The organism is Kitasatospora sp. NPDC001175 (assembly GCF_053598215.1).
This window is the reverse complement of sequence record NZ_JBSFJU010000013.1, coordinates 124,337-173,337: the sequence shown is the minus strand read 5'-3', so window position 1 is coordinate 173,337 and position 49,001 is coordinate 124,337. Positions and strand designations below refer to the sequence as shown.

At 70.8% G+C, this 49,001-nt stretch carries 50 protein-coding genes (1 of these 50 cut by a window edge); 34 read left to right on the top strand and 16 right to left on the bottom strand.

Annotated elements, in window-relative coordinates; genetic code table 11:
- Positions 1-230: 230 nt before the first annotated feature.
- The 8 genes from mshD (at position 231) to pstB (ending at position 10,302) form a co-directional block, all read left to right on the top strand.
- Positions 231-1,232, top strand: a complete 1,002-nt coding sequence (mshD, locus tag ACWDAK_RS13085) for a mycothiol synthase (protein WP_425557671.1) — start codon at positions 231-233, stop codon at positions 1,230-1,232.
- Between the two features lie 224 nt (positions 1,233-1,456).
- Entirely contained in the window at positions 1,457-4,105 is a 2,649-nt protein-coding gene (locus tag ACWDAK_RS13080; protein ID WP_425557672.1) for an RNA degradosome polyphosphate kinase, read from the top strand.
- Positions 4,106-4,304: 199 nt separating this feature from the next.
- Positions 4,305-5,420, top strand: a complete 1,116-nt coding sequence (locus tag ACWDAK_RS13075) for a CHAD domain-containing protein (protein WP_344637729.1) — start codon at positions 4,305-4,307, stop codon at positions 5,418-5,420.
- A gap of 54 nt (positions 5,421-5,474) precedes the next feature.
- Positions 5,475-5,939 (top strand): NUDIX hydrolase, encoded by a 465-nt coding sequence (locus tag ACWDAK_RS13070; protein ID WP_425557682.1) that lies wholly within the window; start codon positions 5,475-5,477, stop codon positions 5,937-5,939.
- Between the two features lie 226 nt (positions 5,940-6,165).
- Positions 6,166-7,302 (top strand): phosphate ABC transporter substrate-binding protein PstS, encoded by a 1,137-nt coding sequence (gene pstS, locus ACWDAK_RS13065; protein WP_344637731.1) that lies wholly within the window; start codon positions 6,166-6,168, stop codon positions 7,300-7,302.
- 140 nt (positions 7,303-7,442) lie between these two features.
- Positions 7,443-8,417 (top strand): phosphate ABC transporter permease subunit PstC, encoded by a 975-nt coding sequence (pstC, locus tag ACWDAK_RS13060; RefSeq protein ID WP_344637732.1) that lies wholly within the window; start codon positions 7,443-7,445, stop codon positions 8,415-8,417.
- Positions 8,414-9,487, top strand: a complete 1,074-nt coding sequence (pstA, locus tag ACWDAK_RS13055) for a phosphate ABC transporter permease PstA (RefSeq protein ID WP_344637733.1) — start codon at positions 8,414-8,416, stop codon at positions 9,485-9,487. Before pstC ends, pstA begins: the two co-directional genes overlap by 4 nt.
- A gap of 38 nt (positions 9,488-9,525) precedes the next feature.
- Complete coding sequence (pstB, locus tag ACWDAK_RS13050; protein ID WP_344637734.1) at positions 9,526-10,302, top strand: phosphate ABC transporter ATP-binding protein PstB; 777 nt, start codon at positions 9,526-9,528, stop codon at positions 10,300-10,302.
- Positions 10,303-10,434: 132 nt separating this feature from the next.
- Here the strand turns inward: pstB and ACWDAK_RS13045 are convergent, their stop codons facing one another.
- Positions 10,435-11,430: an inorganic phosphate transporter gene (locus ACWDAK_RS13045; protein WP_344637735.1), complete on the bottom strand. Its 996-nt coding sequence runs from the start codon at positions 11,428-11,430 to the stop codon at positions 10,435-10,437.
- Between the two features lie 5 nt (positions 11,431-11,435).
- Entirely contained in the window at positions 11,436-12,056 is a 621-nt protein-coding gene (locus ACWDAK_RS13040) for a DUF47 domain-containing protein (RefSeq protein WP_344637736.1), read from the bottom strand.
- 295 nt (positions 12,057-12,351) lie between these two features.
- On the opposite strand from ACWDAK_RS13040, the gene ACWDAK_RS13035 reads away from it, so the two are divergent.
- Positions 12,352-12,666, top strand: a complete 315-nt coding sequence (locus ACWDAK_RS13035) for a metal-sensitive transcriptional regulator (RefSeq protein WP_427393274.1) — start codon at positions 12,352-12,354, stop codon at positions 12,664-12,666.
- Here the strand turns inward: ACWDAK_RS13035 and ACWDAK_RS13030 are convergent.
- Positions 12,652-12,882 carry a hypothetical protein gene (locus ACWDAK_RS13030; protein ID WP_344637738.1) on the bottom strand — a complete coding sequence of 77 codons (231 nt, stop codon included), beginning with the start codon at positions 12,880-12,882 and terminating at the stop codon, positions 12,652-12,654. The genes ACWDAK_RS13035 and ACWDAK_RS13030 overlap by 15 nt on opposite strands.
- 138 nt (positions 12,883-13,020) lie before the next feature.
- A complete protein-coding gene (locus ACWDAK_RS13025; RefSeq protein ID WP_344637739.1) occupies positions 13,021-13,884 on the bottom strand; it encodes a hypothetical protein in 864 nt (287 codons plus the stop codon).
- Between the two features lie 157 nt (positions 13,885-14,041).
- On the opposite strand from ACWDAK_RS13025, the gene ACWDAK_RS13020 reads away from it, so the two are divergent.
- Positions 14,042-14,245, top strand: a complete 204-nt coding sequence (locus ACWDAK_RS13020) for a hypothetical protein (RefSeq protein WP_344637740.1) — start codon at positions 14,042-14,044, stop codon at positions 14,243-14,245.
- Between the two features lie 94 nt (positions 14,246-14,339).
- Here ACWDAK_RS13020 and ACWDAK_RS13015 read toward each other — a convergent pair whose 3' ends face one another.
- Together ACWDAK_RS13015 and ACWDAK_RS13010 are read right to left on the bottom strand one after the other, a co-directional pair.
- Positions 14,340-15,092: a phosphatase PAP2 family protein gene (locus ACWDAK_RS13015; RefSeq protein WP_344637741.1), complete on the bottom strand. Its 753-nt coding sequence runs from the start codon at positions 15,090-15,092 to the stop codon at positions 14,340-14,342.
- Between the two features lie 151 nt (positions 15,093-15,243).
- Complete coding sequence (locus ACWDAK_RS13010; protein ID WP_344637742.1) at positions 15,244-16,350, bottom strand: C40 family peptidase; 1,107 nt, start codon at positions 16,348-16,350, stop codon at positions 15,244-15,246.
- A 248-nt stretch (positions 16,351-16,598) separates the two neighbouring features.
- Between ACWDAK_RS13010 and ACWDAK_RS13005 the strand changes: the two genes are divergently transcribed.
- From ACWDAK_RS13005 to ACWDAK_RS12980, 6 genes are all read left to right on the top strand, one after another.
- Positions 16,599-16,952: a hypothetical protein gene (locus ACWDAK_RS13005; RefSeq protein ID WP_344637743.1), complete on the top strand. Its 354-nt coding sequence runs from the start codon at positions 16,599-16,601 to the stop codon at positions 16,950-16,952.
- A 134-nt stretch (positions 16,953-17,086) separates the two neighbouring features.
- Complete coding sequence (locus ACWDAK_RS13000) at positions 17,087-17,896, top strand: hypothetical protein (RefSeq protein ID WP_427393275.1); 810 nt, start codon at positions 17,087-17,089, stop codon at positions 17,894-17,896.
- Positions 17,886-19,154 carry a hypothetical protein gene (locus tag ACWDAK_RS12995; protein WP_427393276.1) on the top strand — a complete coding sequence of 423 codons (1,269 nt, stop codon included), beginning with the start codon at positions 17,886-17,888 and terminating at the stop codon, positions 19,152-19,154. Before ACWDAK_RS13000 ends, ACWDAK_RS12995 begins: the two co-directional genes overlap by 11 nt.
- A 61-nt stretch (positions 19,155-19,215) precedes the next feature.
- Positions 19,216-20,790, top strand: coding sequence for an SCO6880 family protein (locus tag ACWDAK_RS12990; protein WP_427393277.1), 1,575 nt, complete (start codon positions 19,216-19,218; stop codon positions 20,788-20,790).
- A 21-nt stretch (positions 20,791-20,811) separates the two neighbouring features.
- Complete coding sequence (locus tag ACWDAK_RS12985) at positions 20,812-22,161, top strand: ATP-binding protein (RefSeq protein WP_344637747.1); 1,350 nt, start codon at positions 20,812-20,814, stop codon at positions 22,159-22,161.
- 148 nt (positions 22,162-22,309) lie between these two features.
- A complete protein-coding gene (locus ACWDAK_RS12980) occupies positions 22,310-24,064 on the top strand; it encodes a bifunctional metallophosphatase/5'-nucleotidase (RefSeq protein WP_427393317.1) in 1,755 nt (584 codons plus the stop codon).
- Between the two features lie 78 nt (positions 24,065-24,142).
- On the opposite strand, the gene ACWDAK_RS12975 is transcribed toward ACWDAK_RS12980, so the two are convergent.
- The 5 genes from ACWDAK_RS12975 to ACWDAK_RS12955 form a co-directional block, all read right to left on the bottom strand.
- Entirely contained in the window at positions 24,143-25,630 is a 1,488-nt protein-coding gene (locus tag ACWDAK_RS12975) for a HAMP domain-containing sensor histidine kinase (RefSeq protein ID WP_427393278.1), read from the bottom strand.
- Complete coding sequence (locus ACWDAK_RS12970) at positions 25,627-26,400, bottom strand: response regulator transcription factor (protein WP_344637750.1); 774 nt, start codon at positions 26,398-26,400, stop codon at positions 25,627-25,629. Before ACWDAK_RS12970 ends, ACWDAK_RS12975 begins: the two co-directional genes overlap by 4 nt.
- A 92-nt stretch (positions 26,401-26,492) precedes the next feature.
- A complete protein-coding gene (locus tag ACWDAK_RS12965; protein ID WP_427393279.1) occupies positions 26,493-27,569 on the bottom strand; it encodes a S1C family serine protease in 1,077 nt (358 codons plus the stop codon).
- 117 nt (positions 27,570-27,686) lie between these two features.
- A complete protein-coding gene (locus tag ACWDAK_RS12960) occupies positions 27,687-28,730 on the bottom strand; it encodes a LacI family DNA-binding transcriptional regulator (protein ID WP_344637752.1) in 1,044 nt (347 codons plus the stop codon).
- A gap of 135 nt (positions 28,731-28,865) precedes the next feature.
- On the bottom strand, positions 28,866-29,600 hold the full coding sequence (locus tag ACWDAK_RS12955) for a response regulator transcription factor (protein ID WP_344637753.1): 735 nt from the start codon (positions 29,598-29,600) through the stop codon (positions 28,866-28,868).
- A gap of 775 nt (positions 29,601-30,375) precedes the next feature.
- On the opposite strand from ACWDAK_RS12955, the gene ACWDAK_RS12950 reads away from it, so the two are divergent.
- From ACWDAK_RS12950 to ACWDAK_RS12925, 6 genes are all read left to right on the top strand, one after another.
- Positions 30,376-30,621: a MoaD/ThiS family protein gene (locus ACWDAK_RS12950; RefSeq protein ID WP_344637873.1), complete on the top strand. Its 246-nt coding sequence runs from the start codon at positions 30,376-30,378 to the stop codon at positions 30,619-30,621.
- 145 nt (positions 30,622-30,766) lie between these two features.
- Complete coding sequence (locus tag ACWDAK_RS12945; RefSeq protein WP_427393280.1) at positions 30,767-31,438, top strand: LmeA family phospholipid-binding protein; 672 nt, start codon at positions 30,767-30,769, stop codon at positions 31,436-31,438.
- A gap of 254 nt (positions 31,439-31,692) precedes the next feature.
- Positions 31,693-31,773 (top strand): Ms5788A family Cys-rich leader peptide, encoded by an 81-nt coding sequence (locus tag ACWDAK_RS12940; protein ID WP_370118893.1) that lies wholly within the window; start codon positions 31,693-31,695, stop codon positions 31,771-31,773.
- A 214-nt stretch (positions 31,774-31,987) separates the two neighbouring features.
- Entirely contained in the window at positions 31,988-32,821 is an 834-nt protein-coding gene (locus ACWDAK_RS12935; RefSeq protein ID WP_344637755.1) for a sulfurtransferase, read from the top strand.
- Between the two features lie 38 nt (positions 32,822-32,859).
- A complete protein-coding gene (locus ACWDAK_RS12930; protein WP_427393281.1) occupies positions 32,860-33,150 on the top strand; it encodes a DUF1416 domain-containing protein in 291 nt (96 codons plus the stop codon).
- A gap of 68 nt (positions 33,151-33,218) precedes the next feature.
- Entirely contained in the window at positions 33,219-33,491 is a 273-nt protein-coding gene (locus ACWDAK_RS12925; protein WP_344637757.1) for a DUF3099 domain-containing protein, read from the top strand.
- A gap of 8 nt (positions 33,492-33,499) precedes the next feature.
- Here the strand turns inward: ACWDAK_RS12925 and ACWDAK_RS12920 are convergent, their stop codons facing one another.
- A complete protein-coding gene (locus ACWDAK_RS12920; RefSeq protein ID WP_344637758.1) occupies positions 33,500-33,862 on the bottom strand; it encodes a DsrE family protein in 363 nt (120 codons plus the stop codon).
- A gap of 273 nt (positions 33,863-34,135) precedes the next feature.
- On the opposite strand from ACWDAK_RS12920, the gene ACWDAK_RS12915 reads away from it, so the two are divergent.
- The 3 genes from ACWDAK_RS12915 (at position 34,136) to ygfZ (ending at position 36,284) form a co-directional block, all read left to right on the top strand.
- Positions 34,136-34,720 carry an FABP family protein gene (locus tag ACWDAK_RS12915; protein WP_344637759.1) on the top strand — a complete coding sequence of 195 codons (585 nt, stop codon included), beginning with the start codon at positions 34,136-34,138 and terminating at the stop codon, positions 34,718-34,720.
- Between the two features lie 108 nt (positions 34,721-34,828).
- Positions 34,829-35,278 (top strand): Fur family transcriptional regulator, encoded by a 450-nt coding sequence (locus ACWDAK_RS12910; RefSeq protein WP_427393282.1) that lies wholly within the window; start codon positions 34,829-34,831, stop codon positions 35,276-35,278.
- A 10-nt stretch (positions 35,279-35,288) separates the two neighbouring features.
- Positions 35,289-36,284, top strand: a complete 996-nt coding sequence (gene ygfZ / locus ACWDAK_RS12905; protein ID WP_427393283.1) for a CAF17-like 4Fe-4S cluster assembly/insertion protein YgfZ — start codon at positions 35,289-35,291, stop codon at positions 36,282-36,284.
- Positions 36,285-36,294: 10 nt separating this feature from the next.
- On the opposite strand, the gene dtd is transcribed toward ygfZ, so the two are convergent.
- Positions 36,295-36,735 carry a D-aminoacyl-tRNA deacylase gene (dtd, locus tag ACWDAK_RS12900; RefSeq protein ID WP_344637762.1) on the bottom strand — a complete coding sequence of 147 codons (441 nt, stop codon included), beginning with the start codon at positions 36,733-36,735 and terminating at the stop codon, positions 36,295-36,297.
- 399 nt (positions 36,736-37,134) lie between these two features.
- Between dtd and ACWDAK_RS12895 the strand changes: the two genes are divergently transcribed.
- The 3 genes from ACWDAK_RS12895 (at position 37,135) to ACWDAK_RS12885 (ending at position 39,144) form a co-directional block, all read left to right on the top strand.
- Positions 37,135-37,794 (top strand): RsiG family protein, encoded by a 660-nt coding sequence (locus ACWDAK_RS12895; RefSeq protein WP_344637763.1) that lies wholly within the window; start codon positions 37,135-37,137, stop codon positions 37,792-37,794.
- Positions 37,795-37,862: 68 nt separating this feature from the next.
- Entirely contained in the window at positions 37,863-38,819 is a 957-nt protein-coding gene (locus ACWDAK_RS12890) for an asparaginase (RefSeq protein WP_427393284.1), read from the top strand.
- A gap of 109 nt (positions 38,820-38,928) precedes the next feature.
- Positions 38,929-39,144 carry a dodecin gene (locus tag ACWDAK_RS12885; protein ID WP_344637765.1) on the top strand — a complete coding sequence of 72 codons (216 nt, stop codon included), beginning with the start codon at positions 38,929-38,931 and terminating at the stop codon, positions 39,142-39,144.
- A 71-nt stretch (positions 39,145-39,215) separates the two neighbouring features.
- On the opposite strand, the gene ACWDAK_RS12880 is transcribed toward ACWDAK_RS12885, so the two are convergent.
- Complete coding sequence (locus ACWDAK_RS12880) at positions 39,216-39,887, bottom strand: biliverdin-producing heme oxygenase (RefSeq protein WP_344637766.1); 672 nt, start codon at positions 39,885-39,887, stop codon at positions 39,216-39,218.
- A 271-nt stretch (positions 39,888-40,158) separates the two neighbouring features.
- On the bottom strand, positions 40,159-40,650 hold the full coding sequence (locus tag ACWDAK_RS12875) for an inorganic diphosphatase (protein ID WP_344637767.1): 492 nt from the start codon (positions 40,648-40,650) through the stop codon (positions 40,159-40,161).
- A 136-nt stretch (positions 40,651-40,786) separates the two neighbouring features.
- Between ACWDAK_RS12875 and dacB the strand changes: the two genes are divergently transcribed.
- The 6 genes from dacB (at position 40,787) to folE (ending at position 48,730) form a co-directional block, all read left to right on the top strand.
- Positions 40,787-42,166 (top strand): D-alanyl-D-alanine carboxypeptidase/D-alanyl-D-alanine endopeptidase, encoded by a 1,380-nt coding sequence (dacB, locus tag ACWDAK_RS12870; RefSeq protein WP_427393285.1) that lies wholly within the window; start codon positions 40,787-40,789, stop codon positions 42,164-42,166.
- Positions 42,167-42,388: 222 nt separating this feature from the next.
- Positions 42,389-43,585, top strand: a complete 1,197-nt coding sequence (locus tag ACWDAK_RS12865; protein ID WP_344637769.1) for a zinc-dependent metalloprotease — start codon at positions 42,389-42,391, stop codon at positions 43,583-43,585.
- A gap of 374 nt (positions 43,586-43,959) precedes the next feature.
- A complete protein-coding gene (gene tilS, locus ACWDAK_RS12860; RefSeq protein ID WP_344637770.1) occupies positions 43,960-45,105 on the top strand; it encodes a tRNA lysidine(34) synthetase TilS in 1,146 nt (381 codons plus the stop codon).
- Positions 45,106-45,165: 60 nt separating this feature from the next.
- Positions 45,166-45,720 carry a hypoxanthine phosphoribosyltransferase gene (gene hpt / locus ACWDAK_RS12855; protein WP_045306241.1) on the top strand — a complete coding sequence of 185 codons (555 nt, stop codon included), beginning with the start codon at positions 45,166-45,168 and terminating at the stop codon, positions 45,718-45,720.
- 242 nt (positions 45,721-45,962) lie between these two features.
- Positions 45,963-48,020 (top strand): ATP-dependent zinc metalloprotease FtsH, encoded by a 2,058-nt coding sequence (ftsH, locus tag ACWDAK_RS12850; protein WP_344637771.1) that lies wholly within the window; start codon positions 45,963-45,965, stop codon positions 48,018-48,020.
- 104 nt (positions 48,021-48,124) lie between these two features.
- Positions 48,125-48,730 carry a GTP cyclohydrolase I FolE gene (gene folE, locus ACWDAK_RS12845; protein WP_344637772.1) on the top strand — a complete coding sequence of 202 codons (606 nt, stop codon included), beginning with the start codon at positions 48,125-48,127 and terminating at the stop codon, positions 48,728-48,730.
- 56 nt (positions 48,731-48,786) lie between these two features.
- Here folE and ACWDAK_RS12840 read toward each other — a convergent pair whose 3' ends face one another.
- Positions 48,787-49,001, bottom strand: the end of a protein-coding gene (locus ACWDAK_RS12840) for a ferritin-like domain-containing protein (protein WP_344637773.1). 553 nt of this gene lie beyond the right edge of the window; the window shows 215 of its 768 coding nt (coding positions 554-768); its start codon lies beyond the right edge, outside the window; its stop codon occupies positions 48,787-48,789.

Here is a 49,001-nt window from a genome sequence, read left to right as displayed (position 1 = left end):
GGGAGAGTAGGACGCCGCCGAACAATTTTTAGTGAAAGCCCCTCCCGGGGATACCGGGAGGGGCTTTCCGCATTTCCGGGCATTCCCGAATCCTGTAATCCGGAGACAGGCCCCGTCCGGCCCCTGGCATTGCGAACCCGGTCGGAGCTCCCTGCGGCGCAGCTGACAGAGCCGTGGCTGACTGCGGGAAAGCCCTACAAGCCACGGCTGACGCGACGTAGGGTCGGTTCATGAGTTCTTCCGCCACTCCCAGCTCCGAGTCGTCGCGCCGTACCCACTCCCGGACGCTGCCGAGCGCAGTCAGCAACGTCGTCGCTGCCCCGCTGCTCTCGGCGGCGGAGGCCCGGGCGGCTGCCGACGTGATTGCCGCGGCCGCGGTCGCGGACGGGCGCCAGGCGGTGTCCGAGCAGGGCAGGCTCCGGCTCAAGGCGACCGAGGCCCGCCCAGGTGTGGTGCACCTGATCCAGTGGACCGGCGAGCAGGCCGACGGCGACAAGGCGGCCGGCTACGCGCAGCTGGAGATGCCGAGCGGCGGCAAGGCCGGAACTGCCGAGCTGACCGTGGCACCCGGCTCCCGTGGGGAGGGCCTTGGCCGACACCTGGTGGACGCGGTCCTGGTCGAGGCAGTGGCCGCGGCCCCCGAGGCGTCGGTGGAGTTCTGGGCCCACGGCGGTCACCCGGCGGCCCGCCACCTCGCCGCCGGCCACGGCGCCGAGCTGGTGCGTGAGCTGCGACAGATGCGCCGCACCGCGGCCGTGCCGGAAGCCGTGCAGCTGCCCGACGGGGTCGAGGTACGTGCGTTCCGCCCCGGTCAGGACGACGCGGCCTGGCTGCGGCTGAACGCACTGGCGTTCGCGCACCACCCGGAGCAGGGCTCCTGGACCGAGCAGGACCTGGCCGACCGGCTGGCCGAGCCGTGGTTCGACCCGAGCGGGTTCTTCCTGGCCTTCCGTGGTGAGCGGCTGGTCGGGTTCCACTGGACGAAGGTGCATCCGGAAGGGCTCGGCGAGGTGTACGTGGTCGGGGTCGACCCGACGGAGCAGGGCAACGGCTTGGGCCGGGCGCTGACGGCGATCGGGCTTCGGCACCTCGCGGAGGACCGCGGGCAGCGGACCGTGATGCTTTATGTGGATGCTGACAACTCGGCCGCCGTCCGGGTATATGAACGGTTGGGGTTCACCATCCACGAGGTGGACCTGATGTACCGCGTCCAGGCCCGCCGGGATTCGTGACCGGCCGGCCCCGGAGCCGTGACCTAGTCCGGAGCCGGGGCCGAGCCCGTGATCGAGTCCGGGCGGGGTTCCTGGGACCGACAGCGCCATGAGGGACACCCGGGGTTTCCCGGGTGGACCTTCGGCATGTCGGTGCAGCCGCACCACGGGGGTGACTGCGTCAGCTTTCCTCCCGGCCATGCGGTGTTTACCGTGGATTAAATTGCCGCCGCGAAGATCACAGGATGACGTCCGTAGTGCCTCGTCCCTGCGCGGCCGGCCAGCATCCGTGGGTCGACCGCCTTCCGGTCGCACCCAGCGGAAGGGAGCTGGGGCCGGAGGGCGGAAACGGCGCTCACGTGACGACGGGCTCCGGCCGTCCGAGCGCCGGGCACTGCCCGGACACCGTCCTGCTGGAGGAGCTGGAACCCATGAGCGTCCCCCGCCCCGCATCTGCCGCACCGTCCGCCTCCTCGCCCACGGGCTCCGCAGCCGCGTCGGCAACCGGTACCTCGGCAACGGCCGCCGCGCCGGCGACCAAGGCCAGAGCAGCCGCCAAGCGCTCGAACGCGCCCGCGTCCGCGTCCGCCAAGAGCGCCCCCACGACCGCTCCGACGGGCAAGCAGACGGGCAAGCAGACGGGTCAGGCGGGTCAGGCCGACCCCGTCACCCAGGCGACCGCGCCGGCCCAGGCCAACCCACTGACCGGCACCGGTGCCGGCACCGACGCCGCCATCCCGGTCCCGGGCGTCTCCTCGGTGCTCGGCCTGGCGTTGGAGGACCACGACGAGTACACCTCCGCCGCCACCCCGGAGCTCGAGGAGCTCCCGCAGGGGCGGTTCCTGGACCGGGAACGCAGCTGGCTGGCGTTCAACGAGCGGGTGCTCGAGCTGGCCGAGGACCCGCGGATACCACTGCTGGAGCGAGCCAAGTTCTTGGCCATCTTCGCCAGCAACCTGGACGAGTTCTTCATGGTCCGGGTGGCCGGCCTCAAGCGCAGGATCGCCACCGGGGTGGCGCAGCGCTCGGCCTCCGGTCTCCAGCCGCGCGAGGTGCTGGACCAGATCTGGACCAGGTCGCGTGAGCTGATGGCCCGCCACGCCGCGGCCTTCCAGCAGGAGGTGCTGGCGGACCTGGCGGTCGAGGGCATCGAGCTGGTCCGGTGGTCGGAGCTGACCGACAAGGAGCAGGCCCGGCTGCACACGCTGTTCCGGCAGAAGATCTTCCCGGTGCTGACGCCCCTCGCGGTGGACCCGGCGCACCCGTTCCCGTACATATCGGGCCTGAGCCTCAACCTGGCCGTGGTGGTCCGCAACCCGGTGTCGGGGCACAAGCACTTCGCCCGGGTGAAGGTGCCGCAGTCGCTCTCCCGCTTCCTGGAGGCGTCGCCGCAGCGGTACGTCCCGCTGGAGGACGTGATGGGGGCGCACCTGGAGGAGCTGTTCCCGGGGATGGAGGTGCTGGCGCACCACGCCTTCCGGGTCACTCGCAATGAGGACCTGGAGGTGGAGGAGGACGACACCGAGAACATCCTCAAGGCGCTGGAGAAGGAGCTGATGCGGCGGCGGTTCGGTCCACCGGTGCGCCTGGAGGTCGAGGAGTCGATCGACCCGTACATCCTGGACCTGCTGGTCCGCGAGCTGAACATCACCGAGGCGGAGGTCTTCCCGCTGCCCGGGCCGCTGGATCTGACGGGTCTGTTCGGGATCGCGGAGCTGGACCGTCCGGAGCTCAAGTACCCGAAGTTCGTGGCGGGCACGGCGCGCGGGCTGACCGATGTGGAGTCGGCCTCGCAGCCGGACATCTTCGCGGCGATGCGTGAGCGCGACGTGCTGCTGCACCACCCGTACGACAGTTTCTCGACCTCGGTACAGGCGTTCCTGGAGCAGGCGGCGGCCGACCCGGACGTGCTGGCGATCAAGCAGACGCTGTACCGGACCTCCGGTGACTCGCCGATCGTGGACGCGCTGATCGACGCGGCGGAGGCGGGCAAGCAGGTACTGGTGCTGGTCGAGATCAAGGCGAGGTTCGACGAGCAGGCGAACATCAAGTGGGCCCGGAAGCTGGAGGAGGCCGGCTGCCACGTGGTGTACGGCCTGATCGGGCTGAAGACGCACTGCAAGCTGTCGCTGGTGGTCCGCCAGGAGGGCGACGTCCTGCGCCGCTACTCGCACGTCGGGACCGGCAACTACCACCCGAAGACCGCCCGGCTGTACGAGGACCTGGGGCTGCTGACCGCGGATCCGCAGGTCGGCGCGGACCTCTCGGACCTGTTCAACCGGCTCTCGGGCTACTCGCGGCGGGAGTCGTACCGGCGGCTGCTGACCGCGCCGCGCGGGCTGCGGGACGGACTGCTGGCCCGGATCCACGCGGAGATCGCGCACCACCGGGCCGGGCGGCCCGCCTACGTGAAGATCAAGGTCAACTCGATCGTGGACGAGGCCGTGATCGACGCGCTCTACCGGGCCTCCCAGGCGGGGGTACCGGTGGACGTGTGGGTGCGCGGGATCTGCGCCATCCGGCCGGGCGTGGCCGGGATGAGCGAGAACATCCGGGTGCGCAGCATCCTGGGACGCTTCCTGGAGCACTCGCGGATCTTCGTCTTCGGCAACGGCGGCGAGCCCGAGGTGTGGATCGGCAGTGCGGACATGCTGCACCGCAATCTGGACCGGCGGATCGAGACGCTGCTCCGGGTGACCGATCCGGCGCACCGGGTGGAGCTGTCCGGGCTGCTCGACCTGGGAATGGCGGACGAGACCGCGTCCTGGCACCTCGGCCCGGACGGGGCCTGGACCAGGCACTCCCAGGACGGCGACGGGCAGCCGCTGCGGCACGTCCAGGACCTCCTGGTCGATTCGCGTCAGCGCCGCCGGACGTCCCGGGCGGCCCGCTGACCGGATCACCCACCCATCACCCCAGCTCCATCTGACCGCACCACCTACCAGCTCAGCACCTACCAGCTCAGCACGCGTCGCCGGTCGGCACCGCAGCCGGCCAGCGGCATTCGGCAGGCGGCCGTGGCAGCGACCAGCGTCCACAGCAGTCGGCCACCAGCCCTGGGGAACGGCCCCCGGGGGGACGGGGAACCCAGCCATGACCGATGTGCCGATGACGGCCCGGACCGGGCCGAAGGCCGCGATCGCCTCCACCGGGGAGATCATCTCCGGCTATCTCACCGCCCAGGCGGGCGCGTTCTTGCGCGCGCTGCCGCAGGCGGTGGGCGAGGCCGGTTCGAGACCGGGGGCGCTCCCGGCGGGCGGGGCGAGTGCGGCCGCGGCGGCGGGCACCGCGGAGTTGCTCCGGGCGGTGCGGCGGATCGGCGGTGCGCTGCACACCTTCGCGGCGGTCTTCGACCGTGAGTGGGCGGAGGAGAGCAGGTCCGAACTGCGCTGGCTGCTCAACCTGTTGGCGCAGGAGCCGGCCCTGTTGCGGCGGTCGGCCCGGTTGCTGGCGGCGCTCGACTCGCTCAGCGAGACCGATCCGCAGGGGCCCGGCATGCTCGCGGGCCACACGGGTGCGCCCAAGGCGCGAGCGCTGCTGGAGCGCCAGCTCACCCTGGCCAGGACCAGGGCCCACTCCACGGTGCTGCAGGAGCTGCGGTCGGCCCGGCTGCACGCGCTGGCCGACCGGATGACCCTGCTGGCCAGCGACGTCCCGCTGCAGGGCGGTGTGTCGGGCCAGCCGGGTGGGGCGCTGCCGGCGTTGGCGGCGGAGGCATTCGGCGCGCTGGCGGCGGAGGTGCAGCGGCTGCCGCTGAGCCGGGCGGCGACCCCGTACGGCGGGGAGGGCCTGCACCGGCTGGGCACGGTCCCGGCGTCGAGGGAGCTGGAGCCGTCCCGGGCCCGGGACGGCGAGGTGGACGCGGACTCCGCGGTGGCGGCGGACGACGCGCCGTGGCACCGGGTGCGGATCCTGGTCAAGCGGGCCAGGTACGCGCTGGAGGTCTGCGGCGCCCCGGATCCGGAGCTCGACCTGCTGGACCGTACGCTGCACCGCCACCAGGAGGCGGCGGACGCGGCGGTCACCGTGGCCACGGCAGCGCGGACGCCGCGGATCACCCCGGCGACGGCCTACGTCCTCGGTGTGGTGCATGCTGATCAGCGACTGGAGGTGGAGGCGGCCAGGTACGCCTTCGGCCACCAGTGGCCGAAACTCTCCCTTGGTCTTCCGGAGACCCAGGGGGTACCTCCAGCACCACGGATGGGATGAATGGGCAACCGCCTGAGCGCACGGCGCGGCGTCGGAGCAGGCCTCGGCCAGGAGATGCGCCGGCGGTCCGGTTACGGGCCGACGATCCTGGCGGCGGGTGCGGTGCTCTGGGTGCCCGGGCCGGAGAAGAAGAACGGGAAGGGGCGGAAGAAGCCCAGGATCGCACTGATCCACCGGCCGAAGTACGGGGACTGGAGCCTGCCGAAGGGGAAGCTGGACCCGGGGGAGGGCTGGCGCGAGGCCGCGCTGCGTGAGGTCTGGGAGGAGACCGGTCTGAGCTGCGTGCTGGGGGAGGAGCTGCCGGCGCAGCACTACCTGGCGCAGGGCCGGCCGAAGGAGGTCCGGTACTGGGCGGCGGTGCCGACCGGCGGCCGGTTCGTGCCGAACCGGGAAGTGGACCGGATGGAGTGGCTGCCGCCGCGGAAGGCGCGTGAGCGGCTGACCCACGAGCGTGACCGGCAACTGGTGGATGCGCTGCTGGCGCTGCTGGCCGACCGGTGGCGTGTTCCGTCCGAGTGATCTCGCTGCGTTCTGCCCGTGACGCAACCGTTACTACTGGACGCTGTTTCCTGCCATCCGTTCGAGGTTCACTCTCCGTTCATTTGTGACCGCCTGACGTGTCACCTGCCCGGCCTAGCTTCAGGGTTACCGGAGGGCCGAACGGGCCCCGGACCTCAGCAAAACCCGTGCGTGCGAGCGATGCTCAGTCTGACTGCGCGGGTAGTGCCACAGAAAGGGACACCCTGTGAAGCTCCAGCGGAACGCCCGCACCAAGGCCCTCGCGATCGGTGCCATGGCGCTCGTTGGGTCGCTGTCGCTCTCGGCTTGCGGCTCTGACGACAACACCCCCAGCTCCTCGGCCTCGGGTGGCAGCGCCAGCGGTGCCCCGGCCGCGCAGATCGCCTGTGCCGGAAAGGGCCAGCTGCTCGCGGCGGGCTCGACCGCGCAGAGCAACGCGATCGACATCTGGAAGAACGCGTACGGCTCCGCCTGCTCGGGCACCACGATCACCTACGGTGGCGGCGGCTCCGGTGCCGGTGTCCAGCAGTTCAACCAGGGCAAGGTCACCTTCGCGGGCTCCGACTCGGCCCTGAAGCCCGCCGAGGTGGACGCCTCCAAGGCCATCTGCAAGACCGGCCAGGGCATCGACCTTCCGATGGTCGGCGGTCTGATCTCGATCGTCTACAACGTGGACGGCGTGGACAACCTGGTCCTGGACGGCCCGACCCTCGCGAAGATCTTCGACTCGCAGATCACCAAGTGGAACGACCCGGCCATCGCCAAGCTGAACCCGGGTGTCACCCTGCCGGACGCCGACATCCAGGCCTTCCACCGCTCGGATGACTCCGGCACCACCGACAACCTGACCAAGTACCTGTCGAAGGCCGGTGGCGGCGCCTGGAGCTACCCGTCGGGCAAGACCTGGGCGGGCAAGGGCGGCCAGTCGGCCAACGGCAGCGCCGGTCTCGCCGCGCAGGTCAAGCAGGTCAAGAACTCGATCAGCTACGTCGAGCTGTCCTACGCCCAGACCAACAGCCTGAAGAGCGCCTCGATCGCCACCGGCGCCTCCAAGCCGGTCGCCGCGACCGCCGAGAACGCCGCCAACACCTTCGCCAAGGCGCAGATCGCCGGCACCGGCAGCGACCTGGCGCTGACCCTCGACTACGCGACCAAGGACGAGGGCTCCTACCCGCTGGTCCTGGTCACCTACGAGATCGTCTGCGACAAGGGCAACAAGGCCGACACCCTGGACGCCCTGAAGTCCTTCCTGACCTACACCATCAGCGACAACGGCCAGCAGGCCATAGGCGCCAAGGGCTACGTCCCGCTGCCGAAGGAGCTGGCCTCCAAGGTGCAGGCCGTCATTCCGACCCTCGCCTGATCCATCCGCACCACCGGCCGGGCAGCCCTCGAAAGGGGGGCAGGGCTGCCCGGCCGACCTCACGACCACATAGTCCGGGGCACCGCCGCCATGGTGCCGCCCTCCTGCGGGGCAGCGCCGCCAGACCGGAGTAGACGATCATGACTTCATCCCCCCCTGCCGCCTCTGAGGGCAGGGACCGTCGGCCACGACGCGACAGCCGTGTCGGCGACAGCATCTTCTTCAACATCTCCCGGGGTTCGGGCATCCTGCTGCTGGTCATCATGGCCGCCATCGCAGGCTTCCTGGCCTACCGTTCGGGCCTGGCCCTCTCCAAGGACGAGGGCAACTTCCTCACCACCTTCGAGTGGAACCCGGACGGCCCCAAGCCGGTCTTCGGCATCGCCGTACTGGCCTTCGGCACCATCGTCAGCGCGCTGATCGCGATGCTGATCGCGGTGCCGGTCGCGATCGGTGTCGCGCTCTTCATCTCGCACTACGCGCCGCGGAAGATCGCCCAGCCGTTCGCCTACCTGGTGGACCTGCTGGCCGCCGTCCCCAGCATCGTCTACGGCCTGTGGGGCGCGCTCTTCCTGGTGCCGCACATCAACGGCCTGACCGCCTGGATGGACCAGTACCTCGGCTGGACGTACGTCTTCAGCCAGACCCAGCACGGTGTGACCCCGCGCAACCTGTTCACCGTCGGCATCCTGCTGGCGATCATGATCCTGCCGATCATCACCGCGGTGACCCGCGAGGTCTTCCGCCAGGTCCCGCGGATGCACGAGGAGGCGGCGCTCGCCCTCGGCGCGACCCGCTGGGAGATGATCCGGACCGCGGTGCTGCCCTTCGGCCGCCCCGGCATCATCTCCGCCTCGATGCTGGGCCTGGGCCGCGCGCTCGGTGAGACCATCGCGGTCGCCACCGTGCTCTCCGCCAGCAACGTCCTGTCACTGCACGTCCTGGACCCGGGCGGCGGCACCTTCGCCCAGAACATCGCCCTGAAGTTCGGCGAGGCCCTGCCCTTCGGCCGGGACGCGCTGATGGCCTCCGGCCTGGTCCTGTTCGTGATCACCCTCCTGGTGAACGGCGCCGCCCGCCTGATCATCGCGCGCCGCAAGGAGTACAGCGCATGAGCACCGTGACGACTACTGCCGCCGCCGAGCCGCTGCTGCGCCGCGGCCTGACCTCCGCGCGGCTGCCCAAGTGGGCCCCGCCCGCCACGGCGGTCCTCTCGGTCGCCCTCGGCTGCGGGATCGGCGCCGGGGCCGGGCTGAAGAGCCACCTGCAGTGGGGGCTGATCTCCGCCACGCTGTTCCTGGTCATCAGCTACGGCCTCGCGGCCAAGGTCGAAGGCCGACGCCAGGCCAAGGACCGCCTCGCCACCTCGGTGATCTGGGTCGCCTTCGTGCTGGCCGTCGTTCCGCTCGCCTCCCTGACGATCTACACGATCCAGCAGGGCGCCGGCGTGGTGAACGGCAACTTCCTCAGCCACTCCATGAAGAACGTCATCTCCGCGGGCCCCGGCGGTGGTATCTACCACGCGCTGATCGGCACCCTGGAGCAGGTCGGCCTGGCCACCGCGATCGCCGCCCCGATCGGCCTGCTGACCGCCGTCTACCTGGTCGAGTACGGCAGGGGCCGGCTGGCCAAGGTGGTCACCTTCTTCGTCGACGTGATGACGGGTGTCCCGTCCATCGTCGCCGGCCTGTTCATCCTCTCGCTCTGGAACATCGTCCTCGGCTTCGCCTACTCCGGCTTCTCCGGCAGCCTCGCGCTGTCGATCCTGATGATGCCGGTGGTGGTCCGCTCCACCGAGGAGATGCTCAAGCTCGTCCCGAACGAGCTGCGCGAGGCCTCGTACGCCCTGGGCGTGCCGAAGTGGAAGACCATCCTGCGGATCGTCATCCCGACCGCGATCGGCGGCATCACCACCGGTGTGATGCTGGCGGTGGCCCGAATCACGGGTGAGACCGCGCCGGTGATGATGCTGGTGTTCGGTGCCGACTTCATCAACAACGACCCGTTCAACGGCCCGCAGCAGTCCCTGCCGCTCTACATCTGGCAGCAGTACGCCTTGGTCAACAACGACTTCGGTTACGCCCGTGCCTGGGGTGCCGCCCTGGTGCTGATCGCCTTCGTGATGGGGCTCAACCTCATCGCCCGGGGCATCGCCCGCTGGCGGTCGCCCAAGGCCGGCCACTGACACCGACTGACGTACGAGACGAGAGAAGAAGAAAGATCATGGCCAAGCGCATCGACGTCAGTGGACTGTCCGCGTACTACGGCGACACCCGGGCCATCGAGGACATCTCGATGACCATCGAGCCCCGCTCGGTGACGGCCTTCATCGGCCCCTCCGGCTGCGGCAAGTCGACCTTCCTGCGCACCCTCAACCGGATGCACGAGGTGATCCCCGGCGCCCGGGTCGAGGGCAAGGTGATGCTGGACGACGAGAACCTGTACGGCTCAGGCGTCGACCCGGTCGCCGTCCGCCGTGCGGTCGGCATGGTGTTCCAGCGGCCGAACCCCTTCCCGACCATGTCGATCTACGACAACGTGGTCGCCGGGCTGAAGCTCGCCGGGGTCAAGAAGAAGTCCGTCCTGGACGGCGTCGTCGAGAAGTCGCTCAAGGGCGCCAACCTGTGGAACGAGGTCAAGGACCGGCTGCACAAGCCCGGTGCCGGCCTCTCCGGCGGTCAGCAGCAGCGCCTGTGCATCGCCCGCGCCATCGCGGTCGAGCCGCAGGTACTGCTGATGGACGAGCCCTGCTCGGCGCTCGACCCGATCTCCACCCTCGCCATCGAGGACCTGATCGGCGAGCTGAAGTCGCAGTTCACCATCGTGATCGTCACCCACAACATGCAGCAGGCGGCCCGCGTCTCGGACCGCACCGCCTTCTTCAACCTGGCCGGCGTCGGCCAGCCCGGCAAGCTCATCGAGCTGGACGACACCAACCGGATCTTCTCCAACCCGTCGGTGCAGGCGACCGAGGACTACATCTCCGGTCGCTTCGGCTGATCCGGCCGATCCGCAGACTGCTCTGCGGCGCTGCATGGCGGTGCCGCCGCGGAGCATGATGAAGGGCCCGCCCCCGAGATGTGGGGGCGGGCCCTGCCATGTCCGGCCGGTGTCGGGTCACACCGTGTCCGGTTACAGGAACAACACGCGGACCAGCTCGTACATCAGCGCGGCGACCAGGCCGGCCGCGGGCATGGTGATGAACCAGCCGAGCACGATGTTCTTGGCCACGCCCCAGCGCACCGCGCGGATCCGCTTGGTGGCGCCCGCGCCCATGATCGCGGCGGTGATCACGTGCGTGGTGGAGATCGGCGCCTTGAAGACGAACGACGTGATGTACATGACCGCCGAGGAGGTGGCCTCGGCGGCGAAGCCCTGCGGCGGGTCCAGCTCGATGATCTTGCGGCCGAGGGTCCGCATGATCCGCCAGCCACCCGCGTAGGTGCCCAGCGAGAGCATGGTGGCGCAGGAGATCTTCACCCAGATCGGGATGTCGCCGCCGTGCTGGTGACCCGAGATGGTGAGCGCCATCACCACGATGCCCATGGTCTTCTGGGCGTCCTGCAGACCGTGGGCCAGGGCCATGGCGGCGGCCGAGGCGGTCTGCGCGACCCGGAAGTTGCGCTTGGCGCGGTGCGGGTTGGCCCGCCTGAAGATCCACAGGATCGCGAGCATCACCAGGAAGCCGCCGATCAGGCCGACGATCGGCGAGACCACCATCGGGACGATGATCTTGTCGATCACGCCGGACCAGATCACCTCGGTCCCGCCGGCCAGCGCGGCGCCGACCAGGCCGCCGAAGAGCGCGTGCGAGGACGAGGACGGCAGGCCGAAGTACCAGGTGACCAGGTTCCAGGCGATCGCGCCGACCAGGCCGGCGAACAGGATGCCCATGCCCTGGCTGCCGGCCGGGGTCTCGATGATCCCGCTGGAGACGGTGTGTGCGACGCCGCTGCCCAGGAAGGCGCCGGCCAGGTTCATCACGGCGGCCATCGCCAGCGCCGCCCGGGGGGTGAGCGCCCGGGTGGACACCGAGGTGGCGATGGCGTTCGCGGAGTCGTGGAAGCCGTTGGTGTACGTGAAGAAGAACGCCACGCCGATGACGGCGATGAGTGCTGCCATGTCCACGCCGGTCAGGACTCCTTGACCGCGATGGTCTCCACGGTGTTGGCCACGTGCTCGAACGCGTCGGCGGCCTCCTCGAGGACATCCACGATCTGCTTCAGCTTGAGCACCTCGATGGCCTCGTACTGACCGCTGAACAGGTGGGCGAGCAGCTTGCGGTGGATCTGGTCCGCCTGGTTCTCCAGCCGGTTGACCTCGATCCAGTACTCGGTCAGGTTCTCCATGCTGCGCAGGTTCGGCATCGCCTCCGCGGTCAGCTCGGCTGCCCGGGCCAGCACCTCGATCTGCTGCTCGATGCCCTTCGGCAGGGTCTGGATGTCATAGAGGACGACCAGGTCGACCGCCTCCTCCATGAAGTCCATGATGTCGTCCAGCGAGGAGGCCAGGGAGTAGATGTCCTCGCGGTCGAAGGGCGTGATGAAGGAGGAGTTCAGCTGGTGGAACACCGCATGGGTGGTGTCGTCGCCGGCGTGCTCGGCGGCGCGCATGCGCTCGACGATCTCCGCGCGGGCCGACACGTCTGAACCCAGCAGTTCCAGCAGGAGCTTCGATCCGACGACCAGGTTCTCCGCGGCTGCGGCGAACATGTCGTAGAAGCTCGTCTCCTTCGGGGTCAGGCTAAAACGCACGGAAATCTCCGATGTGCGGGGTAGGGACTGAACGATGCTAGGCGCAAGCCGTCACAACTGTGCAAACGGGGTGACGACACGCGAATCGGAACTTCCGCTTCCGTAGGGCATCAAGACGGGCGGGCAGGTCTGCACAGCGCCGTGCAGAGGTGAGCCCCCAGTCTGACGGAAGAGCGGCCGGATTGCTCCCGCCGGACAGCCTGGGACCGTGACCGATCGCACGTGATCGGGAACACATTCAAGGGGTGGGCTGTTCGACATTGGTGGGTCACGAAGACACCTAAGGCGGGCCGGGATGACCACGACCACCAACACCGAGGCGCACGGGCCGCACGGCTACAGCTCGCGGAAGTCCGATCATCTGAAGCGGCTGCGCCGGATCGAGGGCCAGGTGCGGGGGCTGCAGCGGATGGTCGACGAGGACACCTACTGCATCGACATCCTGACCCAGGTCTCGGCCAGTACCAAGGCACTGCAGTCCTTCGCACTCGCGCTGCTGGAGGAGCACCTGCGGCACTGCGTCGCCGCCGCAGCCGAGCACGGCGGCGCGGAGCTGGACGCCAAGGTGGCGGAGGCCGGCGCCGCGATCTCCCGACTACTGCGTTCCTGACTCCCCCGGGGCGGGATCTGAGCCTGAGTCGGGCCGGTGTGCCGCGTCATCGGCTCCGGAGATGTCGCAGTTCAGCAGGACCTGGTCGATGTGCTCGGGGGCCAGCCGCTCCTCGGGGCTGGCGGTAGCGGCGATCATCAGTTCACCGGCCAGCTCGATCTCGTCCAGTGCGGTCTGGTCGTGGCCTCCCTTGCGGCCTTCCGAGGACGCCCCCATGCGCACCACCCCTCCGACCGTACGGCAGGAGGCCGGTAGCCTCCGACACCAGCGTAGGGAGGAAGCGGGCCATCCCCCATGGCACGGACGGGCCATCTCTGCCGCCGCAGGAACTATTTCGGGCACGGCCACGGGCCGCTAGCTGGGTGAGGCGGAGGGCTTCATCGAGACGATGTCGGCGGCTCCGGGCTCACTCACGTCCACCGTGGCACCGAAGTCGGAGAGCGAGACCGTGGAGACCACCTTCACCTGGTCCTTCGCCTCCTTGGAACCGGCCACCCCGGCGAACGAGAAGGTCTCGACCACCTTGTGCAGCCGCCCCTGCGCGTCCAGCCAGGCCTCGTAGGGGACTTCCTTCACCGTGAAGGTCTGCGCACCCATCCGCAGCCCGTCACCGCCCCGGCCGCCGGTGGCGGCGGCCGCCTTGGCCAGGTCGAGGGTGCCCTTGTAGTGCTTGAGCACGACGCCGCCGACGGTCTCGGCGCCGGCCAGCTCGGCCTTCTGCGCGCCGCGCAGCGCCCCCGCGGCGCTGGCGGGGTCGGTGGCCCCGCTGCTGACCAGGTTCCCGTCCGCGAGTTGACGGACGTCCAGCTTCACCCACTTGCCCTCGGGGATCTTGGCGCCGCTGTTCTGCAGGTAGACGGTGCCGGGCAGTACCACCTCGACGATCTTGCCGGTGGTGGCGGCGCCCGGCGGAACGTCGATCTCCAGCTTGCCGATCCGGTTCTGGTAGTCGTAGCCGCCGCTGCCGTTGAAGACGACCTTCTTGTCGGGAGACGCGGTGACCAGCTCGGTGACGGCCTTGGCCGAGCCCGTCCGCCCGGTGATGTCGGCGGCGCTGCGCACGGCGGTGAGCGGATCGGCGGAGAGCTGGTCGGCCGAGCTCTCCGCGGCACGGCTGCCGCTGCCGCAGGCGGTGAGGGCGAGGGCGAGCAGGGCCGTCACGGCGCCGGTGCGGGCGGGGCCAGCGATGCGTCGGTGGCTTCCGGTCAGCGTGTTCACTCTTGAGACAACCCCCTCGGGCCCTCGGCCCGGCAAACCGCCTACCCGGGTGGGCAGAACTCTTCACGGTGCAACGAGTGGCTGGATCCGGGGTTACGCGGGGAAGGGCGCGCGGAGTCCGTCGCGCGCCGGGGGTGGCGCGGGTTACGGTGACCAGGTGTCCAGTGAGCTACCGGTTCGTCCCGGCACAGCCCCTTCATCCCTCGCCGCGGATCCGGTCGCCCCGCACCGGGTGACGCTCGACGAACGCGGCTCCTTCTGCTTCGCCGCCTGCAGTTGCGGCTGGTTCGCCCCGGGTCGCCGCTCCCGCGACCGCGCCCGCCGTGACATCGACGAGCACCTGCTGGCCGAAGCGGAATAGGCCCGGGGCGCGCGAGCAGCGGGAGCTTTCGAAGGCACGCGCGAAGGCCTCTCAGTGCGCGTGGCCGCCTCCAGCGCCGCCCGTCAGGGCCGGTTCACGCGGCGAGGTCGGAGTCGCGGCCCTGGTCCTCGGAGCGGGAGCCCCGGCCGCGCCCGCGGCGGCGGCCCTCCGAGCCCCGGCGCCGCCCGCTGCCGCCGCCCTGCCCGCGCCCGGTGGCCCGGTCGCCGCCCTGCCGGGCCGTCAGCAGTGGCGCGATCGCGGTCCGGCTCAACGAGTGGCAGAGCGGGACGAGCACGGCCATGGCGATCGGAGCCAGCAGCAGCACCACCGCGGTGGCCAGCGCGAAGCCGCCGATCACATCGGTCGGATAGTGCACACCCATGAACATCCGGCAGAAGCCTTGGAGCAGTGCGAGACTGCCTGCGATCATCCCGAGTCGCTTGTTGACCAGGAACAGCGCGACGGCGACACCCATCGACATCGCGGAGTGGTCGCTGACGAAGGAGAGGGTGCCAGCCTTGCCCTGCACCAGGACGTCCAGGTCGGGGTGGTCGACGAAGGGCCGTGGCCGGTTTACGATCGCCGAGATCGGGATGTTGGCCACCTCGGTGATGGCCACCGAGAGCGGCACCCAGATCATCCCGGCGATGGCCACCGGTGCGTCCGGGCGGCGGCGGGCCTGCAGCCAGCCGGTCGCGCACAACGCGGCGAGCCCGATCAGGATGCCGTACTCGCCGATCCAGGAGACCAGGCTGTCGAGCCACACCGGCGACGCCTTGGCCAGGCCGTTGATCGCACGCAGCAGACTGAGATCAGGGCCGGTCGTGTCGGCCAGCAGCGCTGACACGCCGCACCTCCCTGGTCGGTGGTTCCGTTCTGATCAAACGTGATCGACGGGCAAAACGTCACTCGTGTGGCCCAGGGTTCCACGGAAACCTGCTGTTATGGAAACTTGACTGACCGTCCACCTCGCTTGCACACGAGTTGTCGACCTGGTGTCAGCTCTTTGCCGCTCCTTGACCGGGGGCGTTGGGCGCGGTGATGGACCCGTCGGTGCCGCGCTGGGGCAGCGCCTGGGCGCCGTCGGAGGTGACCCGGGTGGCGCCGATGTAGCCCTTCTGATCGATGGTGTCGTAGCGGATCACCGCCCCGGTGTGCGGGGCGTCGATCATGTAGCCGCCGCCGACGTAGATGCCGACGTGGTGGATGGACCGCGGGTCGCTCAGGTCGTTGGCGAAGAAGACCAGGTCGCCCGGCCGCAGTTGGTCGCGTGAGGGGTGTTCGCCGGCGTACCACTGGTCGTTGGCCACCCGGGGCAGGGTGATGCCCACGCTGGCGTACGCGGCCTGGGTGAGGCCCGAGCAGTCGAACCGGCCGTCCTGGGAGGGCAGGCCCTCGCCGCCCCAGAGGTAGGGCGTGCCCAGCTTGGTCTGGGCGTAGTAGATCGCGCCCGACGACTGGGCGGAGAGTATGACCGGGAGGGTCGCGGTGGGCGCGGTGAAGCTGCGGGCCAGTGCCTTGATGCTGCGGACGTACCCCTGGGTCTCGGCATAGGGCGGGACGCCATCGGACTTGATGACCGCGTAGGGGCCGGCGTTGTAGGCGGCCAGCAGATTGGACTGCTTGTCGCCCGGCACCTGGGCGACGTCCTTGGCGAGCGCGCAGTCGTAGCTGGCGGCGGAGGCGATCGCGTCGGCCGGGTTCCAGATGTCGGCCTTGCCGTCCCCGTCGCCGTCCGTTCCGTAGACGGCCCAGGTGCCCTCCAGGAACTGCGCCATGCCGTACGCCTTGGCTGGACTTCGGGCTGACGGGTCGAAACCGCTCTCCTGGTACAGCTGGGCCGCCAGCATCGGAGGGGTGATCTCGGGGCAGAGGGTGCCCCATTTCTGGATGAGCGGCTGGTATGCGGCCGGGACGGACCCGCTGGAGAGCGGAAGGTTGTTCGCTGCCCCCTGGGCGGTGCCGCTGGCGGCGAAGGTGCCGAGAGTGACGGTCGTGACGAAGCTGACGGCCACGACGCCCGCGGCCGCGGCCACGACGCCCGCCTTGCCGAGAGCCAGAGCGCCCGCACCCGTGGCTCCGGCTCCTGCCTTCCCGAGTACCATCAGCACCGTCCCGACGAATCGTCAGTTGCACGTGTTCCGGAAGGCGTTGCTCAGCGCAATCATCACTGATACTGAGAGTGAGCGGTATCCTTCGTACGGTGGACATCCTGTCGTACCTGTGCCGCACCGCACGACCAATCCGCGAGAAGTAGCCAAAGCGACATCAGATCTGGCCAAGAATGGGTTCCGGCTCTTCGCGCCGGGGGTGCTGTGGGCCTTGAATTTGCCTGATCGGGCGGTGAGATGGAATGAACCTGAGCAGCGTGCACGGCAGTGAGTTGATCGGTCAGCTAGCGGCGGACCCACCCAAGAAAGCCGATATCAACACCATCATCGGCGGAATCGCCCCGGACTGGGGGCCGTTCGCGAGTCTCGGTTCCGAGGCCCGGGTGATGGTGGAGGTCGTCATGGCGGTGGCTATTCTGGCCTGTCTGGCGATCGCCGTCTGGGGGGCGGCGAAACAGCGGATCGGCGCCACGGCGATGAGGGATTCCTTCAGTGCCGAGCAGGGCAAGGGGCTGATCATCGCCGGGCTGACCGGCGTGTTCATCATTGGTTCCCTGGGAACGCTGTTCACCATTGTTTACGGCATGGCCATCTGACGAGCAGATAGTCATCTAGTCGCCCCTGGCGGAGCGGTCGTGCTGCATCCGCTGGGGTTGACGCGCATCCCCGCCGGGTGTGCACCAGATCCGACCTCGGGGCCTCTGGGCTCCATCGCACCAGGAGGGCCGCAGTGCCGGTGTCCGACGACCAGCCGCACACCCGCACGCGGCTACCGGTCGCCGAACAGTCCGTCTACCAACAGGTGAACGGGCGCCAGCCGCGGCCCCTGCGCACCCTGTTGGCCGTCCTCGGCGTGGTCGTCCTGCTGGTGATCGGAATCTCCATCGCCAACAGCGGCAAGCCCGCACCCGGCAAGTCCGGCTCCTCCGCCGACGGGGCCACGCCCGCCCCCGCCGCCACCCTCCCGAGCGGCCGGGACCCGGTCTCCACCACCAGCAACGGCATTGCCAACGGCTACCCGCACACCGACCAGGGCGCCCAGTCGGCGGCGGCCAACTACGCGGTGGCGCTCGGCTCCGAGCAGATGTTCCGCGCCGACACCAGACGGACCGTCATCACCACCATCACGGACCCGACCGTGGCCGCCGCCCTCCAGGCACGGCTGGACCAGGGGTTCACCCCGGAGATCATCGCCAAGTTCGGGCTCGACGCCCAGGGCAGGGCGCCCAAGGGGCTGACCTTCGTCAGTCGTACCGTCCCGGTCGGGACGAAGACCACCAACTCCGCCGACACCGCGACCAAGGTGGACGTCTGGTGCACCGGGCTGCACGGGCTGGCCGGGGAGGGCTCGACCCGGCCGGTCGCTGCGGACTGGTTCACCCTCAGCCTCACCATGCGCTGGACCGGCAGCGACTGGAAGCTCACCGACTACAGCCGGAAGACCGGCCCGGCCCCCGTCCCCGGCGACCAGCAGGCCGCCACCGCCGAGGAGATCACCACAGCCGTCCAGGACTTCGGAGGCTTCCGCTATGCCCGCTGACCGAGGCTCCTTCGTCCGCAGGGCCGGTGCGCTCGGTGGCGCGCTGGCCGCCGTCCAGCTCTTCGCGCTGCTCACCGCCCAGCGCGTCTTCGCCGATCCGAGCCCGAGTTCCAGTCCGAGTCCGAGCGCGACCTGCAACGTCCAGGTCCCACTGCCGGGCAACGACCAGATCTGCCCGCCCGCCGGTGCCCAGGTCGTCGGCCCGACCGGCCCCGTTGCCAACGTCACCGACCCGCTGGGCTCGCTCGCCAAGGGCTGCGCGCAGGCGGCCGCCTGGGTGGTGCGCAAGCTGTCCGGGGCGATCGACGGCACCACGCAGGTGGACTTCACCAACGCGGCGTTCCTGCAGCAGTACGCAGTGGTCTTCGCCGGCTCGACCGTGATCACGCTGGTGCTCTGGCTGCTGGCGGTCACCAAGCGGGCGGTCCGGGGTGCGCCGCTGACCCAGGCGATCTCGGAGGCGATCGGCTTCCTGTGGCTGACGGTGGTCGCCTCGGCCTTCACCCCGCTGATCCTCTACACCGTGGTGAGTGCCACCGACGGACTGACCACGGCCGTCGCGGCCGGGACCAAGTCCGACACCGGCACCTACCTGGGCGGTTTCGCCGACACCCTGGAGAAGGGCAGTCTGGGCGGCGGCCCGCTGATTTTGATCATCGTCTCGCTGGTGGCCGTGCTGGCGGCGGCCGTGCTCTGGATCGAACTGCTGATCCGCGCCGCGATGCTGTACGTCGGCGCGCTGCTGGGCACCGCCGTGTACGCGGGGCTGGTGGACAAGCAACTCTGGAAGCACGTGCGGCGCTGGGCCGGGATGATGGTCGCGGTCGACCTCGCCAAGCCGATCATCGTGATCATCCTCGGGCTGGCCGGGGCGGTGGCCACCGGCGCCGGGGCCGACGACGACTTCGCCCGGGTGCTCTCGGGGCTGGCCATCCTGTTCCTGTCGATCTTCGCCAGTGCCGCCGTCTACCGCTTCGTGCCGGGCTTCGGCGACGAGATGCTGCAGATGCGCCGGGCCAGGGCCAGCGCGGTCAGCGCCGGCTCGGCGATGATCAACGGCCCGGCCAACCTGGTCAAGCAGGGCATCACCACCCACGGTTCGCGCGGTGGCCCGCAGGCGGCCAACGCCCAGGGCGGTACCTCGACCGGCAGCACGGTCGGCTCGGGCATCGCCGCCCACGCCGGACGTGCCGCGAACCCGGCTCCGGCGACCCCTGCCCAGGCTCCGCCGCCACGGGACCCCAAGCCCTCGTCGTGAAGGCGTCGCATCAGGCAGAGTGATCACCAGCAGCAGTCGAGCGAAGGGAGGGTGACGGGTCGTGAGCAGCGAACCGCTCGGCCAGTACGGCGCCCAGTACGCCCAGCCGTACGTGCACCAGCGCCGCACCTATCTGATCGGCAAGTCCCGGCCCAACGCGCCGATCGGCCGCAACCGGGAGTCCGGAGAGATCATGCTGATCATCTTCGGGGCCTTCCTCGGCATGATCTGGGGTCTGGCGATGCCGGTCCTGCCGTTGCGGATCGCCGGCCTGGTCGCCTTCCCGCTGCTCGCCATCGCCGCCGTGTACGTGCCGTACCGGCGCCGCACCTTCTACAAGTGGGTCGAGATCAACCGCAGTTACCGGCGCATCGTGCGCAGCGGCCGGGCGGTGTGGCGCTCGGACGCGGTGGACGCCGGTACCCGTCTGGACGGCCGTGAGGTGGAGGTCGGCCCGCCGCCGGGGGTCGGCCGGCTGCGCTGGCTGAGCGCGCCGTTCGGCCCGGACGAGGTGGCGGTGCTGATGCACCTGGAGCGGCGTACGGTCACCGCCGCGATCGAGATCGAGGGGCCGGGTGTCGGCCTGCGCGACTCGGAGGACCAGGAGGCGCTGGTCGACCGGTTCGGCACGCTGCTCAAGCACGTGGCCAACGGCGACGGCTTCGTGACCAGGCTGCAGATGCTGGCCCGTACCCTGCCCGCCGACCCGGACGCGCACGCCAAGGACGTGGAGCGGCGCGGCAACGCGGATGCGTCGGGCTGGCTCAAGGACTCGTACGACCAGCTGCAGTCGATGGTCTCCACCTCCTCCGAGCAGCACCGGGCGTACCTGGTGGCCTGCATGCACTACAACCGGGACCTGGCGGCCGAGGCGCACGCGATGGGCCGGACGGCCGGTGGGCGGCGGTCCAGGGACGACGACGGCCTGGCGGCCGTGATGGCCCGTGAACTGACCGACATCTGCGCCCGGCTGGCGGAGGCGGATATCCGGGTGCGGCAGCCGCTGGGCCAGGCGCGGCTCTCCTCGCTGCTGCACTCGATGTACGACCCGGACCACCCGATCGACCACATCCAGGCGATGTCCCAGCGGAACGCCTGGCCGGCCGAGCTGGACGCCACCCACCCGCAGTTCCTGCAGGCCAAGACGCGCGAGTCGGCGACCCGGGCGCCGTGGTGCCACTCCACCGCCTGGATCAAGGAGTGGCCGCTGACCCCGGTCGGGGTCAACTTCCTGGCGCCGCTGCTGGTGCACACCCCGGACGTGATCCGTACGGTGGCCGTCACCATGGACCTGGAACCGACCGACGTGGCGATCGAGCGGATGCTGACCGAGAAGACCAACGACGAGGCGGAGTCCAGCCGCGCCGCCAAGATGAACCGGACGGTCGACCCGCGCGACCTGGCCCACTCGGGCCGGGTGGACCAGCGCGGTGACGACCTGGCCTCGGGCGCGGCCGGGGTCAACCTGGTCGGGTACATCACGGTGTCCGCACGCAACCCGGAGGCGCTGGCCCGTGACAAGCGGACCATCCGGGCCTCGGCGGGCAAGTCCTACCTGAAGCTGGAGTGGTGCGACCGCGAGCACCACCGGGCCTTCGTCAACACCCTCCCGTTCGCCACGGGCATCCGCCGCTGATTCTCCCTGGAGGCCCGCGTCATGTCGCTCGGCAACCTCACCGACGCCTTCACCAGCCTGATGTTCGGCCGGGTGGAGACCACCCGGCTGCCGGTCCGCACCTCGACCGGGCAGGCGCAGGCGGTCTACCTGCCCACCGCCGCACCGGGGTTGGGTGATTCGGGCGTGATCATCGGTCGCGAGGTGTACAGCGGGAAGGGCTACGTCTACGACCCGTTCCAGCTGTACGGGCAGCAGCTGCCCGCCCCGCACTGGCTGGTGCTCGGCGAGTCCGGCAACGGCAAGTCGGCGCTGGAGAAGACGTACGTGCTGCGCCAACTGCGCTTCCGGGACCGGCAGGTGGTGGTGCTGGACGCGCAGGGCGAGGACGGCGTCGGCGAGTGGAACCTGATCGCCGAGGCGCTGGGGATAAAGTCCATCCGGCTCGACCCGATGGCCGCCAGGGACGGCGGGGTGAAGCTCAACCCGCTGGATCCGGCGATCACCACCACCGGCCAGCTGTCGCTGCTGCGCACCATCATCGAGGTGGCGATGGGGCGCGGTCTGGAGGAGCGGGCCGGCTTCGCGCTGAAGGCCGCGCACGCCCATGTGCACGCGACGGTGACCGACCGCCAGCCGGTACTGGACGACATCATCACCACGCTGCGCAATCCCGACCTCACCTCGGTGGAGTCGCTCGGGGTGGGCGTCCAGGAGGTGCAGTCCTGGGGACTGGACGTGGCGCTGGTGCTGGACCGGCTGGTCGACGGTGACCTGCGCGGCATGTTCGACGGGCCGACCACGGCCGGCATCGACCTGGACGCGCCGCTGATCGTCTTCGACCTGTCGCACATCGACCGCAACTCGATCGCGATGCCGATCCTGATGGCGATCGTCGGGGTCTGGCTGGAGCACACCTGGCTGCGGCCGGACCGGGTGAAGCGCATCTTCCTGGTCGAGGAGGCCTGGCACATCATCAACAGTCCGTTCGTGGCCCAGCTGTTCCAGCGCCTGCTGAAGTTCGGACGGCGGCTCGGCCTGTCGTTCGTCGCGGTGGTGCACCACCTCTCGGACGTGGTGGACGGAGCGGCGGCCAAGGAGGCGTCGGCGATCCTGAAGATGGCCTCCACCCGGACGATCTACATGCAGAAGGCGGAGGAGGCGCGGTCCACCGGGCGGGTGCTCGGTCTGCCGCGTTGGGCGGTCGAGATCATCCCGACACTGTCGCCCGGTATCGCGGTGTGGGACGTCAACGGCAACGTCCAGGTGGTGAAGCACATCATCACCGAGACGGAGCGGCCGCTGGTGTACACGGACCGCGCGATGACCGAGGACGCGGTGGCGGAGCGGAACCGGGCGGAGCAGCAACTGGCCGCCGAGCCGCGGATGTAGCCGATAGCCGGTCGGTTTTCCCCCGGGTCAAGAATCGGCAATGCATTCGTTACGTCAGATGTCCTGACAGCTACGCGCGTTGAACCTAGGCTTCAGTGGCCAACACGCCGCTCACAGGGGGATACGCATGTCCACAGCCAGACACCGGATGCGGGCGGCGGTCGTTGCCGCCGGACTGATCGGGGCCGTGCTGGTGCCGGGGGTCGCCGAGGCTCACGGCCACCACGGGACCGAGGACCTCCAACTCCTCGCCATCAACGACTTCCACGGCAACCTGGAGCCCCCGGCGGGATCCTCCGGCACCATCAAGGAGGTCGACCCGAAGACCGGTGAGGTCGTCTCGACCCCGGCGGGCGGTGTGGAGTACCTGGCCACCGAGCTGCGCCAGGCCCGCAAGGGGCACCCCAACTCGGTCACCGTCGCCGCCGGAGACATCGTCGGCGCCAGCCCGCTGCTCTCCAGCCTGTTCCACGACGAGCCGACCATCGAGGCGATGAACAAGCTCGGCCTGGACGTGACCAGCGTCGGCAACCACGAGTTCGACCACGGCGCGGCCGAGCTGCTGCGCAAGCAGAACGGCGGCTGTGCGGCGGACGGCTGCAAGGGCGGGCACAAGTTCAAGGGCGCCGAGTTCCAGTACCTGGCCGCCAACGTCACCAACGAGAAGACCGGCCGGACCCTGCTGCCCCCGTACTGGGTGAAGAACGTGCACGGGGTCAAGGTCGGCTTCATCGGGGTCACGCTGGAGGGCACGCCCAACATCGTCACGGCGGCGGGCGTCAAGGGCCTGAAGTTCGCGGGCGAGGTCACCACGATCAACAAGTACGCCGCGGAGCTCAAGCGCAAGGGCGTCAACTCGATCGTCGCGCTGATCCACGAGGGCGGGTACCCGGCCTCCAGCACGTACAACTACGACTGCGGCCCGGCCGGCCAGGGAATCTCGGGCCCGATCGTGGACATCGCGAAGAAGCTCGACCCGGCGGTCGGCGCGATCGTCACCGGGCACACCCACAACTCCTACGCCTGCTCGATCCCGGACCCCAACGGTGTCCCGCGCTCGGTGACCAGCGCCGCCTCCTTCGGTCGGCTGTACACCGAGATCGACCTGAAGCTGGACCGGCGGACCGGCACCATCGTCCGGCCCTCGGTCACCGCGGCCAACCACGTGGTGCGGCGGGACGTGCCCAAGGCGCCCGACATGACCAGGCTGATCGACCAGTACAACAAGCTGGCCGCGCCGATCGCCAACCGCCCGGTCGGCTACATCGGCGCGGACGTCAACGGCCGTGGCTCCACCGCGTTCGAGAAGCCGCTCGGCGACGTGATCGCCGACGCCCAGCTGGAGGGGATGGCGCCCAAGGACAAGGGCGGTGCGCAGATCGCCTTCATGAACCCCGGCGGCATCCGCTCCGACCTGGTCTACAAGGCCGCCGGCAGCGAGGGTGACGGCGTGGTGACGTACGGCGAGGCGTTCACCGTCCAGCCGTTCACCAACATGATGCAGGTCAAGACGCTGACCGGGGCCCAGGTCATCCAGCTGCTCCAGCAGCAGGTGAGCGGCCTGAACGCCGAGGCGCCGAAGATCCTCCAGTCCTCGGCCGGCCTGGCCTACACCCTCGACCTCACCAAGACCGGCGCCGACCGGATCGTGGTCCCCTCGATCAAGCTGAACGGCGCGCCGATCGACCCGGCCGCCTCGTACCGGGTCGCGGCCAACGAGTTCCTGGCCGGTGGCGGCGACGGCTTCCCGGCCTTCGCGGCCGGCACCGACAAGCTGGTCGGCGCCTCCGACCTGGACGTCCTTACCGCCTACCTCGGCGCGCACAGCAAGGCGGGCAGCCCGCTGGCCGTGCCCGCGCAGGACCGGATCAAGGTCATCGGCACCGGTGAGGACAAGGACTGACCCTCGCCTGCACGTTGCGGGGCGGGGCGCCTTCGGGCGCCCCGCCCCTCGGCGTCCGGGGATCCGTCCTAACCGGTCCTACTGCGGCAGGTCGGACTGGCCGGGCAGGCGGATGGTGGCCAGCGCCCCGGGGCCGCCGTCCCGGGCGGGGCCGAGGGCGACCTCGCCGCCGGTGTCCTGGATCGTCTGGGCGACGATCGACAGCCCGAGGCCGGAGCCGGGGAGCTGGCGGGAGGACGGGGAGCGCCAGAACCGGTCGAAGACGTAAGGGAGTTCGTCCGGCGGGATGCCAGGGCCGTGGTCGCGGACGGTCAACGCGCCCTGGTGGAGGGCGACTTCGATGGTGCCGCCGGGCGGCGAGTACTTGACCGCGTTGTCCAGGAGGTTGATCACGGCACGGTCCAGGGCCGGGCCGTCGCCCCGTACGTACCACGGGTCCAGCTCGACCGCGAAGGTCAGGCTGGGGCCGCGCAGCCTGGCCCGTTCCACGGCGCGGGCGGCGATGTCGTGCAGCGCCAGCACGGTCAGGTTCTGGCCGGGCTTGGGGGAGTCCGGGCGGGACAGCTGCAGCAGGTCGCCGATCAGCACGGTGAGTTCCTGCATCTGGGCCTTCATGTTGCCCAGCAGCTTGGTGCGGGTGGCGGGCGGCAACGGGCGGCCGGTCTCGTCGCTGCGGATCATCAGGTCGACGTTGGTGCGCAGCGAGGTGAGCGGGGTGCGCAGTTCGTGGCCGGCGTCGGCGATCAGCCGGGTCTGGCGCTCGCGGGAGTTCAGCAGCGCGGTGGACATCGAGTTGAAGGACGTGGCCAGCCGGGCGATCTCGTCGTTGCCCTGGACCGGGATGGTGGTGCCGACCTCCTCGGTACGGGCGATGTGCTCCACCACGTCGGTGAGTTGGTCGACCGGCTTGAGCGCCTGCCGGGCCACCAGGGTGCCGGTCACCCCGGCACCGACCACGCCGAGGCCGGCGACGCCGATCAGGAGCAGGCCGAGGCCGCGCAGTGCGTTCTCCTGGTTGGCCGTCTCGTTGGCCACCAGCATCACGAACGGCTTGGCCGTCCCGTCTTCCATCGGCAGCGTCACCGGTGACTGGCGGACCAGGGCGGGGCGTCCGTTCTCGTAGCTGCCTTCCCGAAAGGTGTAGGAGAGGCCGGAGTCGAGGCGGCTGAGATCGGAGGGGTCAACATTGATGATCTTGGTTGAGCCGGTCGGGAAGCAGACCATGCCGTCGGCAGCGACGAGTTGGACGTCCCACTTGTTCGGGAATGGATGGGCCGGCCGAATGCTGTCCAGCTGTTTGGAGAGGCTGAGAGCTTGGTAGGCGGTCGATCCGCAGCTGAGCAAACCCTTCGGGGAAGCCGGCTTCTCCTGCGGGAGGACCGGCCTGGGGGGAGCCTCCTGCAGGGTCTGCTTCACCTGCTTGTACAGCTGGTCCTTGACCAGGAACCAGCACGCCAGGGCGGACAGCGCGATCGCCACCGCCACCGCGGCGGCGGTGAGCATGGCCAGCCGGCTCCGCAGGGAGCGGGAGCGGAACCAGCCGGTCAGCCGGTGGAACAGTCTCACGCCGCGGCGCCCGCTGCGGTGCGCAGGGCGTAGCCGACGCCGCGGACGGTCTGGATCAGGCGGGGCATGCCGCCCTGTTCGGTCTTGCGGCGCAGGTACATGACGTAGACGTCCAGCGAGTTGGAGGAGGGCTCGAAGTCGAAGCCCCAGACCGCCTTGAGGATCTGCTCGCGGGTGAGAACCTGGCGGGGGTGCGAGAGGAACATCTCCAGCAGCATGAACTCGGTGCGGGTGAGCTCGATGGACTTGCCCTCGCGGCTGACCTCGCGGGTGGCGGTGTTCATCCGCAGGCCGCCGAAGGCGAGTACGTCGCTGTCGCTGTCCTCGGCGGCCGCGCGGGCGGCGGCCTCGTTGGCGATGGCGCTGCGGCGGAGCAGGGCCCGGACCCGAGCGAGCAGTTCGTCCAGTTCGAACGGCTTGGCGAGGTAGTCGTCGGCGCCGACGTCCAGGCCGGTGACCCGGTCGCCGACGGCGTCGCGGGCGGTGAGCATCAGGACGGGCACGGCGTCGCCGCGGCCCCGCATCCGGCGGACGGCGGTGAGGCCGTCCATCCGGGGCATCATGATGTCCAGCAGGACGAGGTCGGGCCGCTCGCGCTCGACGGCGTTCAGCGCCTCGTAGCCGTCGGTGGCGGTGGTGACGTCGTAGCCCTCGAAGGCGAGGCTGCTCTCCAGGGCGTCCCGCAGGGCGGGCTCGTCGTCGACCACGAGGATGCGGGCGGTGGAGCCCGCGGCCTCGGCGAAGGTGCGGTCGTCGGCGGGGGGAGTCATGGGCCGGTGGCCTTTCTGCGTCCGGGTGTCCTGAGCAATTGTGCGTCGACCGGGCCGCGAACACGGCGGGTTGCGACAGCTTCGGTTGACGGTCAGAGGGTCTGGCCGGCCTGGAGCTTGGGCAGCAGCCGCTTGATGTCGTTGATCGGGATCGCGAAGCCGAGGCCGACGCTGCCCGCGTGGTCGCTGCCCGTGTCACCGGAGTTGCTGTCCGAGTACATGGCCGAGTTGACGCCGATCACCTGGCCGCCGGCGTTGATCAGCGGACCGCCGGAGTTGCCGGGGTTGAGCGCGGCGTCGGTCTGCAGGGCCTTGTAGTTGGCGGTGTCCCCGCCGGGGGCGGAGCCGGTGCGCTGGCCGGGGAGGAACGGGGCGCCGAAGCCGCCGTTGTCGCGGGTGGAGCCCTCGTCGACCTGGACGGTGACCGGGCGGTCCTTGGCGCTGATGATGCCGGAGGTGACCGTGCCGGTCAGGCCCTCGGGGTTGCCGATGGCGACCACCGGGTCGCCGATCTGCATGCTGTCGGAGTCGCCGAGGGTGGCGGGGGCGAGGCCGCTGACACCGGAGGCGTTGATCACCGCGACGTCCGTGGACTTGTCGGTGCCCTTCACGGTGGCGCTCGCGGTGCTGCCGTTGTGGAAGGTGACGGTGATCTGGCCGTCGTCGCCGACCGCGCCGGAGATGACGTGGTAGTTGGTGAGGATCTGCCCGTCGGAGGTGAGGACCACGCCGGAGCCGGTCGCGGTGCCGGTGCTGGACTTCACGGTGATCTGGACGACGCTCGGGGAGAGGGCGGCGGCGATCGCGGCCACGTTGCCGGTGGAGCTGGAGGAGACCGGGCTGACCACGGTGGAGGCGGCGGGGCCGGCGGCGGTGGCCCGGTGGCCGACCAGTGCGCCTCCGGCCGCTCCGCCGAGCACGGCGGCGATCGCGGCCACGGCGGTGACCAGGGCGAGCCTGCCCTTGAGCAGGCCGCGCACGGCGTGGCGGGCCGGGGCCTGCGGTGCCTCGACGGCGGGGAGCGGGGCGGTCGGGAACCCGGCCTCCGGGGCCGGGGACTCCTCGGGGGCGGGCCAGTGGCCGTAGCGGTATGAGGCGTTGCTGTCCGACCCGGTGAGGTACGGACCGGTGGCCGCCTGCTCTTCGTTGGTGCGGTGCTGATCGCTCATGGATCCAACGTCGGCCCGCTGGATGAAGATCTGATGAGAACCGACTTTGAACCTGCCGAGAAGCCTGTTGGCTTCTCATAAAGCCAGGTCAGCGTACGGATCAACCGGTGTGCCGGATCAGCTCCCGGAAGCCCCGTCGCAGCCGCAGGAACGCCGTACCACCAGGCGCGACGGGAACTTGCGCACCCGCTCGGTGTCGGAACCCGGGACCATCAGCGAGTCGTCCAGCACCAGGTCGACCGCGGCCCGGGCCATGGCGTCCCGGTCGGAGGCCACCGTGGTCAGCGGCGGGTCGACGAACGCCGCCTCGGGCACGTCGTCGTAGCCGGCCACCGCCAGGTCCTCCGGCACCCGCAGGCCGACCTCGCGCGCGGCCCGCAGGACACCGATCGCCTGGTCGTCGGTGGAGCAGAAGATGGCCGGCGGGCGGTCGGGGGAGCGCAGCAGCTCCACCGCGACCTGGTAGGCGCCGTAGCGGTTGAACGGGGCGTCCAGCAGGTGGGGCTCGGTGGGCAGGTCGTGGGCGTCCATGGCCCGCTGCCAGCCCTCGACGTGGTCGATGACCGGGTCGCCCGGCGCGGGCGCCTCCACCGGGCCGCCGAAGCAGACCACGTACGGGTGCCCGTGGTGCTCCAGCAGGTGGCGGACGGCCAGCTCGGCGCCGGCCACGTCATCGCTGACCACGGCGACGTCGTCGATCGCCTCGGGGCGGCGGTGCAGCAGCACCACCTTGGCGCCCTCCATGGCGGCGAACTCCTCCGCCGCGCGCTGCGAGGGGCCCTGGCTGACCAGGATCAGACCGGAGACCCGCATGCCGAGGAAGGCGCGGACGTAGTGCACCTCGCGGTCGTCCGCGTAGTCGGAGTTGCCGATCAGCACGAGCTTGCCGCGCTCGGAGGCGGCGCGTTCCACGGCGTGTGCCATCTCGGCGAAGAACGGCTGGCGGGCGTCGGGGACGACCATGCCGATCAGGTTGGTGCGGCGGGAGGCCATCGCCTGGGCGACGCTGTTCGGCCGGTAGCCGAGCTGGTCGATCGCCGCGAGCACCTTCTCCCTGGTCGCGGGCGCGACCGGGCGCGGCCCGTTGTTGATGACGTAGCTGACGACCGCCGTCGAGGTCCCAGCCAGTCGGGCTACATCGTCGCGCGTCACCTTGGCCACGCAGGGAGTCTACGCGGGTCGCACGACAGCGCTATGAGCAGTGTCACGGACGCCACACGTCGGCGACCTCGAACCCGGTGCAGAACCGGACAAGCCGGGCGGCCGCCGTTGCGACCGCCGGGCCCGGCGCCGGGTTCAGGCCTCCTGCGCGGCGGCCGCTCTGGACGGCTCGACGCTCGGCCGCTCGCCCTTGTCCTGGGCCGTCGCCACCACGAAGCGGTAGCCGACGTTGCGGACGGTGCCGATCAGCTGCTCGTGCTCCACACCCAGCTTGGCCCGCAGCCGCCGGACATGGACGTCGACAGTGCGGGTGCCCCCGAAGTAGTCGTAGCCCCAGACCTCCTGCAGCAGCTGTGCCCGGGTGAAGACCCGGCCGGGGTGTTGCGCGAGGTACTTGAGCAGCTCGAACTCCTTGAAGGTCAGGTCCAGCACCCGGCCCTTGAGCTTGGCGGAGTACGTCGCCTCGTCCACCGAGAGGTCGCCGTTGCGGATCTCCATCGGGCTGTCGTCCGTCGACACCTGGAGCCGGCCCATGGCCAGGCGCAGCCGGGCCTCGACCTCGGCGGGCCCGGCGGTGTCCAGCAGGACGTCGTCGATGCCCCACTCGGCGGTGACGGCGGCCAGTCCGCCCTCGGTGACAACCAGGAGCAGCGGGCAGCCGATCCCGGTGGAGCGCAGCAGCTGGCAGAGGCTGCGGATCTGCGGCAGGTCGCGCCGTCCGTCGACCAGGATCACGTCGGCGCTCGGCGTGTCCACCAGGGCCGACCCCTCGGCCGGTGCCACCCGTACGTTGTGCAGCAGCAGTCCGAGGGCGGGCAGTACCTCGGCGGACGGCTGCAGTGCGTTGGTGAGGAGCAGAAGAGAACTCATACCCGGTGGTCCCCTTTCCGGGTCGTCGCGGTCGCAGCGGGGCGGCTGCCGCCACAGCCGGCAGTGGCGGCTGCGAAGTGAGAGTGAGGTGGGGGAGGACCCTGCACCGGGGACGTTCCGGCCGGTTCGGTGCAGCGCAGGGCGGCGCGGGACGTGCACCGGAGGTCCCGCAACCCCTGCTGCTCCGTTCGTGCCCTGCTCATCCGCGAACCTTCCGGGTCTGCTCCCGCACCGGGTGGCGGCCCGGGGCGGTCCTCGTGGTCGGCGCGGGTGGGGCACCGGCGGTGAGGACGTCCGTGGTGGGTGTCCTGAATGCACAAAAGGACCCGGGGGCGACTCTGCCCGGATCCCTTACGTCCACGAGGATAGCCGACCACTCTGCGCAGCGGGAGAGTGTCCCAGCGTCGGCTGGGCCACACGGCGGCGGCCGGGTCGGCGTCCGGTGGGGCCCGTCATGGACCGGTCTTGACCTGGCCTTGACCCGGTCCTGGTGCGGCCTCGGGGTCGGTTGGGCGGCCGCGCCGACCGGTTCGAGCCGGGCTGTTCCCGGTCGGGGGCCCGCCTCGGTCATCATGGGAGCCGCACCGGCCGCACGGTACGTGTACACCGAACAGTGGCGGCCCGGCATCAGGAGCCGGTCGGCCGCACCGGGCGAGGACGACGAGGAGGGGTTGCCATGGCTGCGACCACCGATGCCGGTGACGCGCTGGACTCGCCCGCGCGAGTGACGTCACCTGAGCGGGTGACGGCGCCGGGAGTCCCGGTGGCGGGGACCATCCGGTACTGGGCCGCCGCCAAGGCGGCCGCCGGGACGGCCGAGGAGCCCTATCTGGCGGCGACGCTCGCCGAAGCACTGGCGGCGGCGCGCGCCCGGCACACGAGTCGTCCGCGCCTGCTCCAGGTGCTCGACCACTGCTCCTACCTGGTGGACGGCGAACAGGTGGGTCACCGGGAGCACGCCGCCGTCCTGCTCACCGAGGGCGGCACGGTCGAGGTGCTGCCCCCCTTCGCCGGAGGGTGAGTCGCCGGCGGGTACGGCCCGGTGAGCGCTCCGCCTGGGGAGAAGGGCGGCGCTGCCAGGCAGTGGGTCGGAACCGGACTCCGGTTCGGTTCGTCGTAGGTCCGTACGGTGCTTGGATCGGACGGGGACGAGAGGCACGTCATACATGCGCGGCTTGCTCAAGCTGATCATCGGCCTGGCGGTTCTGCTCGGACTGCTGGTGGGCGCGGACCGGATCGCGGTCGGCGTGGCCCAGGACGAGGCCGCCGACCGGCTGGTCAGTACCGGGAAGATCAGCGGCCGCCCGAAGGTCTCGATCGACGGGTTCCCCTTCCTCACCCAAGCGGTGGCGGGCCGCTTCGACAGCGTCCGGCTCTCGGGTGAGGGCGTGACGGTCAGCGGCGGCCGGGAGAAGGTGCCGCTGCGCTCGTTCAGCATGCAGCTGTCCGGGGTGGAGGTCGGCAGCGGCTACCGCAGCGCCACCGTGCACAGCGGTAGCGGCAGCGGCGTCGTCTCGTACGGCGACGTGGCCAGGCTGGTCTCGGGCACCGAGCAGATCGAGCTCTCCTACGCCGGGCCGGGCGAGGTCGGGGCCTCGGTCGGCGGAATGCCGGTCGGCCAGGGCAGCGTGCACAGCAAGGGCGACACCATCACCGCCGACGGCTTCCGGCTCGGCGGCCTGGGAGCGCTGTTGAACGGGGCCGCGAACGGCCTGCTGGGACCGCGCAGCTTCACCCTGACCGATCTGCCGGCCGGACTGAGCCTGGAGAGCGCGACGCCCGAGCCGGACGGCCTCAAGCTCACCTTCCACGGCAGCGACGTCAGGCTGGTCGGCTGACCCGCACCTGCTCCCCGGGCTCGACCGTCCCCGGCGGGCTGGTCGAACGACTGTCTCCGTATCGCTCTGCGAGACGGACTGTCCAGTGACGAGCCCGCTGAGCTGCCCGAACACCCCTTTTCGGGGATCCTGGAACAGCGTCGAGACGACCCCGCGCATCGGGAAGATTCCGAAATCTCGATATTCGAAACATTTCATCTCAATATTCGACACACTGATGACAGTGGACCGCGCTAGTCCCTAGCATCGTCGGCATGAAGCGACAGGCGGAACTCACGAAGCGGCGGGCGGTAGACCTGTGCCGCGTGGCCGCTTGCCTGTGTCGAATGCGCTGACCGGGCGGTTCTGACCGGCATTTCCGGCCCGCCCGACCCCTTGCCAGCGGTCTGAACTGGCACATTGCCGCCCAGTGCCGTCCGGCATCCCCCGATCTGAGCACGGTGCGACCCGCAATTCCCCTGTCTCGACATCTGGACAGATGCACGGACGGGACGTAGTCGAGCACTTCCCGAGCAGCCTTCCGCCAACCGCCCCCGGATGGAGAACCCCATGAGCCGCAGCGACGTCCTGGTCGACGCCGACTGGGTCCAGGCCCACCTGAACGATCCGAAGGTCGTCCTCGTCGAGGTCGACGAGGACACCTCCGCGTACGACAAGAACCACATCCGCAACGCCGTCCGGATCGACTGGAAGAAGGACCTCCAGGACCCGGTCCGCCGCGACTTCGTCGACCAGGCCGGCTTCGAGGCGCTGCTCAGCGCCAAGGGCATCGCGGGCGACCACACCGTGGTGCTCTACGGCGGCAACAACAACTGGTTCGCCTCGTACGCCTACTGGTACTTCAAGCTGTACGGCCACGGCGACGTCCGCCTGCTGGACGGCGGCCGCAAGAAGTGGGAGCTGGACTCCCGCGAGCTGGTCGCCGAGGTGCCCGAGCGCGCCGCGACCGAGTACCGGGCGAAGGCCCAGGACACCTCGATCCGCGCCTTCCGCGACGAGGTGCTGGCCGCGATCGGCAACCTGAACCTGGTCGACGTCCGTTCGCCCGACGAGTTCAGCGGCAAGCTGCTCGCCCCGGCGCACCTCCCGCAGGAGCAGTCGCAGCGCCCGGGCCACGTCCCCAGCGCCCGCAACATCCCGTGGGCCAAGAACGCCAACGACGACGGCACCTTCAAGAGCGACGAGGAGCTGAAGGCCCTCTACGAGGCCGAGGGCGTCGACCTGGCCAAGGACACCATCGCCTACTGCCGGATCGGCGAGCGCTCGGCCCTCACCTGGTTCGTGCTGCACGAGCTGCTCGGCCAGCAGAACGTGAAGAACTACGACGGTTCCTGGACCGAGTACGGCAGCCTGGTCGGCGTGCCGATCGAGCTCGGCAACTGATCACCCGGCCCGACACCGGTAACCAGAGGAGAGAAGACATGTGCGGTGCGAAGGCCGGCGGCCCGGACCTGGCAGGAGTTGACGTGGCCAAGGAGACGATCATCCAGGGTTCGGTGACCCGCGACGGCGAGCCGGTGCACGGCTACGTCCGGCTGCTGGACGGCAACGGCGACTTCACCGCCGAGGTGCCCACCTCGGCCAGCGGGCAGTTCCGCTTCTTTGCCCGCCCGGGCACCTGGACGCTGCGCGCGCTGGTGCCGGGCGCGACCGTGGACCGCGTGGTGGTCGCCTCCCTCGGGGCCCAGACCGAGGTCCCGATCGCGATCTGACGCGACTCATCGGCGAACGCGCTGAGGGCCCCTGCCACAGCGGGGGTCCTCAGCCATACCCTGGAGACGTGCAGGCACGTCAGCGCCACATCCGCTACTTCGTCATGATGGGCATCTGCATCGGACTGTTCGTCCTGGCGTGGGGCGTGGTGCGCTTCTGGTCGCTGGCGGCCGCGATCGGGATGTGCCTGGTCGCCATGGTCATCCCGCCGCTCGCGGCCGTCCTCGCCAACCGGCGCGACCGGGACGACGACTGGTGGAACGACCCGCGCTGGGACGACCCCAAGTGGGACCAGCCGGGCCACGACCGGGACCGCCCCGACCACGAGCAGCGCCCCTGAGGGCGCCGTCAGTAGACCAGGGCCTGGACGCCGTCGACCGTGATCTCGCTGACGAACACCTGGGCCCCCGCGATCCGGACCCCGTCCAGGGTGTCCTTCTCGGTGATGTCGCGCCGGGCCGCGCACTGGGTGCAGAGGGTGACGGTGCCGGCCGCCAGGATCGACTCCAGCAGGTCGGGCAGCGGTGCGGCGTGCGGCAGTTCGAACTCCGCCGCCCGTCCCGGCAGGGCGAACCAGGAGGACTCGCCGGTGAGCCAGAGCGAGACCTCGACCCCGCTCGCGACGGCGACCGCCGCCACCGTGAACGCCTGCGAACAGCGCTCCGGAGCGTCCGCCCCGGCCGTGACCTTGATGACCAGCTTCTTCGTCATGACGCCACCATAGCGACGGGAAGTCGGGCCTCGCCGAGACCCGGAGAGGGGTGGCCGATAGACTCTGCGCCGTCGTACTGTCCGCCATCCCCCGCTGCTGGGAGCGCCCCGTGACCGGTCTCGAAATCTTCTTCGACTGCCTGCTTGCTCTCATGGCCGTCCTGATCACCTGGTTCGCCATCTTCTCGGTGATGAAGCTGTACCAGGGCCAGCGCTGATCCCGGCTGCCGTACGGTTGAGTCGAGTCCATCACCGACGACAGCGACCAGGAACATGATCGAGATCCCCTCTGACCTCCACAAGGACGTCGTCCCGCTGGCCTTCCTCCTGGGTACCTGGGAGGGCGCGGGCGTCTACGACTTCCCCGGCACGGAGAAGTGCAACTTCGGCCAGGAGATCATCTTCCGGCACGACGGCCGCCCCTTCCTGGAGTTCCGCTCCCGCACCTGGGTGCTGAACAACGACGGCGAGAAGGTCCGTCCGCTGGAGAACGAGCACGGCTTCTGGCGGATCACCACCAACCCGCACGGCACCAGCGGTGAGCGCGAGATCGAGTTCTCCTCGGTCCGCGACGACGGCACCGTGGAGATCTGGTACGGCAAGCTGCACGACGGCAAGCCGCAGATCGACCTCGCCACCGACGCGGTCGCCCGGATCGAGGGTTCGGCCCCGTACAGCGGCGGCAAGCGGCTCTACGGCCTGGTGAAGGAGGAACTGCTCTGGGTCGGCGAGAAGTCCGCCCCCGAGGTCCCGCTGCGGCCGTACATGTCGGCGCAGCTGAAGAAGGTGCTCAACCAGGCCAAACTGATCCAGGACATCGCGGACCTGCCGGACGACGGCATCGCGTTCTTCCGCTGAGTCGCCGCTGCCGGCCAGGCGGCGGACCGGAGCGTGCGGGGTGGGGACCGGTCGTTCGGCCGGTCCCTACACTTGTCTCACGACCTCGAACCGGGTAGGGACACCACCGTGGCGAACACCGACACTCCCACCGACTGGAAAGCCGACCTGCGTGAGCGCGGCTACCGCCTCACCCCGCAGCGCCAGCTGGTGCTGGAGGCGGTCGACGTGCTCGACCACGCCACGCCCGACGAGATCCTCAACCAGGTCAGGAAGACCGCCAGCGGCGTCAACATCTCCACCGTGTACCGGACGCTGGAGCTGCTGGAGGAGCTCGGCCTGGTCTCGCACGCCCACCTCGGCCACGGCGCCCCCACCTACCACCTGGCGGGCCGGCACACCCATCTGCACCTGGTCTGCCGGGACTGCGACAAGGTCACCGAGACCGACACCGCGATCGCCGCACCGCTGATCGACAGCCTGCGCGCCGAACACGGATTCGACACCGACCTCAAGCATTTCGCCATCTTCGGCCGCTGCGCCGACTGCACCGCCAAACTGCCCAGGGAACACCCGTAAGCTGACCGGTATGACCGGTACCAAGAGCCCGCTGCTCGCCCTGCCCGGCGCCGTCCCCGCCGAGGGGCCGGACGAGGGCGTGGCCGCCCACTACGGCGAGATCTTCCCCGAGCAGCGGCGGCTGGCCGCCGGCGAGGGCTTCGTGGACCTCTCGCACCGCGGTGTGATCACCGTGACCGGCGAGGACCGGCTGTCCTGGCTGCACCTGCTGCTCACCCAGCACGTCAGCCAGCTCCCGCCGCACCAGGCCACCGAGGCGCTCATCCTCTCCCCGCACGGGCACGTCGAGCACGCCCTCTACCTGGTGGACGACGGCAGCACGGTCTGGGCGCACGTCGAGCCCGGCACCCAGCAGGCGCTGATCGCCTACCTGGAGAGCATGAAGTTCTTCTACCGGGTGGAGGTCAGGGACGCGACCGCCGACTACGCGGTGGTGCACCTGCCGAACGGATCCTCCGCCTCCGCCGAGGGCGCCGCGGCGGTACGTGAAGTGTCGCCGGGCGGCTCTGCCGCGGGCCCCTACGGGCGCGACCTGTTCGTGCCGCGCGACCGGCTGGAGGCACTTGCCGCCGGCTACGGTCCGGCCGCCGGGATCTGGGCGTACGAGGCGCTGCGGATCGAGGCGCACCGCCCGCGGCTCGGGTTCGAGACCGACCACCGCACCATCCCGCACGAGGTGGACTGGCTGACCACCGCCGTGCACCTGCAGAAGGGCTGCTACCGGGGCCAGGAGACGGTCGCCCGGGTGCACAACCTCGGCCGCCCGCCGCGCCGCCTGGTCTTCCTGCACCTGGACGGCCTGGAGGAGACGCTGCCGCCGCACGGTACCGAGGTGCGGCTGGCGAGCGATCCGGACGGGCGCGCGCTCGGCTTCGTGACCTCCTCGGCGCGCCACCACGAGCTGGGGCCGATCGCGCTGGCGATCGTCAAGCGGAACGTGCCCGTTGACGCGCCGCTACTGGCCGGTACGGTGCCGGCCGCGCAGGAGGTCGTCGTCCCGCAGTAGCCCGGCGCGGTCAGACCTCCAGCAGCACCGTGAAGGGGCCGTCGTTCACCAGCGCGACCTTCATGTCCGCGCCGAACCGGCCGGTCTCCACCTTGGCGCCCAGCGTCCGCAGCTCGGCCGCCACGGCGTCCACCAGCGGCTCGGCGAGCGGGCCGGGGGCGGCGGCGTTCCAGGTGGGGCGGCGGCCCTTGCGGGCGTCCCCGTACAGGGTGAACTGGCTGATCACCAGCAGCGGGGCGCCCAGATCGGAACAGGACTGCTCGACGGCGTCCTCGCCGCCGTCGAGGAGGCGCAGCGTCCAGAGTTTGCGGGCCAGTTGGGCCGCCTTGGCGGGGGTGTCGTCGTGGGTGACGCCGACCAGGACGCAGAGCCCGGGTCCCTCGATCGATCCGACCTTCTCGCCGTCCACCGTGACGCTTGCCTCGGTCACTCGCTGCACCACTGCTCGCATGCCGCCATTGTGCCGGAGGCGTGCAAGGCGCCAGCGCGCGCCGGGGTGAAACAACGCGCGCCGGGAGTGACCTGGTGCTGCCTGCGGGTTGCTCTCGTCATATCAGCCACCTCGTTTCGCCAGAGGGCCGTTCGGGTGGCCGGTCGGTGCGCCGGCGGCGGCCCTAGTGGCACGCTGTGGGCGTGGCAAGGCGCGGACTCGCCGTGTTCGAACGACCGGACCGCCGTTTTGGCCGGGGTAGCCCGGCCGGGTGGTAGCGGCGTCCCGGGGGAACCCCGCGGGGGCGCCTCGACGTGCTCCGGAACGGGGGCGTGCGCGCACGGCAGTACGCGGTGCCCGGTGGGCAGGCGCGGGGCGGGATCGGACAGCGTGACCAGGACAGCGGTAGGTGGTTGGTTGATGGACGCGAGCAGCACGGCCCGCGATCAGTCGTACGGGTTCGCCGGACCGGGAGCGGGGCGGCCCGAGCCGGTGGCCGCCGCAGCGGATGCGGTAGCGGCGGGGAGCCCCGCTGAGTACGACCTCACCGGGCTGGACCTGGAGGAGCTGCGGATGCTCCGCCGGGACGCCCTGGAGCAGGAGGCCGACCTCTCCTACCTCCGCCGTCTGCTGCAGGGCCGCCTCGACATCCTGCAGGCCGAGCTGGAACGGCGCCGGGTACACCCCGGCGCTCCGGCGGCCGGCGCGGAGGCCGGGCGCGGTGCGCGCCCGGAGACCGGAGCGGAGCCGGTGGCCCTGCTGGACCGGCTGCCCGCGATCCTCGCCGACCCCCCGTCGGTCGTCCGCCGCCCGGCCCGGCACGTCACGCTCGGGACGCCGCGCGGCGAGCAGTACCAGCGCGAGGCCGACGCCCTGATCGGCGACGTCCAGCTGGCCGACCTCGCCGCGCACCCCACCGCCGACCTGCTGACCGCCCTCGAGCGGCTGGCCGCGCGCGAGCGCCAGGTCTCGGGTCGGCGACAGATTCTGCAGCGCACGGCGGACGGCTGCAGTGCCGAGATCACCCGCAGGTACCGTGAGGGGGAGGCGCGGGTCGAGGACCTGCTCGCAGGCGGCTGATCCCGCGGGGCGGGGCGGCCGGCGCACACCGATCGTTTTCCGGCCACCCTCATCGTGGAGCTTCACCGATGTCGCAGTCTGCTGCCGTCCTGCCCGTCCTCGCCGAGGTCATACGCTCCGGTTTCGTCGAGGGCCGTCACCACGGCTCGCTGGTACTGCTCGCGGCCGACGGCTCGGTGCAGCTGGCCCTCGGCCGCCCGGACGCCCCGGTCTTCCCCCGCTCCACCGCCAAGCCGTTCCAGGCCGTGGCCACCCTGCGCGCCGGTCTGCCGATCGAGGGGGAGCTGCTGGCGCTCGCGGCCTCCAGCCACTCTGCAGAACCGTTTCACCGCGAGGCCGTGCGGGAGATCCTGCGGCGCGCCGGCCTCACCGAGGACGCCCTGCGGACCCCTGCCGACCTCCCGCTGGACCAGGTCGAGGCGGAGGCGCTGCTCGGCAGCGGCGGGCAGCGCAGCCCGATCATGATGGACTGCTCCGGCAAGCACGCCGGCTGGCTGGCCGCCTGCGTCGCCAACGGCTGGGACACCGGGAGCTACCTCGACCCGGCGCACCCGATCCAGCAGCTGGCCCGGGAGGCCCTGGCGGAGTCCACCGGCGAGAGTGCGGCGCACCTGGGCGTGGACGGCTGCGGCGCCCCCCTGCTGTCCGTCTCGCTCACCGGCCTGGCCCGGGCCTACCGCGCGCTGGTGCTCGCCGAGCCCGGCACCCCGCAGCGCCGGGTCGCCGACGCGATGCGCGCCCACCCCGAGTACGTGGCGGGCACCCGCCGCGCCGACACCTGGCTGATGCGGGCCGTGCCCGGGGCGCTCTCCAAGATGGGGGCCGAGGCCGTCCAGGTGGTCGCGCTGGCGGACGGGCGGGCGCTCGCTTTCAAGATCGACGACGGTGCGGAGCGGGCCCGGGGGCCGGTGCTGGCCGAGGCGCTGCAGCGCCTCGGTGTGCGGCACGAGGTGCTGGACCGGATCGGCACCGCGCCGCTGCACGGTGGCGGTGCGGTGGTCGGCGAGGTGCGGGCGGCCTTCTGACGGGCCGCCCGAAGCCCGTGCCCGGGCTGTCCCGGGTGCGGGCGGGGACCGGGTGCGGCACGGTGGAGCGGGGGAGCCGTGCCGCTACTCAGGTACCCAGGAGACCGCCATGAGCGACCACATCTACCGCGTCACCGAGATCGTCGGCTCCTCGCAGGAGAGTGTCGACGCCGCGATCCGGAACGGAATCAACCGGGCCTCCCGGACGCTGCGCAACCTGGACTGGTTCGAGGTGACCCAGGTGCGCGGGCACCTGGAGGACGGGCAGATCAGGCACTATCAGGTCGGACTCAAGGTCGGTTTCCGTCTGGAGAGCGAGGACTGACCCACCCGGTCCTGTCGGCCGGCCGCCCAGCCGGCCTTGCTCCGTCGGCGGGGCGGTGGCCGCGCCGACGGTCAGGCGCTGAGCGGGTAGCGGGTGTCGAGGTCGGCGAAGACGGCGCTGTTGAGGGCGAAGGCGCGCCTGCACTCGTCGACCACCCGGCGGCGCTCGACCTCGTCCATGGCGAGCCCGGCCGCGTCCAGCCTGGCACGGTAGCCGCGCTTGAAGGCGGCGGGGTTGCCGACCTCCTCGAAGACGTAGAAGCGGACGCCGGCGCCCTTGCGTTCGAAGCCCCAGGTCCGCTCGGCGACACCGCGGATGATCTGGCCGCCCGACAGGTCGCCCAGGTAGCGGGTGTAGTGGTGGGCGAGGTAGCCGTTCGGCCAGTCGGCGGCGAGCTCCTCGATCCGCGCGGTGTACACGGCGGTGGCGGGCAGCGGGGTGAGAGCGGACCGCCAGCCGGGGCCGCGCAGGTGCTCCAGATCGTGTTCGAGCGAGGCCGTACGGAAGAGCGCGGGGTCGATGAACGGCCCCGCCACCGGATGCCGTGCCAGCTCGGCCGCCCGGCCCTCCAGCGCCCGGTAGACGAACCAGAGCTGCCCGGACAGCTCGGCGTACGCGTCGCGGCCGAGCCGCCCGCCGAGGAGGTGGGACATGAAGGTGGAGTGCTCGGCGGCCTCGTGCTCCGCGCTGCTGGCGGCTCGCAGTACGGCGGAGAGGGCGGGGGGCTGCTCATGGCTGGGCATTCGGGCCTCCGGTCCGGTCGGGGCTGCGAGCGGGGGTCGTCGCCTCCCGTGCCGGATTCTTACCGACGTGGTGTCGGGAAAACGCCCCTGCCCAGTCTGCTCCTTCGGCCCGGTCCTGGAAAGGTGGGAAAGTTCCGGGGAGAGCGCGGCGGGCCGGCCGGAGGACGGCAGCGAAAGGCCAAGGGGGACGGCGGGCCGACTGGTGGAGGGCAGCAGAAAGCCGGGGCGAGCACCGCTGCTCGCCCCGGCCGGGACCGCCGAGCCCTAGGACTCAGTGGCCGCCCTTCTCCTCCAGGCGCTTGATCGAGGCCTTGATCTCGGCCTCGGCCTCCTCGCGGCCGACCCAGTTGGCGCCCTCGACCGACTTGCCGGGCTCCAGGTCCTTGTAGACCTCGAAGAAGTGCTGGATCTCCAGGCGGTCGAACTCCGGGACGTCGTGGATGTCGCCCAGGTGCTTCCAGCGCGGGTCGGTCGCCGGGACGCACAGCAGCTTGTCGTCGCCGCCGGCCTCGTCGGTCATGTGGAACATGCCGATGGCACGGCACTTGATCAGGCAGCCGGGGAAGGTCGGCTCCTCCAGGAGGACCAGGGCGTCCAGCGGGTCGCCGTCCTCGCCCAGGGTGCCCTCGACGTAGCCGTAGTCGGCCGGGTAGCGGGTCGACGTGAAGAGCATGCGGTCGAGGCGGAGCCGGCCCGTCTCATGGTCGACCTCGTACTTGTTGCGCGAGCCCTTCGGGATCTCGATCAGGACGTCGAACTCCAACGGTTCCTCCAAGGTAGGGACTGACAGAATCCAAGTGTCTCCTACGGCAAGGTGTGCTCAGGAAAGGGGCGGGTCGGTGCAGCGGAGCGCAGGGGTGGGACGCCGATGCAGGGTAGCGCTGGCAGGGGTGCTGGGTGTGGCGCTGGCCACGGGCGGGCTGGCCTCGGGCGGCGACCGGGCCTTCGCCCACCCCTCCCCGGCGGCGGACCGGGCGGGCGTCCCGGCTGCCGCGCGAGCGGCCGCCACCGGCGGCGTGGTGCTCGCCGCCCCGGTGGCCGGGGCCGACACGCTCCCGACCACGGCGGGTCTCCAGCGCGACCTGGCGCAGGTCCTGCAGGACCGGGGCCTGGGCGGGCTGAACTTCGCCATCGCCGACGGCAGCACGAGCCGGCTCCTGTACGGCTCCGGAGAGAACACGCCCGCCACCCCGGCCTCCACCACCAAGCTGCTCACCGCCGTCGCCGCCCTCTCGCTGATCCCGGCCGACACCCGGATCTCCACCAGGGTCGTCAAGGGCGCGGCTCCCGGGGAGATCACTCTCGTCGGTGGTGGTGACCCGACCCTCTCCGCGCTGCCCGCGGACCGGATCCAGGTCGGCGGTCTGCCGGTGGACGCCGAAACGGCCCCGGCCTCGCTCGCCGAACTGGCCCGGCAGACCGCCACCGCCCTCAAGGCGGCCGGCACCGGCACGGTGAAGCTGGGCTACGACACCTCGCTCTACAGCGGCCCGCTGCTGCACAAGGAGAACGACTACGCCAACATCGCCCCGGTGACCCCGCTGATGGCCGACGAGGGCAAGGTCGACCCGACGGCCACCATCGACGCCCCCTCGCGCTACACCGACCCGGCCGACCAGACCGCCGAGACCTTCGCCGGTCTGCTCAAGGCCCAGGGCATCACGGTGGACGGCAAGGCGCAGCAGGCCTCGGCCGCCCAGGGCGCCCAGCAGCTCGCCGAGGTGAAGTCGCCGACGATCGCCCGGCTGGTCGAGCGGACGCTCACCACCTCCGACAACACCCTCGCCGAGGCACTGGCCCGCCAGGCGGCGCTCGCCGCCCACGAGCCCGCCAGCTTCGACGGCGCGGTGGCGGCGGTGACCGAGGCACTGCAGAAGCTGGGCGTACCGATGAACGGGGTCGTCCTGGGCGACGGCAGCGGGCTGTACACCGGCAACCTGATCTCACCGCTGGTCCTCGCCAAGGTGCTCTCGGTGGCCGCCTCGCCCGAACACCCGGAACTGCGGCCGGTCCTCACGGGTCTTCCGATCGCCGGCTTCACCGGCACCCTGCGCACCCGGTTCGGCGCCTCCTCGGGCGCGCAGGAAGCGGCCGGGATCGTCCGGGCGAAGACCGGCACCCTCGCCGACAGCGGCGTCTACACCCTGGCCGGCACGGTGGTCGACGCGGACGGTCGGGTGCTCGTCTTCGCCTTCATGAACAAGAGCACCGACGGCGCCGCCACTCGCGCCGCCACCGACCGCGCCGCCGCCCGCCTGGCCGCCTGCGGCTGCCGGTAGGCGCGCCGGGCGAGTCCGTCAGCGACCGTGCGGCCACCCCGGGGTGACGGCCGGTCGGCAATCGGGCAGCCCGGGGCCGGCCGCCCGCAGCCCGTGGCGGCCGGGGCCGGGGCTGCCCGCCGGGTGCGTGGCGCCCGCTTCCCCGCCTCCCCCGAGTGGTGCCGCCACGGGACGATCCGCGGGTGTCTCCCCCGGGCCGCGGAGAGCACGTACGGTGATGGCATGACGAGCGCGAGCAGCGGTGCCGACATGGTCGATTGGGAACTCGCGGTCGCGACCGCGACCCGGCTGGCCCGGCCGGGCCCCGAGGTGACCAGGGAGCAGGCCCGCGAGGTGGTCTCCGAACTGCGCAGGCATGCGCTGGCGGCGGAGGAGCACGTGCGCGAGTTCACCGGCATGCGCTCCAGCAGCCTGGCCGCGGCGGCCGGCACGCCGGTCCTGGTGGTGGACCGTCCGGGGTGGGTGCGAGCCAATGTGGCGGGCTTCCGGACGATCGTCCAGCCGCTGGTGGACAAGCTGCAGGCGCGCCGCCGAGACTCGGCCGGCGCGGCCGTCTTCGGTTCGATCGGCGAGAAGGCGACCGGCGTCGAGGTCGGCGCGGTGCTGGCCTTCCTCTCCACCAAGGTGCTCGGCCAGTACGAGACCTTCGCCCCGGCCGAGCCCGCTCCGTCGGCCGGCTCCCCGGTGGCCCCGGACAGCCCGGCCGCGCTGTTCGCCGCGGACGGGTCCGGGGACGGGGCCGGGCAGCTGTCGCCGGGCCCCGGCCGGCTGCTGCTGGTGGCGCCGAACATCGTGCACGTCGAACGCGAACTGGACGTCGACCCGCACGACTTCCGCCTCTGGGTGTGCCTGCACGAGGAGACCCACCGCACCCAGTTCACCGCCGTCCCCTGGTTGCGCGACCACATCCAGGCCGAGGTGCAGTCCTTCCTGGCGCAGACCGACGTGGACCCGGCCGCGCTGCTGGAACGGATCAGGGACGCCCTGGGCGGCGGTCTGCCGGGACTCGGCGGCCGGGGTGACGGCTCGGCGCCCACCACCCTCCTGGAACTCGTCCAGACGCCCGAGCAGCGGGAGATCCTCGGCCGGCTCACGGCGGTGATGTCGCTGCTCGAAGGGCACGCGGACGTGGTGATGGACGGGGTCGGCCCGGCGGTGGTGCCGAGCGTTGCGGAGATCCGGGAGAAGTTCCAGCAGCGGCGGGACCGGGGTAGTGGGCGGCTCGACCTGGTGCTGCGGCGGCTGCTCGGCATGGACGCCAAGCTGCGCCAGTACCAGGACGGTGCGGTCTTCGTCCGGGACGTGGTCGACCGCGTCGGCATGGCCGGTTTCAACCGGGTCTGGACCTCCCCCAACACGCTCCCGACCAAGGACGAGATCCACGACCCCGCCGCCTGGGTCGCCCGGGTCACCGGCTGAGCCGCAGGCCGACGCGGGGCTGACGCGGGGCCGGTGCGCGATCGGGGCGGGCCCGCGCCGGGGGTGATCCCCAGGCGGCCCTGCAGGGGGCGTGGTGCCGCGCGGTCCGGTGCGGTGCGTGCCTTCGCCGCGCGCGGTCCGGCCGCGAGGAGCCCACACGAGTGGTGCAGGCGTACAGATGGGGGTGGTGAAACGTTTCTGCATTCACCCGTACGTGGGACCGTGGTCGTACCGGTGGCGCGGGTGGCGTAGCCGATGCCCGGATTCTGCGACCATCTGTGAGCACCTGGTGACCGAAAGCTGACAGGGTGTCACGCCCGGCCGGCCCCCTCACCGCCCCGCTCCGTCCCCCAGCTGCCAAGGAGTGCCTCACCGTGGGCCCACACCCTGCCGTCGCGGCGATACGTCTCGCCGTCCGTCGTGCCCTCACCGAGCTCGCCGCCGAGGCCGGCGTCAGCCTCACCGCCCCGGCTCCCCGCACCCGCCCCGCGTCCGCGCCGGTCGCCGTGACCGCGGCCACCACCGCCGGCGGTGCCGCCGCCACCCGGCTGATCGGGAACGCCCGCCGCCACCCCTCCGGGCTGCCCCGCACCCCCGCTGCACCGGGTTCCCCGCTGGTGCTGGTGGCGGTCAGCGGCGGCGCCGACTCGATGGCACTGGCCATCGCGACCGCCTTCGAGGCGCCCAAGCTGGGCCTGCGGGTCGGGGCCGTCACCGTCGACCACGGCCTGCAGCCGGGTTCCGCCGAACGCGCCGAGCAGGTCGCCGCCCGGCTGCGCGAGCTGGGCCTCGACCCGGTCGAGGTGATCCCGGTCGAGGTGGGCCAGCAGGGCGGCCCGGAGAACGCCGCGCGGGACGCGAGATACGCCGCGCTGGACGCCGCCGCCGAGCGCCACCGGTCGATCGCGGTGCTGCTCGGGCACACCAGGGACGACCAGGCGGAGACCGTTCTGCTGGGCCTGGCACGCGGCTCGGGGGCCAGGTCGCTCGCCGGGATGCCCGCGCACAAGGGCCGCTACCGCCGCCCGCTGCTGGAGCTGGACCGGGCCGCCACCCGCCAGGCGTGCGCCGCGCAGTCCATCCCGGTCTGGGACGACCCGCACAACTCCGATCCGGCCTACACCCGCTCCCGGGTCCGCCACGAGGTGCTGCCGGTGCTGGAGAAGCACCTGGGCGCCGGGGTGGTCGAGGCGCTGGCCAGGACGGCCCGGCTGTTCCGCGACGACGCCGATGCGCTCGATCAGTGGGCGGCCCTGGCGGAGCGCGACCTCCGTACGGGCGAAGGCGCATTGGACACCGGGAAACTGGCCGAACTGCCTCCCGCGGTCCGCCGCCGGGTGCTGCGCCGGGCCGCACTGCGGGCGGGCTGCCCGGGCGGTGACCTGTTCGCCCGGCACCTGGAGACGGTCGATCAGTTGATCACCGGCTGGCGCGGTCAGGGGCCGCTACACCTACCCGGGGGCGTCGAGGTCACCCGAAGGTGTGGCACGCTGGTCTTTCGGCGACAGAGCGACAACTGAGCAGTAGGTCGCGGGGCCGTCGCCGAAACAGGACCCCGAACGTTTGAGGACGTATCCCCGGTGGATCAGAACGACATGGGCGCCGACCTGGCGAAGGTGCTCATCAGCAAGGACGAGATCGACGCCAAGCTGCTTGAGCTGGCCGAGCGGATCGACCGGGACTACGCCGGGCGGGATCTGCTGATCGTCGGTGTGCTCAAGGGCGCCGTGATGGTCATGGCCGACCTCGCCCGGGCGCTGCACTCGCAGGTCACGATGGACTGGATGGCGGTCTCCTCGTACGGGATGGGCACCAAGTCCTCCGGCGTGGTGCGGATCCTCAAGGACCTGGACACCGACATCGCCGGCCGCGACGTGCTGATCGTCGAGGACATCATCGACTCCGGCTTGACGCTGTCGTGGCTGCTCGGCAACCTGGGCTCGCGCGGCCCGGCCTCGCTGGAGGTCTGCACCCTGCTGCGCAAGCCGGACGCGGCCAAGGTCGAGATCGACGTCAAGTACGTCGGCTTCGACATCCCCAACGAGTTCGTGGTCGGCTACGGCCTGGACTTCCAGGAGAAGCTGCGCAACCTGCCGTTCATCGGCACCCTGGCCCCGCACGTCTACGGCGGCTGACCATCGGCCGTCCGACGGTTGACACCGTTCGGGCGACGGGTGGGAACAGCTCGCTGTTCCCACCCGTTGAGCCGGGGTAGGAAAATACGTCGTGCCGCCCAGCTCTCGTCGTGAGCGGGGGTGCCTGCGGTACGGTCCAATTAACCGCTCTTCTCATGAGCACATACCGGATGCGCCGACGGCCGACAGCCGTGCAGCGCCGTTGAGTGGCAGGAGGGACGGGGCGTCACCGCCCCGCATGGATGGACGTTAAGCGATACTTCCGTGCGCCGATCATGTGGATCGTGCTGGCCGTCCTCGCCGTTGTCGTGCTGATGCAGGTCGTTTCGGACTCGAACGGCTACAAGACGGTGGACACCGGGCAGGTCGTCGCGGCGATCGATGCCAAGCAGGTCAAGTCGGCGCAGATCACCACTGGTGACTCGAACACGATCAAGATCCAGCTGAAGGACGGCGCGAAGCTGCCCTCGGCCGGTACCGGCGGCAAGGCGCCGTCCGGCAGCAAGTTCCAGGCGTCGTACGTCGGCGACCAGGGCGTGGCCGTGGCCAACACGCTGCAGGCCCAGATCAACTCGGGTGACAAGGGCGCGCTGCCCGAGGGCTACACGATCAGCCCCGAGAAGCAGTCCACCTTCGTCAGCCTGCTGCTGTCGATGCTGCCGATCGTCGGCGTCGTGCTGGTCTTCCTGTTCCTGATGAACCAGATGCAGGGCGGCGGCTCCCGGGTCATGCAGTTCGGCAAGTCCAAGGCCAAGCTGCTCACCAAGGACACCCCGAAGACCACCTTCGCGGACGTCGCGGGTGCGGACGAGGCGGTCGAGGAGCTCCACGAGATCAAGGAGTTCCTGCAGGAGCCGTCGAAGTTCCAGGCCGTCGGCGCCAAGATCCCCAAGGGCGTGCTGCTCTACGGCCCGCCCGGTACCGGCAAGACCCTGCTCGCGCGCGCCGTCGCGGGCGAGGCGGGCGTGCCGTTCTACTCGATCTCCGGTTCCGACTTCGTCGAGATGTTCGTCGGTGTGGGTGCCTCCCGCGTCCGCGACCTGTTCGAGCAGGCCAAGGCGAACGCCCCGGCGATCATCTTCGTCGACGAGATCGACGCCGTCGGCCGGCACCGCGGTGCGGGCCTCGGCGGTGGCCACGACGAGCGCGAGCAGACCCTCAACCAGCTGCTGGTCGAGATGGACGGCTTCGACGTCAAGGGCGGCGTGATCCTGATCGCCGCCACCAACCGCCCGGACATCCTGGACCCGGCACTGCTGCGCCCCGGCCGCTTCGACCGGCAGATCGCCGTCGACCGCCCGGACCTGCAGGGTCGTCTGGAGATCCTCAAGGTCCACCAGAAGGGCAAGCCGATCGCGCCCGACGTCGACCTCTCGGCCGTCGCCAAGCGCACCCCCGGCTTCACCGGTGCCGACCTCTCCAACGTCCTCAACGAGGCCGCCCTGCTGACGGCCCGCTCGGACAAGAAGCTGATCGACAACGTCATCCTGGACGAGGCGATCGACCGCGTCGTGGCGGGTCCGCAGAAGCGCACGCGGATCATGTCCGACAAGGAGAAGAAGATCACCGCGTACCACGAGGGCGGTCACGCCCTGGTCGCGGCGGCCTCTCCGAACGCCGACCCGGTGCACAAGATCACCATCCTGTCCCGCGGCCGGGCCCTGGGCTACACCATGGTCCTGCCGGACGAGGACAAGTACTCGACCACGCGCAACGAGATGCTCGACCAGCTGGCGTACATGCTGGGCGGGCGCGCGGCGGAGGAGCTGGTCTTCCACGACCCGACCACCGGCGCCTCGAACGACATCGAGAAGGCCACCGCGACCGCCCGCGCGATGGTCACCCAGTACGGCATGAGCGAGCGCCTCGGCGCGATCAAGTTCGGTTCGGACTCCTCCGAGCCGTTCCTGGGTCGCGAGATGGCCCACCAGCGCGACTACTCCGAGGAGGTCGCCGGGCTGGTGGACGAGGAGGTCAAGAAGCTCATCGAGAACGCGCACAACGAGGCCTGGGAGATCCTGGTCGAGAACCGCGACGTGCTCGACAACCTGGTCCTCGAGCTGCTGGAGAAGGAGACGCTGAACAAGGAGCAGATCGCCGAGATCTTCGCTCCGGTCGTGAAGCGCCCGGCCCGCCCGGCCTGGACCGGCTCCGCCCGCCGTACGCCCTCCACCCGCCCGCCGGTGCAGTCTCCCAAGGAACTGGCGCTGACCAACGGCATCGCCGCCGCCGCGGAGACCACCCAGGTGGACATCATGAAGCTGCCGCCGGTCGCCGGTGACGGCGCGACGGAGAGCTGAGCGAACCGTACGGAATGGATGCCGCGTCACCGGGGTTTGTACCCTGGAGGCGCGGCATCCGTGCTGCTAGGACCGCCTACCCAACCACCACAAGCGAGGCACGCATGATCGACCCGGTGACTCTCGACCAGTCCGTGCCAGTCGGGGCGTTCGATCAGGCGCGGGCCGAGAAGGCCGTTCGGGAGCTGCTGATCGCGGTCGGCGAGGATCCGGACCGGGAGGGCCTGCAGGAGACGCCCGCCCGCGTCGCGCGCGCCTACAAGGAGATATTCGCGGGCCTCTGGCAGGAGCCCGAGGACGTCCTGACCACCACCTTCGACCTCGGCCACGACGAGATGGTGCTGGTGAAGGACATCGAGGTGTTCTCCACCTGCGAGCACCACCTGGTCCCGTTCCAGGGCGTCGCCCACGTCGGGTACATACCGTCCACCAGCGGCAAGATCACCGGTCTCTCCAAGCTCGCCCGGCTGGTGGACGTCTACGCCCGCCGTCCGCAGGTGCAGGAGCGGCTCACCAGCCAGGTCGCCGACGCGCTGATGCGGATCCTGGAGCCGCGCGGCGCGATCGTGGTGGTCGAGTGCGAGCACATGTGCATGTCGATGCGCGGCATCCGCAAGCCCGGGGCCAAGACGATCACCTCGGCGGTGCGGGGGCAGCTGCGCGATCCCGCCACCCGGGCCGAGGCGATGAGCCTGATCCTCGGGCGCTGAGCACGCGCCGGGGGCGTAGCGGTGTGCCCGTGCTCCTGGACGCCTGATCCCCGCCGCTAGTCCCTGCTCGCGGAGCCGAGCGCGTTGCGCTTGGCGGGCATCCGGAGGCGGACCATCCGGTGGCGGCCCAGGGTGAGGTCGTAGAGGTAGAGGGCGTGGACGCCGGCGACCAGTACGGCGACCTGCCAGCGGGGCCAGCCCAGGATCCGCGCCATGGCCCGCAGTACCGCGAGGCCGACATCGCGGTGGGTGCGGATCTCGCCGCGGGCGG

Bases quoted from the DNA above. Each gene is read 5' to 3' on its own strand.
- ACWDAK_RS12895 (WP_344637763.1), top strand. From the start codon at position 37,135: ATGGACGCGAGCAGCACGGCCCGCGATCAGTCGTACGGGTTCGCCGGA.
- mshD (WP_425557671.1), top strand. From the start codon at position 231: ATGAGTTCTTCCGCCACTCCCAGCTCCGAGTCGTCGCGCCGTACCCAC.
- ACWDAK_RS12985 (WP_344637747.1), top strand. From the start codon at position 20,812: ATGTCGCTCGGCAACCTCACCGACGCCTTCACCAGCCTGATGTTCGGC.
- ACWDAK_RS13030 (WP_344637738.1), bottom strand. From the start codon at position 12,882: ATGGGGGCGTCCTCGGAAGGCCGCAAGGGAGGCCACGACCAGACCGCA.
- ACWDAK_RS12980 (WP_427393317.1), top strand. From the start codon at position 22,310: ATGCGGGCGGCGGTCGTTGCCGCCGGACTGATCGGGGCCGTGCTGGTG.
- ACWDAK_RS12995 (WP_427393276.1), top strand. From the start codon at position 17,886: ATGCCCGCTGACCGAGGCTCCTTCGTCCGCAGGGCCGGTGCGCTCGGT.
- ACWDAK_RS12965 (WP_427393279.1), bottom strand. From the start codon at position 27,569: ATGAGCGATCAGCACCGCACCAACGAAGAGCAGGCGGCCACCGGTCCG.
- pstB (WP_344637734.1), top strand. From the start codon at position 9,526: ATGGCCAAGCGCATCGACGTCAGTGGACTGTCCGCGTACTACGGCGAC.
- ACWDAK_RS13075 (WP_344637729.1), top strand. From the start codon at position 4,305: ATGACCGATGTGCCGATGACGGCCCGGACCGGGCCGAAGGCCGCGATC.
- ACWDAK_RS12915 (WP_344637759.1), top strand. From the start codon at position 34,136: ATGATCGAGATCCCCTCTGACCTCCACAAGGACGTCGTCCCGCTGGCC.
- ACWDAK_RS13035 (WP_427393274.1), top strand. From the start codon at position 12,352: ATGACCACGACCACCAACACCGAGGCGCACGGGCCGCACGGCTACAGC.
- ACWDAK_RS13005 (WP_344637743.1), top strand. From the start codon at position 16,599: ATGAACCTGAGCAGCGTGCACGGCAGTGAGTTGATCGGTCAGCTAGCG.
- pstA (WP_344637733.1), top strand. From the start codon at position 8,414: ATGAGCACCGTGACGACTACTGCCGCCGCCGAGCCGCTGCTGCGCCGC.
- folE (WP_344637772.1), top strand. From the start codon at position 48,125: ATGATCGACCCGGTGACTCTCGACCAGTCCGTGCCAGTCGGGGCGTTC.
- ftsH (WP_344637771.1), top strand. From the start codon at position 45,963: ATGGACGTTAAGCGATACTTCCGTGCGCCGATCATGTGGATCGTGCTG.
- ACWDAK_RS12970 (WP_344637750.1), bottom strand. From the start codon at position 26,400: ATGACTCCCCCCGCCGACGACCGCACCTTCGCCGAGGCCGCGGGCTCC.
- ACWDAK_RS12880 (WP_344637766.1), bottom strand. From the start codon at position 39,887: ATGCCCAGCCATGAGCAGCCCCCCGCCCTCTCCGCCGTACTGCGAGCC.
- ACWDAK_RS12890 (WP_427393284.1), top strand. From the start codon at position 37,863: ATGTCGCAGTCTGCTGCCGTCCTGCCCGTCCTCGCCGAGGTCATACGC.
- ACWDAK_RS12865 (WP_344637769.1), top strand. From the start codon at position 42,389: ATGACGAGCGCGAGCAGCGGTGCCGACATGGTCGATTGGGAACTCGCG.
- ACWDAK_RS12920 (WP_344637758.1), bottom strand. From the start codon at position 33,862: ATGACGAAGAAGCTGGTCATCAAGGTCACGGCCGGGGCGGACGCTCCG.
- ACWDAK_RS12935 (WP_344637755.1), top strand. From the start codon at position 31,988: ATGAGCCGCAGCGACGTCCTGGTCGACGCCGACTGGGTCCAGGCCCAC.
- ACWDAK_RS13070 (WP_425557682.1), top strand. From the start codon at position 5,475: ATGCGCCGGCGGTCCGGTTACGGGCCGACGATCCTGGCGGCGGGTGCG.
- ACWDAK_RS13010 (WP_344637742.1), bottom strand. From the start codon at position 16,350: ATGGTACTCGGGAAGGCAGGAGCCGGAGCCACGGGTGCGGGCGCTCTG.
- ACWDAK_RS12940 (WP_370118893.1), top strand. From the start codon at position 31,693: ATGAAGCGACAGGCGGAACTCACGAAGCGGCGGGCGGTAGACCTGTGC.
- ACWDAK_RS12945 (WP_427393280.1), top strand. From the start codon at position 30,767: ATGCGCGGCTTGCTCAAGCTGATCATCGGCCTGGCGGTTCTGCTCGGA.
- pstC (WP_344637732.1), top strand. From the start codon at position 7,443: ATGACTTCATCCCCCCCTGCCGCCTCTGAGGGCAGGGACCGTCGGCCA.
- dtd (WP_344637762.1), bottom strand. From the start codon at position 36,735: ATGCGAGCAGTGGTGCAGCGAGTGACCGAGGCAAGCGTCACGGTGGAC.
- ACWDAK_RS12955 (WP_344637753.1), bottom strand. From the start codon at position 29,600: ATGAGTTCTCTTCTGCTCCTCACCAACGCACTGCAGCCGTCCGCCGAG.
- ACWDAK_RS12930 (WP_427393281.1), top strand. From the start codon at position 32,860: ATGTGCGGTGCGAAGGCCGGCGGCCCGGACCTGGCAGGAGTTGACGTG.
- ygfZ (WP_427393283.1), top strand. From the start codon at position 35,289: ATGACCGGTACCAAGAGCCCGCTGCTCGCCCTGCCCGGCGCCGTCCCC.
- ACWDAK_RS13080 (WP_425557672.1), top strand. From the start codon at position 1,457: ATGACGTCCGTAGTGCCTCGTCCCTGCGCGGCCGGCCAGCATCCGTGG.
- ACWDAK_RS12885 (WP_344637765.1), top strand. From the start codon at position 38,929: ATGAGCGACCACATCTACCGCGTCACCGAGATCGTCGGCTCCTCGCAG.